Raw genomic sequence first — 57,175 nt, forward strand, 5'->3', positions numbered from 1 at the left:
GACCGCCCCCGGATTTGGTCGAGTACTCGACGGACTTTGTAGGCAGAAATGCGGATATAACGAGCGATCGCTTTAACTTCTGTAGTATCAGTTGCCATAATTTTCTCCATCTTTATCAATTAAAAATTTAAATTTAAAAATTAAAAAATGGCAGTTGTTCATTTTTAATTTTTAATTCTGAATTTTTAATTGATTATCTGCCTGATTTCTTGTCACTTTTACCATGACCTCTGTAGGTACGTGTTGGGGCAAATTCTCCCAACTTATGACCCACCATCTGTTCATTTACAAACACTGGAACGTGTTGTCTGCCGTTGTGAACAGCTATTGTATGGCCTACCATCATCGGTAAAATTGTCGAGGCTCTTGACCAAGTTTTGATCACTTGCTTTTCATTTTTTGCGTTCAGCTTTTCCAGCTTACTAAGCAAATGATCAGCAACGAAAGGACCTTTTTTTAGAGAACGACCCATAGTTAGATTTTGGATTTTGGATTTTGGATTTTGAATTTCTAATTTTGGATTTTGGATAATTAAGGTGTCTGATCAGGCTTCAAAAACTTTGAATGCTTAAAAACAGACCCCATCTAAAATCCAAAATTTCAAATCTCAAATTCTAGGACTGACGACCGCCACGTCCGCGTTTAGAAGATTTACGACGACGACGTACAATTAGTTTTGTACTCGCTTTCTTGCGATTACGTGTCTTTGCACCCAAAGTAGGTTTACCCCAAGGTGTCACAGGACCCGATCTACCGATGGGCGCTCTACCTTCACCACCACCATGTGGGTGGTCTACTGGGTTCATGACGCTACCTCTAACCTTAGGACGACGACCTTTCCAGCGATTTCGTCCGGCTTTACCAGCACTAAGGTTTCTCGCGTCGGTGTTGCCTACTTGTCCAATGGTGGCGTAGCATTCACGGCGAATCAGGCGAACTTCACCAGAAGGTAACTTGAGAGTGACATAATTGCCTTCTTTTGCCGCAACTTCGGCTTTTGCACCAGCAGCACGCACGATTTGACCGCCTTTACCTGGAGTCATTTCGACGTTGTGAACTGTAGTACCTAATGGAATCCTAGACAGAGGTAAGGCATTACCATCTTCAAACGGAGCCTCAGCGCCAGCAATAATGGTTGCGCCAACTTTCAATCCATTAGGATGTAAAATATACCGTTTTTCGCCATCAGCGTACAACACCAGAGCGATGCGCGCATTGCGATTTGGATCGTATTCAATTGCTGTGACTGTAGCAGCAATATCCCGTTTATCTCTCTTAAAGTCGATAATCCGGTAAAGTTGTTTGTGGCCGCCACCCCGACGACGGCTGGTTATCCGCCCTTGATTGTTCCGTCCTTTAGGACGATGTACTGACTCAGTTAGTGATTTTTCTGGCTCAGTTTTGGTAATCTCCGCGAAATCGGAGACTATAACTTGGCGAGTACTGGGGGTATAAGGGCGATAAGAACGAGTACCCATAAGTGATTTTTGATTTCGGATTTTCGATTTTGAATACAGAATTTTTTGAATTTTGATTTCCGATTTTTAATTGTTTCTTGGCAATTATTTATTAACTAGCCCAATCTAAAATCTAAAATCTAAAATCTAAAATTCTTATACTTCTGGGAATAGAACTTGTCTAATCTTTTCTTCATCCCCAGGTGCGACGGTGACAATAGCTTTCTTGTATTGAGGCTTGTAACCGATAAATTTACCAACACGACGCTGTTTGCGTGGTGGTAATGAGGTATTGACTTTTACAACTTTGACTTGAAATAAGTCCTCAATTGCCGCTTTAATTTCTGGCTTGCTTGATTTTGGAGTTACTTCAAAAGTGTATTTGTTTTGCTCCATCAAAATTGTCGCTTTTTCGGTAAGAATAGGGCGACGCACTAAGTCAGCAAGGTTGCGGGGGTCAAAGTTAGGCACTGTAGACCTCCTGAATTTTTTCTAAAGCTGATGATGTAACTACAACTTTGTCAGCGTGCAGTAAATCGTAAACATTTAATTGATCAGCGGCAATTAGCTTTAAATTTTCTATATTGCGGGCTGATAAAAGCACGTTTTCTGCTATTTCCGACAAAATCAATAATGATTTTTGTTCGGGTGCTGCTCCCCAACGAGCTAGTGCTGTCACCAATTCTTTGGTTTTCGGACGTTGTAGCTCGTTGCTAAATTCTTCTACAACTATTAAATCTTCGGCACGGCTGACGAAAGCTGTCCGCAGTGCTAAACGTCGCTCTTTGCGGTTCAATTTCAGGTTAAAATCTCTGGGTTTTGGTCCAAAGATTACACCACCACCACGCCACAGTGGTGAACGAATGGAACCTGCACGAGCGCGACCTGTGCCTTTCTGCCGCCAGGGTTTGCGACCACCACCTCTAACTTCGGAACGAGTTTTGGTACTGGCATTTCCTTGGCGAGAATTAGTCATTTGTCTGACTAATGCACGGTGTACTATGTGAGCCGCTGTTTCTTCTTTGGCAACTCGCAAGTCGAAAGTTGTTTGTCCAACTTCTTCTCCTTGCCAATTTTTTACTACACTCTCAACCATCTTTATGTCCTTTGTCAGCTGTCAGTTGTCAGTTTAGCTAATGACTTATGACTAACGACTATTTACTACCAACTATCTTTGCGGGTACAACATTCACTAAGGCACCTGGCTTACCAGGAATAGCTCCCTTAATGAGAATTAAGTTGCGTTCTGCATCTACTCGCACTACGGTTAGTTTGCGAATTGTGACACGAGTACCTCCTAAACGCCCTGCCATCCGTTTACCGGGATAAACACGACCAGGAGTTGTACCAGCACCGATGGAACCAGGCGCTCTGTGGTTTTTGGAACCATGTGACATGGGACCGCGACCGAAGTTGTTCCGCTTCTGGTTGCCCGCAAAACCGCGACCAATACTTGTACCGACTACATCTACAATTTGACCAGCACTAAAAATATCTGCTTTGATTTCTTGACCTAAAGCATAATCACCAGAGTTATCAATGCGATACTCGTTCAAGTGACGCAATGCTGGAGCAGATGATTTAGCCAAATGACCTAACAGTGGTCTATTCAATGCCTTTGGTTTGACTTCGCCATAACCAACTTGAACAGCGAAGTAACCGTCGGTCTGTTTTGTTTTAACTTGTGTAACAGTGCATGGCCCAGCTTGGATTACGGTGACAGGAATAGCTCTTCCTGCATCGTCAAATATTTGGGTCATGCCCAGCTTGGTGCCGAGAATACCTACAGACACAGTAACTGGTTCTCCTTTCTAGTTGCTGACCTTGGAATCGGATTTGCTTTAGACACAGTTTATCAGCGTCATTGGTGGACTAGCCTACCAAATTTACACTGATGTTAAGCAGTGTAAATTCTTGATGACGCACAAAATATTGTCTCTACTGCTTGGTGAATCCTTTTGTTTTCACTCACTTGGTCACCAGAACAGCCATAATTACCTTCTGATTAGGAAGGGATTACTTCTGGAATCAATGCAAGACGTTATTGCTTTGCGCTTTGTGCAGCAATGCTTTCGTCCAAGCAATTGCTCTGGCACTCGACCGTTGTAGTAGGACTTAAGCGGTTGATTTCCACCCAGTATCCGTTCCCTGAGACTTTCTATAATGCCATAAAACAAACATTACGGATCAGGTTCTACTTCTATAACTACCTTAAACTATTGTTTGAGGTTTTGCCTGTTTTTTAAGGGGCTACGGGAGTGAACTTGGGCGGGAGCTTTGATTTGGCTTTGGGTTTTAAGCCATGAGCTTCTTCAGTTTGACCTAAAAGCTTTTCTAGTTTAGCAGTCTCTTACGCATTTCAACCAAATTATCCTTCAGGAAATTAATTCATCAAATTTTGATGATTATATTTGGTTGGCAAGACTCAAGAAGATGCTATCTAATTTTACTGTTTGGTCACAATCTAATAATATAAATCATTAATTTATTTTTGTCTAGTAATTTTTAGGTAGTTGGGGTTGAATTGTGGGAAGATGGGGAAAATTAAAAAATTCCCGATGCTCTATGTCCAATTTTGCTTAAATTATGCAACTTAATCTAACTTAATCTACCACTAGAGAGTAAATAATAGAGATATCTGAGTGGGATAAGACGAAAATCTATGGCACTACTTACCACTGGCAACGGTTTAATCCGCGATTTGGAAAAATTCGGCGCTTTGGGTGTATACGTTCCTTTGGAAGGGGGATATGAAGGTCGGTATCGCCGTCGATTGCGGGCGGCTGGCTATATCAACCTCCACATAACTGCGAGGGGACTGGGAGATGTTGCAGCCTATCTAACAAGAGTTCATGGAGTCAGACCTCCTCATTTGGGTAAAAAAAGCACTGGTAGCGGTGCAGCAGTGGGTGAAGTATATTATCTACCACCGATAATTAGCTATCAGTTAGAACAGCTTCCACCTAAATCTAAGGGTCTATTGCTATGGATTATTGAGGGACATATTCTTTCTGATCAGGAAGTGGAGTATTTGGCTAATTTGCCCAAGTTAGAACCAAGAGTTAAGGTGGTGATTGAACGGGGTGGCGATCGCTCTTTCCGTTGGACACCATTAGAAAAAACCCTGTTAGCTAGCTAGTTAGTTAGTTGGGCGGGGTTTCCCCGCCCATACAGCATGAGCATTTTCTTACTGCTTCAGAAACTGATAGTGTAGATTAAATCAAATTCTCGATAGATAACCAGACGGCAGGAGTGAGCAGGGTTTTCTAGGAGTTCGTAATCTAAACCACCAGTAATTTGTGTGACTGGTCGCCTCAATGGTTTTTCAAACTGATACCACTCACGGTTACTCCACTCAAAGATTGTTGCGTCTACGGAATTTTGTAATTCTGATGCCAAAAGTAAGAGTTCTAATTTATCTTTGACGCTACCAGTAATAAAGCATTTCAGACAAACTGACTGAGTAATCAGAGGTCTAGGTTCGTTGGCGGCGATGGTATGGCATTTTCTTAGTTCAATATCATAAGGCTCTAAGTGCAGATTTTCTAGTTGCTGCCAGGATTGTTCTATCTCATTGAGGCGATTGTCTAGATACGGTAGCAGTCCTAGCTTGGCATCAGTCAACAGTTGGCGAATATTAGAAGGCTGGGTCATTACTGAGTTTTTTCTCCACTATCCAGTCAGATTATCGTTTTGTTGACTAGGTGAGGGATAAACTTTGGAAAACTTTGTTTATTTACACTTGCTGTGGAATGGGTTTGTTTTTGTGTCGCGCAGAGGTGCAAAGAGGAAGAGAAGAATAAGGGCGCACTTTTTCGTAGACAGCTATGAAAAAGACTCTGTTGGTTGGCGTGACTCCAAGGGAGTTTATGGTACTGTCCTGCATCTTGATATTATTGATGGAATTAGATGGAAATAGGGTACAAATTTCCTCAAGACTCGTCATACTGAAGTAGGGAGAGAATAAACCACTCCTTTCCAAGTTGGCGTGAAGGTGATCAAGCAAAAATGAGACGTAAATCTACTGGTAGATCAGCTACTACTTCTAAACCCTCTATTTTCCAATCCCCTACATTTAACTTCGCCACCATGGCCATTTTGGGAGGTGTGCTGATTTTGGGAATTGGGATTGGGATTGCGTTTAGTTCTACAAGCACGTTGAGTCCATCAAATGTGGCATCCCGTGAATTTATTGATACTAAAGCTCCAAACCCTGATCTCTGTGTACAGTATGGAGCCAGTGCGATGGTTATGGATGCCAGACTGTTTGTAACTCTCAACCCTTTTAATGTCTATGTTGCTCAACCGAATATGCGTCCTGGATGCGTTCTGAGACAAAATAACTGGGCAATTTTAGAAAATAAAAAACTTGTCACTTCAGATCAGGTAAGAGAATGTAAAAATCGCCTGAATACCTTTGGCTTTACAGGGGACTTAAACAGTGATAAGCCTGATATCCGGTGTATATATCAAAATGAAAATGCTCAAAACTTCTTCTTATCTCAACCAGGAGCCGTTGCACCATCTCAGGATACGGAAAGATTCTAAAAAATAGGAGATAAGTCTTGGTGTATACAGTTCATCAAGACTATTGATTAGGAGGTAGGGGTTGACCAAACTCAATTACAGGAATATTGAGAATTTGATCTGAATAGTTTTCTGAATTAGGAACTGTAATGCTATGAGAATTTTCTAAAGAATCAGCAGGAATAATAATCAAATTGGATAGTTGAGAAGGGTCTTGAGAATTGAGGGGGGGTACAGTCACAAAGGGTTGTTGGGAGTTGGTGGTTGTCAAGGGTAGGTTAGTGGATGGTGGTGGTAGGGTAATTAAAGGGGCTGGGGATAGCTGATTATCAGGTAAAGGTGAGGAAATTGGTTGTGTTATGGTGTTATCATAGGAAATAACGGGGCGTAATACCCAGCGAGTGGGGTTATTTGGGGAAATGGGCTGAAGTTGTACTTGGTTGGGATCGATAAAAGTTCCTGGTTCTAAATCGATGACGATGCGGGTGATGTTAGGGCTAAATTGGGAAACTCGAATTCTCTGAATTGTTCCCGGATAGTTTTTTAGGGTGTTAACTTTACCTAACTGGGTATTAGGCAAATCTACAACTAAACGTGGTGGTTGGGGAAGGTAGAAATACTCAGGTTTTGTCGCTGCGGAAAGGGTAATTTCTAGTTGCTGTGATTTGGGGTTAAATTGCCATTTATTGAGTTTGGCAAATGTTGCGGCGAGAGTAATGCCAGTATTGAGGGTAATTGCTGTATATAACCCAAATAAGCTAACTTTAAAAAGATATGATGGCCAAAATTTCCAGGTTCTGAGTTTAATTTTCATGTTTTAATGGCTATTTGATTTGGGAATTTCTTTTTGATCTGTTTGGGCTGAAGCTGTAAATTCTAAAGTTGTGGGAATGTTGTTGATTTTTAGTTTTCCGGGAATATTATTGTTTTTTAGTTGTGACATTTGAATTGTGATAGCTTGAACTGGACTGTTTTGAGATGAAGGAAGTTGACAGAAATTTGATGTGTCAATTTTTCCCGATAAATGCAATTCTAGATTTTGTAATTTGCCTGAGAGAGGAAACTGTTTTTTGGTATCTGCGTTGGCGTTAGGTGGTAGTAAAGAGGCATTGAGATAAATACCAGATTGTTGAATATTTAAGATCAAAGAGTTGCCCTTTTCACAGTTTGGTAGGTTTTGCGCTAGGATGAGACGATAACGGCTGTTAATGAGACTTGTGGTGCGGAGATTATTTTCACCATAAGCGGTGACAGTTTTGAATAAGATGAGAAGTGAAGCGATCGCTATTCCAGAAATCGCTAAAGATTTAAAGTTGAAGTTGTTCATCATTGATAATTGGTGATTTGAGAGAATTAATTACCTACTGCCTACTGCTTTCAATTACGAATTATGTTGGCGGTAGCCTGCCGTAGGCACTATTACGAATTATGAATTATTTCTTGGGTGTTAACTTCCGGGAGTAGGGAACTCAGATGAGAGGTAACTTGACTGTAGCGACGGGTGATGAGTAGTGAAGAACGGCATTTTATTGCGAGTTCATCTGTGTATCGTCCTAGAGTTTGTCTTTCAATACCCCAAGCGCGACTGGTACCAGCAATGGTTAAATCAACATTTTCAGAGGCTGACACTACGGCTGGCATGGGTTCTGGGGCGGTGACGGTTTTGATTTCAATGCGATCGCTTACACTAGATGGTAATTGCCTAATCATCGCCTGTAGTTCATAACTTAATTCATCGTGGGCGTAATTTCCTGATAAAACTTGTAAAATCTGCAACATACAAGTATCACGATGAATAAGCAGGCGCAGAGCGAGTATGAGGGCTAAATCATCATGGATATTTGCGGAGTAGGGAACTAGTAAACTTTCTAAGCGTTCACTTCCTCTGTCTACAAATACGGCGACATCTACTGGTGCGGTGGTAAGAATTTGTCCAACTCTTCCACCTAAACGATTATTACTAAAAGCTGGACGATGCCATCCCACCAGAATTAAATCTGCTTGTTCGATTTGAGCAATCTGGGCTGTTTCTCTAGCGACATTGCTGGATATGCGAACGATGGGATGTATATAGGAGCGTATTGTTAGCGGTTCTAAGGTATTGATCAATTCTTCTAGCTGCTGGTGACGCTCGGCAATTAATCGGTTAGCCTCAGTGGGGGTACTCTCAAAACCGTAGTCTTCTTCTAATTCAATCAGACTGAGAGGATTGATAATAGCGGGCTGTCGATGGTTGAGAGCGATATCTAGGTTAGGTTGCGCCAACGCTACTGCTAATTGTAGTAAACCTTTTTGTGTACTAGGGTTAGCTACTGGTACTAAGATTCGGTAGGGTTTAACGTAAGATTCGCTACTATCTATAATATCTATATCTGTTTCTTCTTCTGTTTCTGGCTCGACTACATCTAATTTGATTAAGCGTTTTGGATATGTCCATTCCAGTAATGGTGAAGTCATAAATGTTGTCACCAAAGCCATAACTACCAGCATGGTAAACAGCAATGGTGTAATTACGCCTAACTCCAAACCAATGTTTAATACGATTAATTCTGTTAAACCACGAGTATTCATCAGCCAACCGAGGGCTGACGCTTCCCGTTTGTTAATGCCACTGAGGCGAGCAGCTATATAAGTACCAATATACTTGCCTGCGATCGCTACTCCTAAAACTAATGCACACAGCAGCCATAACTCAGGACGGTTGAGTAAACCAATTTGCGTCCGTAAACCACTGTAGGCGAAAAATATCGGTAGCAAAAAAATTAAGACGAAATCTTCAGTTTTTATGGCTAATTCTCTCACTAAATCGGCGTTTTTGGGCATGACTGCGCCTAATAGAAATGCGCCAAAAATGAGGTGAATGCCAATAAATTCGGTAATGAGGGCAGAAGCCACAACTCCCATATAAATTAAAGCCAGAACAAATTGGCTCAAACGTCCAGCGCGTTGATAATAAGTAACTAGACGTTTGAGAAACCAACGCCCGACTGTGAACATAAAACCTATGTAGAGTAGGCTTTCAATAATAGTGAGAACAGCTTTTTGATCGATGCTACCATTGCGAGCAACTGCGATCGCTACTGCCAAAATACACCATGCTGTCACATCATCGACTGCGGCACAAGTTAACGCTAATGTCCCTAAACGTGTTCCCTGTAAATTGTTCTCAGTGATAATTCGCGCCAAGACAGGAAAAGCTGTAATTGACATCGCTGCCCCTAAAAATAATGTAAAGGCGGTGAAGGAAACAGTCCCATTGGAAACCAAGGGATAAAGCAGCAAAGATAAAATCGTGGCCAGAGAAAAAGGAACAATAATGCTGATATTGGAAATCAGAACTGCTGCTTGTAAGTTACCGCTGAGATATTTGGGATTTAGCTCTAAACCAATCAAAAACATGAAAAATATTAGTCCTACCTGAGATAAAACATTCAGGAAAGGAATCGTTTCTGGTGGAAAAACACTAGCTGCTACATCAGGAGCAATAAAACCGAATAAAGATGGACCGAGCATAATCCCGGCAACAATCTCACCAATTACCAATGGTTGCTTAATTGATCGAAATGCCAAGCCTACTAGCCGTGACATGGCAATGACAATTAGCACCTCAACCAGGACTAGAATAACTGTATGCATAGTTTCCTCTCAACAGACTATCCGGGTTCCCTAAGATAATTCTTTAAACCGTGACAAAATGTCAACCTTGTTCAACATCCTTTGGGTGTATTTCCACACATTTTTTATGTTAATTATTGTTACTTATCCCGAAAAAAGAGTAAAAAATTCTACTAATTTATTGCATAGATAAACGAAAAATGACTTATACCTTAGCTATGCCAAGATAAACTAGTGTATGAGTCTTAAATTGCAATTTTTTCTTAATAATCCTTAAATTTTACTCAAAAAAGTAAACTTTTAAATTGTGACAGTCTTATACCAAATTAAGATGAAGCTGCATAGAATATTATCTTAATAAGAATTAACCGCAGATAGACGCAGTTCAAAATTAAAAATAGGACTTATGCAAGATGTGACTGAAAACATTATTCTTGTGTAGCGGTAATTCATGAATTACCGCTACTTTGGTTCTGTTTTGCGTAAGTCCTAAAAAAGTAGAAATTAAAAACAGTAGATATCAGCAGCGTTAGATTTGAGAGCAGAACAAGTCAGACAAGTGGCATAGAATTAGTCCCAATAGCTATTCAGCAATACTTACAGTGGATTGCAGGAATTACAAAATTTAAACCAAAAATTCAGGTATCAAAGGGATAAAGGACAATGCGTTTTACCCCTACTGACTGCTGACTCCCTATGGCTGACGCTTAGGCCTAAGCCTGAATTCTTCTGTCTGTCTAAATTACAGCCAAACTTTCTCCCTGATGCTCTAAAATTTCTGCTGTAAATTTGTAGTTAAATTTTGTTAAGATTAAAGACGGCGTTAGCTCTTCCTCCCAATTACCTATCCCCTACCTGAGAGACACTTCATGCTGCGATTAGAACATATAAGTAAAATTTATCCTACAGGCGAAGTTCTTAAAGATATCAACTGGGAAGTCAAACCAGGCGATCGCATTGGCTTAGTCGGTGTTAACGGTGCGGGAAAGTCCACACAACTGAAAATCATCTCTGGGGAAATGGAACCCACCGCCGGTGAAATCATTCGTCCTAACAGCTTACATATAGCTTATCTCAACCAAGAGTTTGAGGTAGACCCTACCCGTACTGTGAGAGAAGAATTTTGGACGGTGTTCAAAGAAGCCAACGAAGTACAAATGGCTTTAACTCACATCCCGCAAGAAATGGAAACAGCGAATCCAGATGAATTGGATGAACTAATCCATAAATTAGATCGCTTACAGCGGCAATTTGAAGCGTTAGATGGCTATAACTTAGATGCTCGCATTGGCAAGATTTTACCAGAAATGGGATTTCAGGTAGAGGATAGCGATCGCTTAGTAAGTGCTTTTTCCGGTGGTTGGCAAATGCGGATGAGTTTGGGTAAAATCCTTTTACAAAAACCAGACTTATTACTGCTGGACGAACCGACAAACCATCTAGACTTAGAAACCATTGAGTGGTTAGAAAATTACCTCAGAGGACTAATTACCCCAATGGTGATAGTGTCCCATGACCGGGAGTTTCTTGACCGCCTCTGCAATCAAATTGTCGAAACTGAACGCGGTGTTTCTAGTACATACCTCGGTAATTACTCCTCATACCTACAACAAAAAGCTGAAAATCAATCAGCACAACTAAGTGCCTTTGAACGTCAGCAGAAGGAAATAGAAAAACAGCAAACCTTTGTAGACCGATTCCGCGCTAGTGCAACCCGCAGTACCCAAGCAAAAAGCCGGGAAAAACAACTAGACAAAATTGAACGCATCGAAGCACCGACAGCCGGTGTAAGAACTCTACATTTCCGTTTTCCCCCTGCACCTCGCAGCGGTCGGGAAGTGGTGGAAATTAAAGATTTGACCCATATTTATGGGGATAAAATTTTATTTTTGGCGGCAAATCTCTTAATTGAAAGAGGAGATAGAATCGCCTTTCTCGGTCCTAACGGTGCTGGTAAATCCACCCTGTTGAAAATTATTATGGGTGCAGAACCACCCACAGAAGGAATAGTAAAATTAGGCGATCATAACGTTATTCCTGGCTACTTTGAGCAGAACCAAGCCGAAGCATTAGACTTGAATAAAACCGTCATGGAAACTATCCATGATGAGGTTCCCGACTGGACAAACGAAGAAGTCCGCACGTTGTTGGGAAGATTTTTATTTGCTGGTGATACCGTATTTAAGAAAGTTGCCGCTTTAAGTGGGGGAGAAAAAGCCCGTTTAGCATTGGCAAAAATGCTTTTACGTCCAGCGAATTTACTCATTTTAGATGAGCCGACAAACCACTTAGATATTCCAGCTAAGGAAATGTTGGAAGAATCTTTGCAAAACTATGATGGGACAGCGATTGTAGTTTCCCATGACCGTTATTTTATCTCTCAGGTAGCTAACAAAATCGTGGAAATTCGTGATGGTGAATTCCGGGTTTATTTGGGAGATTACCATTACTATCTCAACAAAATTGCTGAGGAGAAAGAACAAGCTAAGTTAGCAGCCATAGAAGCTGAAAAAGCCGCGAAAAAAGCCGCTAAAGCCGCTAAAGCTGGTGCAAAGCGGAAGTAGGTAATATCGGCAAATGGGTATGGGTGACTGATTGTGATTCTGGCTTTCTGTCACCTATTTTTTAACTAGGAATTTACATTAGATAAAGGATTTTATGATGTTGTAGAATTTATAGATAATCAAAAAAAATATAATCAAAAAAAATTTTCTCAAACTTTTCCTGAATTAGATTTAACAGTAAAGCAAATATTGAATTTATAAGGTTAAAAATTGGATCAATTTGTTTCCTATATTCCTATATTTAGGTTACAGTAGACGCGGACGCAAAGATTTGTTTTGCAGTTAATTGCAAGTTGGGAAAGATTGAGGAAACCAGTTGATCATTGTTTTGAAACAATCGCTTTTGATACTCGTCCTCGACTAAAGTACAAATTGTAACTGTTGGCTGCTTGGTTTTGCCAATATATTCTCTACCACCAATGCCTAAATAATCTACAATCCAATATTCAGGAACAGCTAATAGGGCGTAATCTTCAACTTTGCGAGCATAATCATTTTGCCAGTTTGTACTCACGACTTCAGCAATTAGTTTAATTGATTTTCCTGATGTAATTACAGGTTCTTTTTGCCATAATGGTTCATTCATTAGTTGGGTTTGGTCTAATACGATCACATCGGGACGAAAGGCTGTGTTTGTTCCCAATAGTTTGATCAAACAGCGATGGGGGATAAAGTATGGTAAGTCATGATGATCAATTTCTACATTCAGTTTTCGCCCAATTAAAGATGATACCTGTTCATGAGGTCCTGTTGGTTCCATCTCGATTAATTCCCCATCAATAAGTTCATAGCGATCATTGTCGCCATACTGAGTAATAAATTCATTAACTGTGACTAGTTTTAGGGCTGATTGTATCATTATTATGTTTCTTGCTGATTAAATAAAGATTATTCTGGCGGTTGGAAATCGGATCTACACAAATAAAACCCATCGGCATAGATTAAAATTAGCAGATTATTCCAGCAATTGAAAACCGCAATTTCTTACTTATTTGGCAATCAGGTTAGATTAATAAATAAAACTGTCCAAACCTTTTTTACGGACTAAATGTAGTAATTTAAGAGCCGCACCTGTAGGTCGTTTTTGCCCAATTTCCCATTTTTGCACAGTTGATGAACTGATGTTTAAAATAGCAGCAAACACAGATTGGCTGACATTAAATGATTCACGAAGTTGCTTAATTTGTTGAGGTTCTAGCGGTTCAATTGGAGGTAAACACAAGCTATCAAATTCCCGTAACGTAACTTGACTCATTACACCAGCCTTGTATAGTCCTGTAGCAGTTTCATGAACAGCCTCAAGAATGGCTGACTTGTTCTTCCTCATTACAAATTACCTCTATTAATTCATTCATATTAGTTTCCTTTAACTAAAGTATATCACTTAGTGCTATAATAGGCAATTATTAAAAATGTGTATTTAGGCAAATCTTTATTATGCTTGATAACAACGATTTTGGATTAGCTTCCGCTGACGATACCTCGGTTGTGGTACTTGAACAGCTATCTTCACATCCTCAGCCAGAAGTTCGTGAGGCTGTGGCTAAAAATCCGAATACGCCTACGAAAGTGCTGCTCAAATTAGGTAAAGAGTTTCCAGATGCAATTACTGCGAACCCGGTTTTTAATCTTTTGCTGCTGGAAAATCCTGAAAGCCATTTCGTTAGGCTTTCTTTAGCGCGTAGCACAACAACCAGTGAAGACACGATCGCTCGGTTATCCGAAATCAAGGATGAGGAAATTCTTTGTGCTGTGGCTGGAAATCCAAAGACACCTCTTCACATTCTGGAAGAACTTGTAGAAAATCCGCCTGTTTTCTGCGATGACGAAAATGCTGATGAATCTGATTTTGATCGCCTCTTTACCGCCATCATACAAAATCCGAATACTTCTGAATTGTTATTGCATGAACTAGCCGAGCGTGGAAGCAGCAATGTCAGACAGGCGATCGCTCAGAACCCCAAAGCACCGTTATCCCTGCTCAATACGTTTGCAGATTGGAGAAATTTTAGGATGCATAAAGCAATTGCTCAAAATCCTCAAGCACCAAGCGCAATATTGGAAAAACTAGCGGGAGAAAATGTAAAAGAAATTCGCGATCTGGTCAAAAACCATCCAAATGTTTCCGAAACTGCGATCGCCATCATCAATTTTATCGAGGGAAAACCTGGAACATCCATCGACTTATTAGAGCGGTTAGCCAGTGATCGACGAGCCTCTGTCCGGCTATTAGTTGCCGCCCATCCCTCAACCCCTGCAAAGGTTTTAGAAAAGCTCGTCCAGGATACAGATGAAGATGTAGCCTTCAAAGCTGCAAGCCATCCCAATGCAACCTCTACCGTTCTAGAGTTTTTTGCAGAGTTCTTAGTCAAGCAACGTCAGCGAGTCTCGCCAATAAATGGAGCCAAGATTCAAGAGTGTAAAAGAACTGCGATTGAATTAGTGAGACGTTCTGACATCACGCCAAAAGTGTTAGAAAATCTGTTGAAAATGAATGAGTATGTTGTAGTGGACGCGATCGCATCATCTTTGAGAACACCACCCACTATGCTGCTCGCACTTACAGACCATCAATTTATAGACATTCATTTTTTCGTACATCTCGCTCAAAACCCCAATACACCATCAGAAGGGCTGGAGAAGCTTTATCTAAGAATTAACCAACCGCAGATGGGAAATATGATTGATTGTCTATGCGCTATTGCTGCTCATCCAAATACCCCTGTCCATTTGCTAGAAAAATTCGCAGTTGATTCCCGCGCTAGTCTCCGCGCAAAAGTTGCCAGAAATGTCAATACACCGATTTCAATTTTGGAACGGTTAAGCCGTGATTTGAACGACAGGGTTAGTTATTTTGCAAACGAAGCACTGAAGGCAAGAGCTTGATTTCAGCACCTTCTTGTAAAGATTAACACAGTTCATTGAGGACTCTGAGAAGACCCTCAGTGATGACTTAGAACTGTAAATACTTAACAAAATTTTAGATTTTAGATTTTTTCCTTCTTAAAATTAACCTCCAGAGTTGGTTAGCAATGGTATCATTCGGTTATTACAAAAAGTAAAGGGCAATTTTACTATGACCAAAGCACCTGTTGCTCCTGTGGTGCTAGTCATTTTAGACGGATGGGGCTACTGTGAGGAAAAGCGAGGAAACGCAATAGCTGCTGCTAAAACTCCCATTATGGACAGTTTATGGGCAGCCTATCCCCACACCCTCATTCGCACTTCAGGAAAAGCCGTAGGGTTGCCAGAAGGTCAAATGGGCAACTCGGAAGTTGGTCATTTGAATATTGGCGCTGGGCGAGTCGTGCCTCAAGAACTGGTACGCATCTCTGATGCAGTAGAAGATGGTTCAATAGCATTAAACCCAGCAATTGTCAAGATTTGCCAGGAAGTTCGCTCATCTCATGGCAAGTTGCATCTAGTAGGGCTTTGTTCTGATGGAGGGGTACATTCTCATCTAACCCATCTATTTGGACTAGTTGACTTAGCCAAAGAAAAGCAGCTTTCACAAGTTTGTATCCACGCCATTACCGATGGACGTGACACCCCTCCCAAGGAGGGTATCAAAGCAATTACACAGCTGCAAGACTACATAGATCAGGCTGGAATTGGGCAAATAGTAACCGTTAGTGGTCGCTATTATGCAATGGATCGTGACCACCGTTGGGATCGAGTTGAACGCGCCTACCATGTGATGACACAAGATAGCGCGGGTAATGGACTCACTGCGGTAGAAGTCTTACAAGCATCTTACGCAGAAGGCATAACTGACGAGTTTGTGCTTCCAGTTAGAATTGCCCCAGGCGCAGTAGAACCGGGAGATGGGGTAATATTTTTCAACTTCCGCCCTGATCGCGCTAGACAACTGACACAAGCCTTTGTCAGTTCCAAATTTGATGGGTTTGAAAGACAGCAAATTAAGCCGCTGTCCTTTGTGACTTTTACCCAGTATGATCCAGAATTACCAGTATCGGTGGCTTTTGCTCCCCAGAACCTGAGTAATATTTTAGGGGAAGTCATTGCTAATCATGGCTTAAAACAGTTTCGGACTGCGGAAACTGAAAAATATGCTCACGTCACCTATTTCTTTAATGGGGGATTAGAGGAACCTTGTGATGGAGAAGACCGGGAATTAGTCAGTAGTCCAATGGTGGCAACTTATGACTCAGAACCGGCTATGTCAGCACAAGCAGTGACAGATGTAGCGATCGCAGCGATAAAAAAGGGCATCTACTCCCTAATAGTGATGAACTATGCCAATCCAGACATGGTAGGGCATACTGGACAAATACCAGCTACAGTTACAGCTATTGAAACAGTTGATCGCTGTTTAGGTCGTCTCCTGGACACTATTGGCAAAGTTGGCGGTACAGCAATCATTACTGCTGACCACGGCAACGCTGAGTATATGCTAGATGATCAGGGTAATCCTTGGACGGCTCACACCACTAACCCAGTTCCCTTAATCTTGGTAGAAGGCGAAAAAGTCAAAATACCTGGATATGGTACAAATGTGGAATTGAGAAATGATGGCAAGTTAGCCGACATTGCCCCCACTATTCTGGATATTTTACAGCTTCCCCAACCAACAGAAATGACCGGGCGATCGCTCCTTAAAGCAGCAGAATACGACTTGAAACCTACTCGCACTCCTGCACAAATAGGGTTGTAAAATAGCCAGGAATTCAGAAGTAGGGGTTTAGCAATGCGCTTCACCCCTACACTATTATCTCGTTCCTGGTCTCCGACTCTTAATGCTATCATAGAGGCTCTGACTCTACTGTAACGCCCTGGCAGAGCATTCTAGAATGCATTCCCATACAGAGTATGGGAAAGAGAACAGTCTTTAAGGTTGAGCAATGCGCTTTACCCCTACAGGATTGATAAATCAAGAACTCATCCATTTTCAAACTTGTTATAAACGACATTTCTAATATGGCAATTACTAACATCGTGCAAGGTATTTGGGCATTTTCCGCTTTAGGATTAATAATCCTCGTGTTGCTGCACAGCCCTAAAGGTGATGGTATTGGTGCAATTGGTGGACAAGCTCAATTGTTCAGTAGTACCAAAAGTGCAGAAAATACATTAAATCGCATTACTTGGGCATTAGTAGTAATTTTTCTGGGTTTAACAGTGGTTTTAAGTGCCAATTGGTTGCCTAAATAAGTAAAAATGGGGAAAATCACCCAAAACCTCATATCTAAAACCCGCACAAACTTAGTTTTGCAGCGGTTATTAGCAGTCCTGACTTTAGCGATAATGACGGGACTGCTAATTATTTGTACTAACTTTCAAACTAGGGCTGTTGTAAACTCTAAATTTAGAGACGTTGCCTACAACATTTCTACAAGTTACAGTTTAGAGGAAAAGTTCATACAAAAAGTCCATCCTTTACCGTCAACCCTCGCAAGTTGGGAAAACAAGACGAACAGTGGGGATTATTTTGACAAAATCACACCTACAGAAGTTGGTTATTTAATTTGGTCAAGTTTTCCGGTAAGGGTGAAGATAGAAATACCAACAGGAATAAGTGCAGAACAGTCACAACTATGGGTTAATAATGTTCTGCAAGCTGTTCAAGAGTGGAGTGTGTATTTACCTTTGGAGGTAGTTGAGAAAGCTGAAATTGCTGATATTCAAATTTTCAGAAAAGCGCCACCTTTACAAATTGAACCTAATAGTAAAATTCCCCGCGCGCGTTCTGCTTTAACTAGCTACGAGACATACACTAATATTAATAATATTTTATTACACCGTTTTACTATTTTGTTGAGTCCTAATCAAACTGGTGAATATGCGAAAGCTGCTGCACGTCATGAACTCGGCCATGCTTTGGGAATTTGGGGTCATAGTCCCCTGCAAACTGATGTTTTGTATTTTTCCCAAGTTCGCAAACCACCTTCTATTTCGGCGCGAGATGTGAATACTTTAAAGCGTATTTATGAACAGCCTACAAGTTTGGGATGGTGAGTCAACAATTCAAAATTCAATACAGTTGTGGCGGGTGAATTTCGTCTGTTGTTAACTATATCTTCCTCAGTGCAAGTATAAATAACTGTCCATTATAAATTTATTAAAACCCTTGTGTAATCTGCTTTTTTAATGTTTAGGCTTTAGATTTGCCCGGCGGCACTAGTACACTAAGGCGGAAATATAGCTACCATTTTAAATAGGTGAAAAGCTGATGGAAGGACTTTTTTTAATGTTTAAGTTTTAATTGTAAATTCCGCCCTGTAGTATTAGTAAACTGCATCTCTATTTTCTAGAGTAATCCCAGCTTATGTAGTTTGTATATATTGATCTAGTTTCTCTAAAATTTCTACCAAATCTTCTAAAGTCAGAATTTCCTGGGATTCTTCACTGGCATGATTTGCATCGATAGAAGATTGTGTTGATTTTTTGGTGAAATATGAAATAATGGGTAACATTTTTTTGGGTTGGCTGGTTGACACTTTTAAATCTAAATGTAAATTGTGGAAAACTTGTGGAGATATTGACTTTTTTTTGATACTTTCCGCTTTCTCATAGACGGGGATTATTCTTGAATTTCGTCGTTATTCGGCCATCTATCCCCTTCTAGCTTACGCTGAAGAAGGGGAATTCCGGCGAATCTGTTAAACCCGACGCAGATTTAATAGTTCTTGAGGAGAAGCCAACATATCGATCGCTACAAAGAAAATTTTACCTTGGGGATTGATTAAAAACCGCCAAGCAATATTCATACCGACAGTCACACCGAACCAAGGAGTTTGGACTACACCAGTGATTTTCAGTTGCTTGGAACCATCTGGTTGAACTTCACAAATACCCTGTTGAGGCATCATATTCAGTCCTTGAGCTTCTTCACGCATATATTTAGCGATCGCTTCTGGACCAACAATTGGCTTTTGGAATGGAGGTTGTAGCGCACCGTCGGTAGTAAATAAAGCAACAGCCGCATCAAAGTTATCTGCATTCATAGCTTCAATGTAGCTCAATACAGCAGGTTCTGTAATCCCGTCAATCTTAACAGAGGAAATAATTGGTGTTGTACGTTGGAACGCTGGTTCTGCTACGTCTTTGGGGTAACTGCTAGGGCCTAGTTCAGAAGTATCGAATCCCATGTTGACTACGGTATTCCGCAGTACTGTGATTTGTTGACCCTGATCAAGTTTCTGGGTGGCTTCTAGCACTACTTTCACACCAGGAGACATTTGATAACCCGCTGGAATAGGAGTGACAAGTCCTTTTTTCATCAATTCTCCTAACTCATACCAGAAAGCCAGCTTGGTATTGACACTGAAGAACCCATAGGAACGGCTGATGGGAGTGTCAGCACGGCTGGCAAGATCTCGCATTACTTTTGTTTGATCTTCAGAAGACATCAGCTTAATTTGGGTTAGCAGGGTTTCTGCTAGTTGCAAACGTGCTGCTCCAGGTGCTGCGGGAGTAATTGTCTTACCCATTTCAGTGTAGGCATACCAGAGATATGCTAGTTGATCATCAACGTTAAGTTGATCGAATAGTGCGATAGTTGCTGGAATCTGACTAGGAACTTGAGTGTTAGAAAAAATACTTTGAGCGGACTGAAGAGTTAAAGCCATGAGAGAAATCTCCAATTATTATTTGTTAATTAGCTACTTTGAAATTTGCTAAGAAGGAGCTTTAAGTTGACATTTTTTTGGTAAAAAACCTGATCAACTTTCCTTATTGCAAGACTTCTATTACTACAAATGAGGTGAGACCAACCCAAAGTTCTGGTGGCAACTAAGTCGGTAGACATAGAGACCACAGCTATTATGGGGACTGTCTTACAGGTAAATCTTTAGTTGAATAGCAAAGGTATTGGTTTACCTTTGGTGATCTATAACAAAACTGTATTGGTGCAGTTTTTTTTCTTAGAGGTTTAGCCTCTATGTAAAGAACTGTAACTATATTCTTAATTTTTGTAAAGCTATTGATATTACGAATTGACATAAATACTCAAATATGTGTTAGAGATTTACTGTACTGTCTTCAGCAAATCTCCAAAGACAAATATTCCTGTCTACTTCGTCTAGACGTGGCTCCAGTTACCCTGTGGCATATTGCTACAGCCAGGGTTTAAATCCCCCACTGTATCCTTTATGTACGAACTTGGCTCTATTTTGAATTTTGAATTGTTAAGACTTGTTCCTAAGCACCCCGACTTAGCGGTACAGGTCGCTGTGCTAACATTTCTGCATAAAGTTCTTCTAGTTGAGTGATATTATTACTGAGGGTATAGCGTTCTAATACTCGTTTTGTAGCTTTTTGCCCCAACAGTGTTGTTAACTCTGGGTGGTCTTGGAACAGTGGCAAAATGGTTCTGAGTTGCGATCGCACTGTTTTCGTACTAATAACTACACCAGCACCTTTTTCTAATACTTCCCCATCTGCACCAACATCCGTAGCTATACAAGCCAAACCACAAGCCATTGCTTCTAACAGAGATAAAGATAAACCCTCTACCAAAGAAGGTAAAATAAATACATCTGCTCCCCGCAAAATTTCTATGCGGCGTTCTTCATTGGCGATAAATCCTAGCCAGATGATACCGTATTCCGCGCCATAAAACGGTTCTAAAGATGCTCTCAATGGACCATCACCCACAATCAGCAACTTGCTATGAACTCCCATCTTGGATTGCTTCCAAGCCCGCAGGAGGGATTCTACATTTTTTTCTGGGGCAATGCGTCCTTGATAAACAAACAAACGCTCGGCACCAAATTCTGCTTTAACTTGAGAAACACCAGGACAATACTTAGTGGTATCCACACCATTGGGAATTACCGCAATCTTGTGTTCTCCCACACCCATACTTGATAGCAATTCACGCTGAATTTGGGAAAAAACAATTACCCGATCATAATTATCTAAAAACGGTGCGTAGAGTTGATAAGCCAAAAATTGTGTCCCAGATATTAGTTTTGCACCCTTACCAGCAAATGGAGTGTGAAAAGTAGCAACTAAGGGCAAATTTAATTCTTGACAAATTTCTGGCAAAACAAAGTCCAGAGTTGATAGAGTCAATGAAGCATGAACTATATCTGGTTTGATTTCCCGCAGGGAGTCTTTCAATACTTTGGTTGCATTGAAAGCAGGAATTGTATAAACCTGGGACTTATAAATAAACGGCAAAGAAACTTCTTTTAAATTCGGCCATTTATCTAGTTCAGATTCTTCTTGAGCGAAGTGAAGAAAACTTACTTTGTGTCCCCGGTCTAGTGAAATTAATGCATTTGTAATTTCTCGACTGTAGGTGACATTGCCACAAAAGGGCGATTTTTTTCCAATCCAGGCTATGTGCATTCTTTGGTTAGGTGTAAAGTCAAGCGGGTTTCGGTTTGAGGTTGAGTTTATATTATTTATTTCGTAAGTATTCAGGATAGAGAATACTCCAAGTCATGAGAATAAAGGCTTTTTTAGTCAACTTTGATGATTTTGATAAAATCTCACTTCTATCTATTCTTCATTTCATAAGCATTCTGACTCCTGACTCCTGAATTCTTACTTTATTTCTTATAATTAGCTGTTTTTATCTCGTTATACTTGCTGAATTTTTAGCCATGATAAACAATACCATATCTTAGTTAAATAAAACCTATATTTAAGTCAATTAAACTAGTGTAGTTATGGCTTTGTAGATGCTGGTTTTGAGTTGTTAATTAACTAACTTGATCACAACTTAATCAACATCATGTCTATTTCACAGCAAGTATTTCATTGATTTTGGCTGGCTTAAGTTTAGCACGAAACCCAATTGTTTTATTAAGTTATTGATGATCTCAAACCTAATAGCTAATCACGGGAATTATACCAGGTTAATATACCTCCCAAGAAGACGATTGTAGCTAATCCCAAAAAGACCGCCTTTAAGCCAATAAAGGTTTCTGCTACACCAGCTAACGCCAAAGGTAGGGTGAGGGCAATATTAATCACATTATTCTGCAAACCAAAGACTTTACCCCGCATTTCCGGGGGTGTTTCTGTTTGGATAGCGGTTTGCATGGGAATACCTACCAACGAGCCAAAGACACCAACAAGGGCAACTAACAGTAATGCTGCCCATAGCTGGCTTGTGAAGACTGAAAGACCAACCAAAGATGCTGCCACGCCAAGACAACCCCAGAGACTGAGTTGCCTATAGGAGAAGCGTTGACCAAATTGACCGAGAATTGTCGCCCCTGCCGCGATACCCACCCCAGCAGATGCCAGTAAAAAGCCGAATTGGGAGGCTTTCATGTTGGGAATAATTTCTGCCATGCGAACGGCTAGAACAGTTAGGGCTGCAAAGACAGAAAATAAGATGATCAGTTGTAGTAAAGCATTACGAACCCGATGATTTTCTTTGAGGTAAGATAAACCGTCGCGCAAGTCAGAGAAAACATGAGGGAATTCGGTTTCTGGGGGGTGGGGTTGTTCATTGGTCTTGAGTAGGAATAAAATAATTCCTGCGATCGCATAACTGCCACCAACGACAATTTCTTTACCCAGTCCACCACTACCCCCAACTTGTAACCACAATTCATCAGCTATTGCTAACAGCGGTTCCCCCACAGCAAAGCCCACGATTACCGATGCCATCATCGTAGTTGTGTACAGGGAATTAGCCGAAAGTAAATTCTGCTCTTCCACCACCAAGGGAATTGCAGCCTGTTCTGCTGGTGCAAAAAACTGGGTTAGGGTAGAAACTAAAAAAGTCACTGCCAAAATGATCAGAAAACCCATCGGCAAAACTCCTACAGGTTGCCAATCTTGAGTTAACCACAGTAGGACGGGAATTGCCAAAACCAGGATACCGCGCCAAATATTCGTTGCTACCAACACAACTTTTTTTGACCAGCGGTCTACAAACACCCCAGCCACAGAACCAAACAGCACCGCTGGAATGGTAAAAACCATCATTAACGCCGACACCCAACCACTAATGCTTTGATCACTCTGTTGAAACTGACTGTTAATTAAAGCAATCATTAGCACTAGATATACTTTATCAGCCAGTTGACAGAAAACCTGACCACCCCAAAGAGCCAGGAAATTTGGGTTTTTTAATACAGGTAAAAACCCTTTTTTTTCTACATTTTCTGATGGTGATTTTCCATCTGAACCAGACCCGTTTAATTGTGATGTTTCTGGTTCGCTCGCTACTTGTAAATTTTCCTGAGTAGCATTACCTTTGCCATTAGTTTCAGGAGTTGTTAGTGATACTTCCGAGCTTGTTTCTGATTGTTTAGGAATATCAGTTAAAGGAAGTTCTGATCTGCAATTTTTATGCTGAGAAACATCTTTGGGAGAAATTTCTTGGCTATTAACTTGACTATTAGTTTGACTAACCTGAAGTTGGGAAACAGAATTAAGGTCATTGGGTGTTGTACTGTCTGATACCCTATTCTTGTTTTTAGCTTGGCTGGGTGACAGAGGCAGGATTTTTCTATCCAAATCAGACGATTGCATCATGGTTGGTGGCAAAATAGGAATCGATCAAGGTGGCAGAGCGAATAGGGCGACCAAAGTGATATTGGGCATACTGGCGCAAAATCTGCTCAACAGATAACCAGCCAGAATCTGTGGCTGCATCTATTTGTATTATCTCTGGTTGCGACAGATGTTGGAGCATGAACAGTTCTTTGGCATTCAGACGACCAGAAATCACTGGTAGGTCTTGGTGATGCACAACTGTTTCATAGCCAGGGTTAGGGAGATTGGTTACTGGTAATTGGGGACTGGGTAAATTTCTTCTTTCTTTTTCCCTTTCTTTTCGTAAACCTTCCCAAGCCTGTAAACAAACCGTTCCCCCCGCAGGAACACTAAATCCTACTTTCCAATTAGGGTTTGTTAAGTCGGGGATGAGGGGAAGCTGGGTTAAGCAACAAACTTGGACTTGCGGCGTTAATCCTGCTAAAGATAAAAGATGAAATATTCCTTGAGCTAGATGTGCAATTACATCTAATCCTTCTGTTTTAGGTAAACTTTCCAACCGCTGAAGATGTTCATTAAATAATTCATAAAGTTCTTCTTGGGGTTGTTCGCTTAAAGCCTGACACAAGACTATTTCAGCTAAATATTGACTAGCAGCTAATTTTCCTAAGTCTTTGGTTAGACCTGGATAGGTTTTTATAGTTTGCGCTTGAGTAATTGTATCTAAATTTCGTCCTTGGGAAATCAGTAATTCATTGACAATAAACATCCCACTTCTACCACCCAAGCTGGAGCTATGCTTACGCGCCCCAGGAGCAACCGCCCGAATCAAACCGAATTCTTGGGTCAAAATTGTGACTATTTTATCCGACTCGCCGAGCGCCTGAGTTTTGAGATTAATGCCAGTTGCTTTATAAGTTCTACTCATTACTCATTATTTACTTAGTCATTAGTCATTAGTCATTAGTCAGTGGCAAAATAAATGACAACTTACAAACACAAATTACAAAAACCAATGACTACTCACTTTTTTCTTTTTCCACGTGATTGCGCTGACGGAGTAAATCAATACCACGAGATGTGCCTAATCTTGTCGCACCTGCCATGATTAAATCTAGGGCTTCGTTGTGGGTGCGAATACCACCTGATGCTTTAATTCCTACCCTGTCCTTTGCCATTTCTTTCAACATCTGCACATCTGCCACCGTTGCTCCGCCATTCCAACCTGTACTAGTTTTTAAGAAAGCCGCACCGGCTTCCATAGCTATTTCCGCAGCTATTCTTTTCTCCGGTTCTGTCAGTAGGCTAGTTTCTAAAATTACCTTGACACATGGCCCCGCTACTTCACAAATTGTAGCAATTTCCCGGTGGACTTCCTCAGTTTTTCCAGCTTTTAACCAGCCTAAATTAATCATCAAATCTAACTCCTCAGCGCCATTTTCCAACGCTTCTTGAGCTTCGTAAAACTTGACTGCTGAAGTTGTTGCACCAGTAGGAAAGCCAATCACCGTACAAACTTTGGGGTTTTTGTTGTGGAGAAGTTCAACCGCTTGCTTGACATAACAAGGTTGCAAGCAAACCGTCGCAAAGTTAAACCTGTATGCTTCATCACACCACTGTGACACCTGTTCTGGGGTAGCAATTGGTAAGAGGAGGGAGTGATCGATAAATGGCGCAATATCAATGTTTGGATAGTCTGCTGCCATCGTTTGTTCTGCCTGTGATAGATTATTAAAGTTTATGAAAAATTAAAACATTTCTTATATATTAAACCACATATATTACGAGTTTATCCTGAAAACGGGCAGTTAACTTAGTTTGGTATATCGGCTTTTTAAGTGTTTTCCAATTTATAAGGGTATTTAAATTGACTTTAAGTAATTTTAGTACCAGTTGCTAAAAAGTCAAGAATATTTTGAGCTAATGCTTGTGCTGCTAAGTATGGCACACCATTACCAACGGTTTTAAACATATTCGTAAGTGACATATTTTCTGGAAGTGAAAAATTAGCAGGTAAAGATTGAATAGCTAAAGCTTCCGCAACAGAAATACGTCTAATTTTGTAAGGATGTAAATGTACTTCATTATTACCATAACAAGCTGTAGGAGAATAACGCCATCTATGCAAACGTTTAAATGACTTTTTAGAATCATCTCCTTCTTCAATAGTAGCAAATTTAGTTCTACCTGCTCTTGGTTGAAAATAATGTTTAGCGTTGGGATGGTTTAAAACATCATTTTTTCTAAACCAATATTCTACAGTTAGTTTTTCAGGAATATTTTCAGGACAAGGAATTATAGAATCTTCTTTAAATGGTTCGCTTTTATTCCAAGGATACGCAAATACTTGATTTTGAGGATATAAAATATATTTTTCCCAAGGAAATGTAAAACCATCTTTAATTCCTATATCTTTGAGAAAAATATTTCTAAAGCCAATTAAAATAATTCTGTCTCTATCTTGAGGGACACCATATTCAATAGAATTAATTAACCGTTCTGTTAATATATAACCTGCTTGTTGTAATTTTATTTTCAATAATTCATAAAATAAACGATGTTTTGTTGTTCTCCACAAACCTTTGACATTTTCAAATAAAAAGAAATCGGGTAAGTTTTGACAAATCAATTCAATATAAGAGGATGAGAGTTTACCATTATCGCCTAAATGTCCTTTGTTTTTACCACCAATAGAAAAATCAGGACAAGGTGGCCCACCAATAAAACCAATTATATTATTTGATTTACGGGAATCTTTGACTAATTCTTGAATGCGTTGTGCTTGTGTTCCTGCGATTAATTTGCTTACGTCTGTGGCTTCACCTTGATGATATCCATATTCAGGTTGTGGGAGTTTGAGAAGTTCCCGTGAATAGCGATATGCGGACATGAATGGGGGGAATATTTCGTTAACGTAAGCGATTTTATAGCCTATGGTTTCAAAGCCTAAGTCGAGGAATCCTGAACCGGAGAAAAAAGAGAAGATGGTAGGTTTAATTGTCATGAAAAAAGATTTTTAACAGCGATCAAAATATACATTTTATGAATTAAGTGCTACTCTGATATTTGAAGATTTTACTTTTATGTATGGCACCAATAATTAGTATTTTTAACAACAAAGGTGGGGTGAGTAAAACCACTTATATGTTCCATAGTGATTATTTTATAATTCCCATCTCTCCTGATCTATTCTCAATTAGAGGTACAGAAAATTTAGGTTCTAAACTTGAAGCCTGGCGTCAAGGTTGGGAGCAGTGTAATAATGCTTGGAACAATAAAACTTTAACTCTACCGCACGGACAACCAACATTTTTAGGTTATGTGATGCAACAGCACAATATCCGTGAAGATTCTGAAGAAAAAATGACGAAAGGCTGGCAGATATTTGGAAATCGTATTGAGTCTGCAATTCAAGAAAATATTGTCAACAGATTAGCTAAACTAGACCAGGTTTATTACTGGCCTGATGGGAATTTCAATCTAGGAAAAATTCCTAATCTTCACAGTCTTATTCCTTATTCATTAGAGGCAAAAAAACCAGTTTTTGATTGTACCAGTGTAGATGGTTTGCGTGGCGCACATATTAGTAGAGCTAGAGACTCAGTTGAATATTTTGAGCCAATAGCACAAAGACTTTTGACTGTGCTTAACAGTCATGGGTTTTTTGAAAAGAAAGCAAAACCCAACCAAGTCCCGAAAATGTTGGGTTTTCTCAACCCAACCTACTATTTTTTTAATGGTGCGTTATTGAGAGATAGAGCGACTGTTATTCACATCTTCTCATTATCCCATAATGTGCCAGGGAATAAATTCCCTGTCTAATAGTTCAAGTCTACTAAAGTAGACTAAAGATTAATTTTCAGTCCACTTTAGTGGACTTTGGCTATTAGCCTGCGATTTCAATCGTAGGCGGGTTATATCAATTTTCATTGAGCTTGCACAAAATCGCAAATCTTAAAATCAAGATATATCAAGATTTGGGAGTCTTCGTATTATGTGCATCTTCAAAGTAAAACGATATTAGTTACATAATACAAGAGTTGAACTATTCAATAATTTCATCATATTGATTTAAATCGTCTTCTGGTAATTCTTTAATATCCATAAACACATCTGCTAAAGTTTTTTCATTTAGCCATTGATGACGTTCTTTTGTATAGTCTCCTTTACCTGGGGTAAAATATTGAATAAATCGAATAGTATCGGCAACTCCCAGAGAATTTATTAATGCATCGTAGCCTTGTTTAATAATTTCATTTTGGGTTTTCATCATTGCTTTCCTCTACTTGTATTACTTCTGCGAGCCATTGCACAGGGTTGTTAATTTTTACGTTAATTAATTGAGAATATTTTTGAGATTTTTTAAGAAGTCTATCATCTGTTGTCAAAAATATATCTGCCTGACTTCTTTCAGCACTAGCAATGTGAGTAGCATCATAGCTGGAGAATCCTAATTTTTGAAGTTCGGTGGCTCTGTTTTCAATGAAGACGCTATTAATAACTTTAATTTTAGCAATCAAGAGTAATTTTTTGACGTTTTGGAGTCTTTCTAAATCAGGTGTTTGATTTAATTCGGAGATTAAAGCACTGCTGTTGATTAATTTCCAATTTTCTGATTGACATTGACTCAGAATTGTCATAATAGCCTGTGCTTCTACATAAATACGAGATTGCATTTGATCATCAAATGGACGATTCAGACAACAAGTATCAAGATATATTCTATATTGTGTAATCATGGTATTTAATCATCTGAATCATAAATATAAGGTGTTCAAAAAATAAATGTTTAACTTACAACGAATATTCACCGGATTTGTCTTAACACTGTTCCAAATAATATACCGGATAACTCATTTATTTGTCGAGATTAAATATTTTTTCCGCCAACGCGCAGCATTGACAAAATATCAGGAAATTATCGATTGGGTTAAAACTCAAAATATACCCTTAGATACCAGCGAAGCCTTGAAATTACCTGATCATTTACTTGGTATTAGTCATGATGACTTAGTTCAAGTCCTCCATACATCAGAAGATAGATACTATGTGGCAATCATGATTAATTATAGCTTAGGTATAACAGGTACGACACACAGAGTTAAAGGTATATTTGCTTGTGATGTACCTTTAGAACCCAGATATTTGACTAAAATTCCTAATGTTTGTCACCGTATCAATATTTTAGGAGAATATCAAAAACCATATAAAGTAGCCTGGGCGTTTACAAATCTTGAAGTTGATAAGCAATATAATGATTGTCTATTTGCAGTTCATCGTCAATTAAACTAATTATTTTATAACTTTATAATAGATTTTCTTAATCTACGGAGGTACAAAATTATCTGCGTACCCTGCGGGAAGCAAGCTATATCTGCGTTTATCCTCCTCTATCTGCGGTTAATTCTTTATTCCTTTACCTCACTGAGATGGGGATCAAAATTATAGGTATTTACGCGAATTCATCCAACAAGATATTATTACTTGATAGGTATCTCCGAAGACAACCTATCGAGTATTGTCTTCATTAATTGCCTTTTTCTGCAAGTGCTTCTAAATGAAAAGCAATATTATTGAGTGCGAACTGAATTTCTGTACTGTGAGGAATACTTCTCCATCTTGGAGTTGTTGCATGATCCAGTGCGGTTGTATCTAAGTATCGTGCAAAAACGATGATTTTTTCTGGATCTGTTGCGGCTGTAGCCAAATTTTCCAAAAATTCTTGAGGTGTCATAGGTTTGCAAATAGTGTAAACATCTGAGAAAATCAGAGATGTTATGAGAATAACTGCTACACCATCATCAATCTGTTCAAAATTGCCTTAAATTTCTCCAATTTGAAAAATAAAACCCGCTTTTTATTTAGGAATAACTCCACTGAAAGCGGGTTTCAAATTTCTGATTTTGTGCGAAATTATCCGACAACTTCAACTGGCTTCGCTTCCGGTAACAAACGTTTCACACCTTGCTTAACAAAAGCTTCCAAAACAGCCATTTTTTGATTCTGCTGGAATACTGTTTGTAAAACTTGGCGTAATTTTTCCAGGTTCAAACCATTTCCTGTTTCTAAAGCTATTTCTTGCTGTTCAAAATACTCAACTAAGCTTAACCCAGCAACTCTAGTTAAATAAGCAGCACTCACACCTTCAACTAGTCCCCCAGCAACGAAGGTGATAGCGTTAGTTTTGAGAATACCAGTAACAGCCCTTGTAGAAAGTTCCACTAAACCTAATTTCAACATTAAACTTCCCATAGTTCCGGCTACTTGTTGCGCTTGTTCTAAGGAAATTTTTTGCTGATAAATATTACCCAAATCCATTACCATTTGAGCATTAATCGCCGCAGTTGCTAATATATCTAAAGCGGGAATTGGGTTAGCAAAGGCAGCAGCAGCAGCAATCCACTGATTTTGTTCTATGATAGGTGTAGAGCGATCGCGCCGTACCCCATTTAAACAATTTTTCGCCTCCGCTTTCAATAACAGCACTTTTCGCATCGTTGTTGTACAAACTAGCTGCTGTCCTTGCTGTCCTAAAACTTCCCCTAACTGCTGCGTTAACTGTTGAATATCTGGTGCTGGTTGTTCCATCCATTCTTGCACAGAACCATCAGCTTCATGTTTCCGCACTTTCACAGAAACGGGAGAAGCCGCAGTTGCGACTACATTACCTTGCATTCTTTGTTTCAATGATTGCAAAACTGTAGCACGTTCATCTATTTGATACTGGTCTTGTTTATTAAAAACCAGTAATGTTGATTGTTTTGCTGCTTTTAGTTGTTGTAAAACTCGAAATTCTGAGTCTGTCAAATCACCGTTTGTCAGGAACAAAACAAAATCTGATTTTTGCAGTTCTGACAAAATAGCTACATTTGAACTTTCACCCAGTTCTGTAAACAAAGGTGCTGTTTCCGAAAAATGTAGAGACGTTGTATCTAACGTCTTGAGAATTTGAATAACTGCACTTTTACCTACTGACTTTCCACCAGTAACAGCAACTTGAATTGCTTGTCTATCTAACTCTAAAGGTAATTTAGCAAGTTGTTCGCGTAGGCTTTCTAAAGCTGGATGGTTTGCGGCTTCTTCTGCGAGTTGGTTGATGATTGCTTCTGTTTGAGCGATACAACTTTCTACAGATGCCCTATCTACAACCATATCATTTAGCTGCTCATCAGGGCGATTTTTCTGCAATAACCACAAACCCCCACCCACAGCTAAAGCACTCAGAAGGCCGAATTCTCCCACTTGAACTATTGAATCATGCCAAGTGTCTAACATCCACAGGGAGAAGGACAATCCCAGTCCTCCCACCAATATTGGTTTATGTAACTTCACAATTCTGATTCTCCGCGCTTGGATAGCTTTATCTTCAGAATAGATCAAAACCTGCTTTTGGGAGTGCCACAAGTAAACAGATTTAATTATAAAATACAATTATGCACTGGTTGAATAAATATTCACTGATTTATAACTTGAGGTTAGTACATATGACACAAGAATTAATCGACCTCAGAAATAGCATTACAGAAGGACGTTACACAGATGCTTTAGCAATTGTGGATGAATTAGAGGGAATGAGTAAACAAGCAATTATCCGTAATATTCAAGCTTTTTTAAAGATTCTGCTGATGCATTTGATTAAAAATCAAATTGAGCAAAGATTAACAAATTCTTGGATTGCTTCTATTCGTAATTCATTGATAGAAATCAAAAAACTAAATCTGAAAGATAATAAAAAATCTCATTACATCAATCAAGATGAATGGCAAATTTATCTAGAAGATGAAGTTACACTAGCAATAGCGGATGCAAGTTTAGAGGTTTTGAATGGTACTTTAAAAAGACAGCAACTTTCGCAAATGTTAAATAAACCTCAATTAATCTTAAATGCAATTGAGTTATTAGCAATGACATATAACTATCCAAATAGAGAATTACCAGACATTATAGATAATTATCTTGCTCAATTACCAGGTGGTGAAGATTGGAACAATGGCTAAAACTTCTGAATAATGCCAAAATTGTAAAATTCAAGGTGAATAAATATGAATACAAAGTTGATTGAATCTATAGCTCAAATTATTTTATCTTTGTCTGAAGAAGAACGAAAATTATTAGAATCAAAAATTACGAACTTAGCGTCATCTCCGACAGTTAACCAATCAAGCAAACAAAATATATTAGATTTAGAAAATCGTTTAAAAGAATTTGAAAAACAATATCAGATGTCATCAAGCAGTTTTTACCAGCAATTTAAATCAGGTAAATTAGGAGATGGAATGGATTTTTTTGAGTGGAGTGTCTTCTATGAAATGTGGAATAATGCACAACAAAAATTAACATCCATAGAGAGTTAATTTTCCAATGGAACTCCAAGATTATATTATCAGGGTTAAAATAAAACTGGATACAAGTTCAGCAGTTAAGGAAATTGTGATAGTTGATGAAAGAATTTTACTAAATCGAGGTTACTTCCGAGCCAGATTGACTTTAAATAACGGTGACTTTCTAGAACTTGCTGAATCTTTCACTATCACAGATGAGGATTGTGTTACTCTTGATTATCGTTATCAATGGATGGATAAAACTAAGGAAAAATTGAGAAAGCGTTGGGATAGCGTCAGGCATTTTCCCAATTTACCGAATTTTCCGCACCATGTCCACATCGCTCAAGAATCGAACGTAGAACCAAGTCAATGTCGGAATATCCTAGAATTAATCGACTTGATTGAAAAAGAACTTCAATAAAACAAAACCCTCCAATCAATTAAGATTACAGGGTTTGATTTTTTAATTTGGTGGCGGGAAGTGGATTTGAACCACTGACCTTCGGGTTATGAGCCCGACGAGCTACCAGGCTGCTCTATCCCGCGTCGCTTTTGTCTCTCGACTTATTTAATATAACTCGAAGTCAAAAGTTTGTCAACTATAAAAACGATAATTCTCCAATTACTTCCAAACGCTTGTATTTTCCAAGGTTCATAAACTTCTCAGATAGGCTCTGGGCAACGCTGGGAGTAATCCAGCCCAGTTGTTGCAGCAGGTGAATGGCTACGGCATATTTTGCCCGTTTAGCGCCATCCATGACTTTAATTGCCAATCCCATGCCTTCACCAAGTCGGCCGATGCACTGCACGCCTTCTGCACCAGCTTTGCTGACAAGTTCGCTGGGAGCTAGGCGCATCAGTTCGGTATCGAATTCTCCTTCTCCAGCTACCATGTTGGGATGATGGTTCATGGCGCGGACAATGCGTTCCATATCCAAACTACTGCTGGAGGCAAGCACAGCATATAAAGATGCCATTTGACTGAGTTGCATCAAATATGTGGGTGCGCCACAGTCATCATGGGCGGTGAGAAATTCTTCTGCAGGCATTCGCAGCAATTCTGCCACTTTGGTGATAATTAACTGCTGGACTGGGTGTTTACGATCCAAGTAGCTAGTTAAAGGCCAATGACGTTGCTGACAAACGGCTAACATTCCCGCGTGCTTACCAGAGCAGTTATATTCTAAAGGACTGCTTTTACCTTGAGGAATTGGACATTGGAGCGTAGTGGGGTCAAGATCAGCCCGCCACATAATGTTAAATACCTGCCGCACCTGTTCTATGCTGCCTTTGTGGGAACTGGTGATGATTGCTAAGTCGCGATCGCTCAAATCATAGCGTTCCAATGTGCCTGTGGTGGTGACAGCCAGCGCCTGAAATGGTTTGAGGGCAGAACGGACAAAGGCGGCCGTTTCAGCATTGCCAGCGACAGAAAGAGTCCGTCCCCGTTCGTCGCTGACAACAGCCTGGACTATATGCCGAGATTCGATAATACCTTCCCGCAGCAACCGGACTTCCAATGCTGTGGCTTGAGTTCGTTTTCCCATTGTCATGGGTTTATATTTATTTTGTGAATTATTTCAGTGGTCAGTCGTTAGTTGTTAGTCGTCAGTCGTCAGTTGTGTAACACTAATGACCAATGACTAAGGACTAATTTATAAGAAATGCCAAACTATAGTACCAATAAGATACATGAGAGCCAAGCCTGCAAAGGTAAATTGAAGGCGTTGGAGGATGGGTTTAATCTCGTAGGAGACAATCAAGCGATCGCGTGTAATGACTTCCTGGGGTTTTGTCCAGGTTTGTCCGTCATACCAGCCTGATTCTTCATAGAATACTGTGGGACTGTAAAGGCGATCGCGTACATAGTACCAACCTAAATACAACCGCACCAATACCAACACTACCCCTAAACTGGCGGCTGCGGCTCCACAGAGGAGAAAATGAACAATATACTTATGTGGAGGAAAGCTGGCCGCAGCTACTGGCCCTGCTACTAGCCACGACCAACCCCAAATCCAAAAAATTTTTGTCAGATACCCGCGCCTGCTTAAGATGCTATCTCGAAATAGCCAGGAGTTTTTTAGCTCTTCGTATTCATTGAGCGGTTGTTGGTCTGTAGGAACGGGGCAATTAGAAACCGAGGATCTCATCATCTTGGCTTACCCTCACCGTCATCGGAGTTTGGTAGCGAAATCCGTTCTGCATGAATCCAGAACGCTTCTAAATTATAAAACTCTCGTTCTTTGGGCATCATGATGTGAACGATCACGTCACCATAATCTTGTAGCACCCAACTTCCCTCAGCTTTTCCTTCTGTCCTTAAGGGGCGGCGTTGCAGGTCGCTTTCGACTTTGGCCTCAATTGCTTGTGCGATCGCTCTTACTTGTACTCTAGAGTAGCCAGTCATCATCACAAAGTAATCTGATAGATAAGAGACATCTACTACTCTGAGCAATAAAATCTCTCCTGCTTTGCGTTCCGAGCCTGCTTCGGCGATGGTTCTAGCTAGTTTTCCACTCACCTCTTCAGTTTCAGCTATTGAACTGCTTACTGTATTCTTTGTCAGAGGGACGGATTGTAATGGGAAATTTCCTTGGAAATAATCAGTCATTCAACCTCAGGTGCTTTTTTCCTTTTATAAGAACTTGTTCAATTTGCTTATTTTTGATAAGCAAACTCACTGCTAATTTATGATTACGTTTTTTTGAATACTAACAAAAAAATAGGTGTTTATGGGGGATGTTTGACAATTAGCCCCTCTGAGCGTCATATTTTACGTCGGCTGGGAAACTTCTGCCTCAATGCACAAGTAACGCTTTTCTGCAAGATGCTATGCTAATACCAAAGTCACAAAGAAACGCGGAGAGGGGGAGACGCGGGGACGCGGAGATGAGGAGACGCGGGGACGCGAGGAAAATTACGAATTACGAATTACGTATCCCTAGCGGAACCGTAGGCACTATTACGAATTACGAATTACGAATTACGAATTACGAATTACGAATTAGTAATTAGTTAAACCTCCTGTTTTCTCACGGCTTTGGGTCCAATTGCTTTACCGTCTGCGGTTAAAGAGTAACACAACGACTCATACTGATTTAAAGCTTGCTCAAAGGAATAATTTTCCACAGCATATTTACGACTGTTTTCACCTAGGGTTTTCAACTTTTCTTGGTTTTGGTAGAGGTCTAAAATTGCCATCGCTAAGGCTTGGGGATCTTCTGGAGGAACGATAACTCCACCACCACTTTGTTTAATCGCTCTAGCGGCTGTACCATTTTCAGGTACAGACCCCACTAACGCGCTGCCGCTGGCAAGTAACACTTGAATTTTGGAGGGCATATTGAAAGATATGACATTTTTCTTCTGCACTACCAAACCTACATCTGCTGCTGCCAACATTTGTGGTAAATCTTTGCGAGCTTGGAAGGGTAATAATAAAACATTATCAGCACCCCAGTCTAGACACTGCTGTTGTAAACGTTGTAACCCTTTGGCTTCGCCAACAATCACAAAGGCAATTTCTGTGATATCACGTAGTTTTACAGCAGCTTTAATCACTGTTTCTAAGCCTTGTGTCAGGGCTATGTTCCCTGAATATAAGGCCACAAATTTACCATTTAGGTTATGTGTAGCGCGGAAGGGGTTATCCTCTTTTGGTAATGGGCTGATAAAATCCACGTCAACCCAGTTGGGAATTTGGATAATTTTATCGGCTGCTATACCCTTGGAGAGCAAATTTTCTACAAACCCATCAGCAATAACGCTAATTTTCGTGGCTCTGGCGTAGGCAAATTTTTCTAATTCTGTAAATATTTTGATTAGTAATTTATTTTTTAGCAAGCCGACGTGGATGGCTGCTTCTGGTAATATATCTTGTAGATTTAAGATCACTGGACAAGCGCGTAACCATCCTAGAAGTGCAGCAGGTACGCACACTGGCAGAGATGGCGAGGTGGAAAGTATTACATCTGGCCGCCAGCCGATGATTGCCGGAAAAAAACTGGTGATCACAAAACTACCATCTAGCATCACCCGATCTAACAGGTTGGGCTGTGGACGAATCCACACATAACTGCGTTGGATGTGAACACCATTTTTATGTTCGGTTACATAAAATTTGCCGCGATATTCTTGGTAAATTTGACGTTCAGGGTAGTTAGGCATAGCTGTAACTACGCGTACTTCATGGCCACGCTTCACCAGTCCCTCGGCTAATTCAGTCATTAGTGGGGCAATACCAATCGGCTCTGGGTGGTAGTTGTAGGAGTAAATTAAAATCCGCATAACAAATTAGTCGGAGTTTCCTGGTTTTTTGTTGAATGACAATAAGTATTTGTCTTCAAAGTCACTTTGGAGCATAATATCTCATTATCTCTTTATACTTCTTTCTTGCCAGTAACTTTTCGTTGAAGATTATGTAAATTTTGATATCAGCTTTTTAAAGAAGATGGAGTTTTTTAGTAACCATACCATAAGCTAGACTTCGGACTTTGTGTTTTTGAGCTTTTACAAAGAAAGGCAGAGGGCAGGAGGCAGAAGGCAGAAGGAAAGAGGTTTTTGGGCAACTTTACTTTTCGTTACATAGTACTCTTCGAGAAGCCGCTGCGCGTCTACGGTTTTTTTGTGCCTTTCTACTTATTTATACTAAATGATATCTTTACTACGTAAAACGCGATATTAGCTTTGTTTGTGATATTCCCGCTGTACTCTTTGTCAACTATCAACTTCTATACTTTGCTATATCTACGACTTCCGTAAGGGATAGAGTGGATGACAATTAATCAGATCGGCAACTGCTATAAAAGCAAAATTTACCCAGAGCCATAAAATAGACTTGGGTAAATTCAGAAGTTAAATTTGGTAGTTTTAGCTTAAAGAGTGAACAGTGAAAAGTTCTGAGGGCAGAAAGGTGGGGTATTTAGACAAGCCACCAAAGCCAGAAAACTAATTTGTGGAGGACTTTAGAAAGTGTAATGAAACTGATAACTGATAAGTAATAACTGATAACTGTTAAACTGCTCCACTGTTTTTGTTAAACAATATGGTTATGGTTTTGAGAATCAGCCTTAAATCGTAAACTAAAGTCCAATTTTTTTGATACTGTAAATCTAGGCGAATTACATCTTCAAAACTGCGTACTGTGGAGCGACCGTTTACTTGCCATTCGCCGGTCATGCCAGGTTTAACATCCAAACGTTGCCACTCTGGTACTTCATAGCGTTCCACTTCATCAGGTGTAGGTGGCCGAGTACCAACTAAACTCATTTCCCCTTTGAGGACATTCCAGAATTGAGGTAATTCATCGAGACTTGTGCGTCGTAGAAAGCGACCTACCCGTGTAATTCTGGGATCATTCTCATTTTTAAAGAAAGCACCTTCGACTTGGTTTTTGACTTGAGATTTTTTAGCTTCGGCATCCACGCACATGGAGCGAAATTTCCAAATAGCAAAATGTTTACCCATCCAACCGCAACGGATTTGACGGAAGAAAATGGGGCCGGGATCGTTGACTTGAATGGCGATCGCAATCGGAATGAATAAAAACCCTGTAATTACTAAACCTATCAATGATCCCACTATATCAATCAGCCTTTTCATCCACGAGGCCACAGAAGGATGAGTTTGGGGTAGGGGATCTACTTTCCTCGTAACGTTCTTCCGACTTTCTCCAGGGAGAATAGATTCTATGGGTTCGACGCTGTTTAGGGTTTCAATAGAAAATACCTGATCTAATCCTGTCAGGTTTAGCACTGCCATGACTTGGGGAGTAACGTTACGAAGTGCGAATGTGGTTCCTTTTTCCTGGGCATATTTGAAATTACTCACCAAAGCCCCTAATCCACTACTATCCATAAAGGTAGTATTTTGGAAGTCAATGACAACGTGCTGAGGTTTTGAATCAGCTTGGATTAAGTTTTGGCAGGTTTGCTTAAAGCCGACAGCCTCAAGCACGCTCAAACGTTTAGACACCTGCACTGTTGCTGTGTCGTTCAGGTAAGTAACTGGGAAATCTGCCTCTGTGGGTTGGCTACTCATGAAGCTATGCACTTTAGTTGCCATCTAAATCTAATCTGCCAAACATTGTTTTGTCCTAGAAAATTACTTAACCTAATTTTGAAACAGTAGGATTAAGGACAAGTGGCTAGTTTTTCGCTCAGAGATGGGAGATCTTCAGCTAGGGTTCACAATGGAACAAGAAGCCAAAAACATACTTGTTGTTGTGAAAAATCAGTGCGATCGCGCTGCTATCTATCATCTCATGATTGCTAAAACTAGAGTTAAACCTACCGCACGCCTGGTTGAAGTTTTTTCTGCTATTCAAGGGGAAGGACTGAATGTCGGGACACGTCAGATTTTTATTCGCTTTGGTCTTTGTGACTTACGTTGTCACTTTTGCGACAGTCCCCATACATGGAATGCACCCTCTATGTGTAAGATAGAGCGTTCACCTGGATTAAGAGATTTTGAAATTCACTCTAATCCGGTTCCATTACCCATTTTAATCGAATGGGTGGAAAGGCAAAATCTACCTTCTCTACACGATAGCATCAGCTTAACAGGGGGAGAACCACTTCTTCATGCCCCATTTTTGGCACAATTTCTACCAATCGTGCGATCGCTCACCCATCTACCCATATACTTGGAAACAGGCGGACATCGTCCCGAAGAACTTGGTCTGATTCTTCCTTACCTAGATTCTGTAGGTATGGATTTAAAACTGCCTAGTGTCAGCGGCGAAACTTATTGGACAGAACATAAAAAATTTCTCCAAATTTGTTTTGATGCAAATTTAGAAATTTTTGTCAAAATTATCGTCTCTCAAAAGACAGAGCCAGCGGAATTGGAACGTTCAGCTATGTTGGTCGCTGCGGTCAGTCAGGATATCCCCATCTTTTTACAACCTGTTACGCCTTTGGCAGATCCGGAAAAATTCAGTCAAGTACCGGTTACTGCACCGACTCCGGATCAAGTCTTAGTATGGCAAGCTTTGATGAAGAAGTTTGTGAAGTCAGTACGAGTGATTCCCCAGACTCATAAAATGCTCAATCAGATGTAAGTGGAGGCAGGGGGCTTTCTGGCAGGGGGCTTTCTGGCAGGGGGCAGGAAGTAATTTTCCCCATCCCCGCGTCTCCCCATCTCCGCGTCCCCGTGTCTCCCCATCTCCGCGTCCCCATCTCTTCTAAAGTCCACCTTCGTCCATGCTTTTAGATTTAGTTTTGGCTTTGTTGGCGCTGCGTTTAAGGGCAGATAATCTGGCTTCATATCGAGAACGCTGACGCTTGCTAGGGGTGTTTTCAACTAAGGTTTTCAAAGCACTACCTAAACTCTTGTAGGCGTTGGGGAGACTGTAACCGAAACGAGTTGCTAGAGCGATCGCTTTTTCGTCGGCATCGAGTATTTCTTTGAGTTGCTTGTCTCCGTTATTTTTTTGATAGAGTCGCCAACCAGAAACGCCACACAGCGCCAAAGCTAAAACCAGCAGCAATCCATCTTGTACCCATAATTCACCCACAGCACCACCTAATCCAATGGCCAGTGCTGCCATTTCCCAACCATCTTTGGGAATCGTGTCATTTTGAATGCGAGCCACTTCGTGCCAGAACAGGAGATTACGCTGATCCATTGCTAGAGCATCCCATTTCACCAAGTCGATTTGAATTTCTACTTGGTCTTTACCAATTTCTTCGCAGCGGACCAGGGGTGGATTAACCTCAGTTGTTCCTTCAACCGTGACCCAACTTTGTAATTCTGGTGGTAGTAAGCTTTTCAACCGACGGAGTTCACTCATTTCCGCTTTGGCTGAGGAGGTTGCATAGGATGTCATAAAATCCAGCCCTAAAAAACTTTAGTATATAGTGAGGGTATCACTTTGGAGTATAGCTATTTCAGTGATAATCCGCCTCACTCGTTCGGAAAACTTCCCCGTTTTTTCCGAGCTTCCATTGCTTTTTCTAGCAAATCCAGTAATCCTGGGGCTTCTTCCTGAATACTGAGTAACAGTCTTTCACCGAGTTCTATATTACCTGGGTCGTGACCTGTTACCATCACCTGTTGTAAGCGGGGTAAAGCTATGCTGTCAACAATCTGAATTAATCCACTCAGACAACGGTGAAATTGTCTTTCTGTGAGAATTGAGTCTTCTAGGGGAAACTCAATAATGGCACGAATTTCACCATCGGATGGATCATACTCCCATTGCAGCATTTTGGTTTCCCAAGAAATGGCCAGCATTGTCTGGAGGATGGATGCTTTGTGAGGATGCTCTTTCACACCTGCCAGAACTTGAGGTGCAAAAACTCGGAAAAATTTTCCCTGTTCATCCAGCTGGACAACTATCAGAAAATCTTCTAGGTTTTCAGCTTCTACACCTGTAATAATCCTGTCTTCATCATCATCAAAACGGTATTCCCAGCCAAGGTTGTCTAAGTAATTGGCTATCTGTTTCAGATTAGCTCCCATAAAAGCCTCATAAGGAACGGTGGAGCGGCTGTCACCAGACCTAGTTTAACCTGCTATGGGCATTGATTTAGATTGGTGCAGCTTCTTCTTGAAGAAGTGGAGAATTTATCTAGATTCGACCACTTAAGCTAGAAATACCCTAATTTTACTGGTTAAGGTGAGCATGAGTACCGAAAATTCTCTCAACTCATGTTTGAGCGTAGTTAATCAAGAATTTTCGCCTCACCAATTCCAGTGGTACTGGACAAAATATATCACTTTATTTGCTCATTATCTTGATGTAGGGAAATAATTTGCTGTTGTTATTTGCTTTTGTTGACAAATGCCCTTATCTGAAATATCAGAAAATTATAGAACTCTAGAAGGGAACATCCCGATAAAAATGAAAAGCTAATACAGTTTGGAACATTTTTATAAAATGAGACTTTTACCTTTTATTTTAACTCTAAAATGTTAATATATTGACTAACATAGTTAAACCTAAAGGGTTTTTAATATTTAATAAATTTTCGATTTGTTCAAAAACTTCTGGCTTCACTGGAAATTTTTTCATGTTCATTTATTTTTCCTAATTTTCTGGAGGATGCCAACCAGCAAGTACCCAATAACTGCGAACTTCCAATGCATCTGCATCATCACTTAAATGTAAAGCTTTAACAGTAGCTCTACCAGTTGGTGTTTTTCCAACAATTTGTAAACCATCTTCTGTCCAGAAAAAATGTTCAAACCAAACTTGAGTACGGGGGTTAAATAATTTAACTATTTCGCCTGTTTCTGCATCAATACCTGTCGTTTTATCACTTTTATATCTATTACAAATAGGACAAGCTAACCATAAATTTGATTCATCATTACTACCACCTTTGGCTATAGGAATAATATGTTCAATTTCCAAACGTGCCATTACTAAACGTTGAGGACTCAAACAATAACCACAACGATTTTGAGCATCTTTCCGAACACGACGTTCTATTTCAACAGGAATGTAAAATCGAGCCATGTCTGTTAATTAATTGCAGGTATTAAACCGCGTTCAACAGCCACTTTTAAAGCTTTAGCTTTACGTACCAAACCACATCGGTAAACTTGCATTAGTTCGTCTAGTTGGCTATTTTCTATATCATTTAGCTGTCCTTCTTGCTGACGTGCTAAAAGGTCGCTGAGAATTTCTTGCTGTTGACTTTCCATTTGCAAATTGCACAATATTAAAACCTGCTCATCTGGTAATGATTCTACAGGTAATTCATTACTAGCGCGGTCAATCCATTCTAATAATACATCTTCAAGACGGCGGTGGGTAAAAGCAGCGATTTCTTTAGCTTTTTGCACCAGGGTTTCCGGTAGTTGGAGAGTGATAGTTTCAGACATTTTGATAAAATGAAACTGTTATCTTTTATTTTAACTCTAAAATGTTAATATACAAGTAACCAAGTAAAACCTAAGTTAAAAACTATGACCAATATTAATATTTCTGTACCTGAATCACTGAAAAGTTTTATTGAACAGCAAATTGTTGAGGGTGGTTACAATTCAGCCAGTGAATATTTCCAACAGTTAATTATTCAAGAAGCACAGCGCCAAAGTAAAGGAAGTTTCCATAAGTTGCTGATAAATCAGGAAGAATTTGAAACTACTTTAGATGAATTAGCTGATGATTTTGCAGCCTGTGTTGTTGCAAATGCGCCTATTTTGTCTGATTATGCTGTTAGTCGTGAAAGTATTTATGAGGATCATCCTTAACAGTGGAATATTTAGTAGATACGAATATTTTATTGCGTCTTGTGCAGCGCACTGATCCATTAAATGCAGTTTTTAGTGGTTCTGGTTTACCTATTCCAGAAAATGCTTCTCTTTGGATATCTTTAATTAAGTCCAGGATTTTTTTAAATACTTTTTTATCTTCCTTTCCCCACTCACCTAATTGTTCAAAAGCTTCTGGTTCAAATGCTACTTTTTTCATATTCATCTAAATCAACATAAATTAAGTTACCTTTATCTACATTTTCCATAGCTTTGAACAGATGTTTTTTGTTAGCTTCTGATTTGAGAAGATAGGTAGTTTCATCTTCTTCAGTAGGTGATTCAACTAGGATAATAACTTCTACAACTGTTCCTGCTGGTATTTCAGTGGTAGATAGTTCAATTTTGCCATCTTTACCGACAATAGCCTTTTGTTTAATTCCACTGAGCATAATTTTAAATTACTCTGATAAAGTCAGATGTACTTATTCTATTCTAACTCTATTATTTGAATAAATTAAGCCGCCTGTTCACCTAAAACTCGCCCTCCCACGCGCTCATATTCATGCTCAAGTAACCAAAGTTTTGCTTCTTCATAGCTGAGACAAGCAAAAACAATTTTGTATTTTTCCGTAGGATCTAAAATGCAAAAATTATTTTTATCGTCACCAAGCAACATCAAAATGTAGGGTGGTATAGAGGTGGGGTCAACCCATATTTCTGTAAACTGCCAGTTATTGGCTAGGTCGGTTGCGGGGAATGACATGATTTTTAATTGTTTGGTAATTTACACGTGTAAATCCAACAATAAATATTTTAGACCTCAATCTAAACCAACTTAATTAAGTATTGTTTAAGTTCTTCTATAGATTCATCAAGAACATCTTTCCATAGCAAATTTGGGTTTTCAATAATGTCTTTCCAGCGAAACTTTTTTTTATTCCACCTCAAAGAATCCCAATCAACGGCAAATTGCTGCCAACCACTTTTGATCATTATTCCTCTAGAAAGAAGAGTTAGAACGTGCGTTTGAGAATGAACCAGAGCAATTATGACGAAGAAAGGTGAGAGAGACAATTTATCAATCGGCTGGAATTCAATATTAATAACTTCATAAGGAAGTGAATTTGAAGCATGCAGAGAGACAGGATATTCATTAAACCGACTAAATGAGGCTAAGAATGGTGCTAAGAATGATGATTTAGGGGCAGTATTTCCTATTGGTTTCTTGACTATTGTGATTAAGTATTCTTTTTGCCAGTCCTCAATATCGGCCATTGTGAGAATTTCACTACTTTTTGCAATATCTGATAGTTTCAAGTGCCAATCGAAATTTAATTGATAGAAAGCACTTACTATTTCGTCATTAATTGGATAATTTAAGAGATGATTTTTAATATTTTCTAAAGTAGTTGTAATATCGGATTTCTCAACAAACAATAAATCTTTTTTTGCTAGAACTTGTTGAAGGTTTTCTAGCATATTTTTTTCACGCACTTCTTTTTCTTCTACTTGTATAGCATCATTTTTTTTGTAATATGAATCTTCAAATTTAATATCTTTATCATTCTCTAGATAAAATTCTTTTTTTAATTGTTGCATTTCCTCACTATATTCTGAAAATACTTCTATTCCTTTCCATTGGTTAATAAAGTAAGGAATTTGTGTGTTCATTGATCTAAATTCATCACTAATAAATGCTTGAATATCGCGGTAAAGTACTGTAGTCCCAACATCAGCTGACAAAGCTGCCTCAATGAACTTGGTTGTAAAAAAGCTATCTTTTCCCATCATCTGAGATTTTTGATCATCATGGCTAGATGCCATAAAAATAACATTTCCTAATGTGTTTTGTAATGAATTATTATCTGTATATTCTGAAGAATTATCTTGTATATCTTTGATATATCTATATCCTGAGAAACAAGCATCTATAACTTTTACGGTTAATTTAGGGTTCAATAAACGGATAAAATCATCAATTTCAGAGTTTTCCAACGATGTCATCCCTAGCTTTTTATCTGTAAAATCAGAACAAAGCATATAAAATTTCTGATCTACATATTTCCCGTGACCTGAGAAATAATAAAAAACTTCTTCAATTTCAATTTCTTCTTTTTCATATGACTGGAGAAAAGAACGAATATTATTTTTAACCTTGGTAGCTACTGTTTCATCAGTAATACATAAAATATTCTTATATTTACCAGTTGCCTTAAGAAGCTTATTGATACGAAGAGCATCTTCTTTAGGAGCAATAATTTCATGATTTTCGGAAGAAGAGAAATACTTGGAAACACCTATAACAATAGCTATATTCATAAGTAAACTTTTAACTGATTTTCACAATCTCTAATTATTAATCATATATTGGAATTAAATAATTTTAGCAGTAATTAAAAAAATACCCTTAGATTGTACATATTAAATAATCAAATATTTTAAAATTTTAATCATTCACCATATCTCATCTTCCTCTCCGCGCCTCTGCGTCTCTGCGTGAGAAAACAAAAAAAAGGACGAACTAAAAAGCTCGTCCTTAAAATTACCAAAAACCTAAATCTTCGCTTCCTCTCTCACCAACTTATCCCAACCCAAATCCTTCAAATTATTATTCCTTCTTAAAGGACGAGTTACCAACTCCAAAACATCACGCGTATTACCAAAACCGTGAATTTGAGCAAAGGTAAACTCCACAGACCACTTAGTATTAATACCCCGTGCTTCTAATGGGTTAGCATGAGCCATACCAGTAATTACCAAATCAGGTTTCAACTCATAAATACGTTGCAGTTGATTGTAATTATCAGGCTTCTCAACAATCGTTGGTAAAGGTGAATTCATTTCCTGACAAGTCTTTTCTAACAAAGCCAACTCAGCAGCTTGATAGCGTTTATCCATGTAAGGAATACCGATTTCTTGAACAGTCATTCCGCAACGAATTAAAAACCGCGCCATAGAAATTTCCAACAGGTTATCACCCATCAAAAACACCGATTTACCGCGAATTAATTTCACATAATCTTCCACACCAGCCCAAATTTGCGCTTCCCGTTCATCTAAACCCTGGGGAGTAATTCCAAACACAGAGCAGATTTTTTCAATCCAAGCGCGAGTTCCGTCAGGACCAATGGGGAATGGTGCGCCTATGAGTTTACACTTGCGGCGACGCATTAAAGTTGTAGCGGTGCGGCTGAGGAAAGGATTCACACCAGCGACATAATACCCTTCTTCGATAACAGGTAATTCTGTAAACCGTTTTGCAGGTAGCCAACCAGAAACCTTGATACCTTGTCTTTTCAGTTCTAGGGTTAATTGGGTAACTACGGGGTCGGGTAAAGAACCAAACAGCACCAAAGGAGGATGATCTACATACTCAGATTCATCTTGGGCGATGTCTTCTTTTTTTCTACCGAAATTCATCAACTTCTGAATGGCGTTACGCTCGCCTTTTTCAGTTTCCGATACGGTCGCCTTATCAGGACAACGATGAGCCATAGCGGCTAACACAGTGTCCTCTCCTTGGGTAAATGCGTAGTCGAGGCCGTTAGCACGAGCGACAACAATAGGAATACCCAAATCAGCTTCTAACTTAGGTGCTAAACCTTCCAAATCGGTTTTAATAATTTCTGTGGTGCAAGTACCAATCCAGACAATTACACTAGGATTGCGATCGCGCTTTATTTGCTCACACAACCGTTTTAATTCTTCATAATCATTCAACTGTGCGGAAATATCCCCTTCTTCCAACTCTGCCATTGCATAGCGGGGTTCAGCAAAAATCATCACTCCCATCGCATTTTGCAGGAAGTAACCGCAGGTTTTTGTGCCAATTACCAAAAAGAAGCTATCTTCGATTTTTTGATATAACCACGCAACGCAGCTAATAGGGCAAAAAGTGTGATAATTTCCGGTTTCACATTCAAAATTTAAAGCTTCTGGCTGTTGTGCGACAGTCATATTAATATTCTCCCCTTAATTTTTAAAGCTTGTAAGCCAGTGAACAGTTATCAGTTATCAGTTATTAACCTGTTTCCTGATAACTGTTGCCTGTTTACTAATAACTGTTCACTGATTTAAGAATTGGGGAACAGACGAGCCATTTCTGATTCATCAAAAACCTCAGATGGCAGTTCTTCCCCCAACAGGTCGTTATTTTCACCCTCTTCCAGGGATGTTTCATCACCCCAGACATCAGATAACACGTCTCTAAAGGCACTTTCATCAGGTGGATTTAGATCATCGCTGTCTTCGATGAGAGTCATGGAATCAAAGGAAATGTCACCAAACGCATCCTCAGCTTCTAAACTGGATGTTGGTTCGGACTCCTCTGAGAGATTGTTGCTAGATGAGTACATATCATCTAAGCCTTCTTCATTTTCTAGTGACTCATCTTCTACCCAAGATTCTTCAGTGTCCTCTACGATTGTGAACTCTTGAGAAATCGCCACCTCCCCAAAACCATTGAGATTATCCTCTTCTAATGGTTCTTCCTCGGCGGTATCGTCAGTAGCCACAGCTGACCCATTTGAGTAAAACGGTGGTTCTACTGTGGGACTGAAGCGATTACCAAGCACGATATCGGGGTCAAAATTCAACTCCAGTACTTCAATCAGAGTGTCAGCGTCTGGATTTAGCTTGGCAAAAGGAAGCATTAACTGAGCTAGTTTGGGTTCTAGCGCATTGACTACTCCCAGGATGAGGTAAGAAGATGGTCGCTTTCCTCCATCAGGGGTGTAAACCGATTCCACCGCCATTTGCAGGGTAATCCAATCACGATTAACTTGAAAGAATTGCAACCACTTTTGTTTGAGCGTGTCCGTAAAATTATCAAAGAAAGCCATATAATCCTCCATCCTGAGAGGTAAAATGTTTTATACAATCATCAAGTCTAATTCCTCTTCTGCATTAGTGGCTTGTGGTTTACTCGGATTTAGATAAAAATCTGACAACAAAGAGAAAAGTTCTCTGTCTGGTGCATCGTTAGGAACGACACCTTCGGGACGGGCTAATATTTGGTCAGCTATGCTCAGGTAATAGTCGCAAACGTACTCCAGTGAAGGATCTGACTCTGCCATTTCAAACAGAGTTTTACCTTTGACGCGGGAAACACGGATATCTTCAATTAGAGGTAATACTTCTAAAACTGGCATTGGTACTGCTTCAATGTATTTTTCAATCAAGTCGCGCTTGACAGTACGATTACCGATTAACCCAGCTAAACGCAGTGGGTGAGTCCGTGCTTTCTCGCGGACTGAAGCGGCAATGCGGTTGGCAGCAAATAAAGCGTCAAAGCCATTATCAGTAACAATCAGGCAGTAGTCTGCGTAGTTTAGAGGTGCTGCAAACCCGCCACACACAACGTCACCGAGAACGTCAAATAAAATTACATCGTACTCATCAAAGGCATTTAATTCTTTGAGTAGTTTTACAGTTTCACCTACTACATATCCACCACAACCTGCACCAGCTGGTGGTCCACCTGCCTCTACGCAATCAACCCCACCATAGCCTTTGTAAATTACATCTTCAGGCCAGACATCTTCGTAGTGATAGTCCTTTTCTTGCAGGGTGTCGATAATGGTGGGAATCAAAAACCCGGTCAGTGTGAAGGTGCTGTCGTGTTTTGGGTCACAGCCAATTTGCAGTACTTTTTTACCACGTTTGGCTAGCGCCACTGAGATGTTGCAGCTAGTTGTCGATTTGCCGATTCCACCTTTTCCGTAAACTGCTAGTTTCACTTTTGTTTGCCTCTTATAGTTTCTTTTCAAACTCTTGGCTCAAACATTGGCGCTTCACCTAGCTTGGTTCGGCAATGTGTGAGGTCTGTGAGTGTCATTATTCTGCAAATTAACTAGAAATGAAAGGGTCTGATAATCTGTAATTTAGTTTAAATAAGAGTATTAAAGATATAAATTAAGTTTTTATAGTAATTTCACTCTAAAAAATCTATAAAGATTATTTTTTTCTTTAAAAACAATTTTTTAAATCTTTTTTGTATAAAAATAGTTACAAAAGACAAAAAATAATTGTCGCTGTTTAATAATGGGTTGCATAGGATTTACTTATGGTTTAGACACTTGATTAGCCAGCAGATAGGCGGTCTGTAAATCAGAAGAGAAGTCTTGTCAGTCCTCTGGTGGGAATAGCCATTTCAACTTTGGCTAGAAGATATTTGGGGAATTTTGGGTAAAATCTTCAAGACAATCTGATAGAGTTTGATGAGCGATGTTTACGGCTGACTACATCTGAGAATTTTTACTTGTAAATAATTATTAAAGTTGAAAATATCTGTTGTTAAATCAAGGAAATTATGACATTCATAAATTTATTGTATAAATATTAATTTTCATTAATAGCGTAAGTATTCAGGATAGAGAATACATAAGTCAAGAGAATAAAGGCTTTCCGAGTCAACTTTGATGATTTTGAGAAAATATAACTTCTCTCTATTCCTGATTTCATCAGCATTCTGAACCGATAGCGCAGCGTGGCGTAAGCCATAGGTCTGCGAAGCGTCGCCTGAATTCTTACTTAATAGCTTTGATTTCTTGCAATGTTTGCCAGCCAGCGTGCCACTGAGAATTATCTTGTAATAATTTAGCATTGAGCCAAAAGCGAACTTGAGGGTCACAAGCAGCAACCATTTCCGCATATACCCATTTACCCTGATTTTTCCGATTAACAACTTGAAAATGTCGCCAACCATCAACTTTTTGCTGTGCTGTCCATTTGGAACCAAGTAAATAAGGAAATTTCTGTTTTTTAGGCATTTTTTCAGTTAATTCAGTGAACAGGAACAAAAGTATCTAATACCCCTAAGCTAATGCGCCTTTAAGTTGCATAATCCCTAGCCTCAGAAAGACACGGAGATGCAATTTGAATGATTATTAGCTTACCTAGGGACTTGCAAATCAAAAATATCCCAATCCCTAGGGGACGCTACGCGAACGGTTTTAATTTTTAATGTTTAATTTTTATTTTGATATAGCAACGGACAAGGCGTTTAGGACATCACCTAATGCTAAAACTTAGACAATAAAAGGCTTATAGCACTGTCACCTGTCACCTGCTATATCAAGTCAGCGTTACGGTTAAAAGTCTGACAATTTAATTTTCCATCTTCTTGAATACATAGAGAAAAGTATCGAATCTGCCGCCAACAGCCGTAAATATTGTTAATAATTTTGCGCTTTTTCTTGGAAAGGCGTTGACGGACGATTTCATTAGGACAAAGTATTTCTAAAGTACCTATACCATCTTTATCATCGACAACACGAAACAAGCAGTCTTGTAACATAGCACGGGTACTGCTGTCAAAAAAGCGCTTAAATCGCTGAAGCTTTTCGCCTTCAGTCATTTTGCTAACGGGATTCATTGTAGTAAATAAATCCTCATTTTCTATGTCGAAGTCATCATCATCAAAGTCGTAGGGGTTAATCATCTTCAGTATTCACTAAGTACCTTGGCATAATTAAATATAAAACTTCGTTTCTTTTCCTTTCCCCTACCAGGGGGTAGGCTTTGACTCTCTCTTAGCTAAGTAGGGTGAAATAACCAAAATGTGTGAATAAAAGTAAATAAGGCTCAAACCCTTTTCCCTTTGCTCCCTGCTCCCTGCTCCCCTGCCTTGCCACAACGATAATTATTCACACCAACCTACTTACCGGGGTAAAATTTCCCGCTATAAAACTCAGTTTGTTGATAACACTACTTTATCAGGATGTGAAGACCGATCCTGGTAAGGGCTTGGGTGTTTTTACAATGACGATATTAGAGACTGCCGCTGGAGTAGTTTATCAAAAAAGCCTATGCAACCTACTAATCCTAACCAATTTACAGAAAAAGCCTGGGAAGCGATCGCTCATACCCCTGATGTCGTCAAGCAATACCAGCAACAGCAGCTAGAAAGTGAACACCTGATGAAAGCGCTGTTGGAACAAGATGGACTAACTACCCCAATTTTAACTAAAGCAGGTGTCAACCTCCAAAAACTGCGCGATCGCACCGACCAATTTATTTTACGTCAGCCCAAAGTATCAGGTAGCAGCACTTCTGTATACTTAGGGAAAAGCTTAGATACACTGTTAGATAGGGCTGATGCATATCGTAAAGAATTTAAAGACGAGTATATTTCCGTCGAACACTTATTGCTAGGTTACGCCAAAGATGACCGCTTTGGCAAAAGTCTATTCCAAGAATTTGGCTTAGAAGAAAGCAAATTAAAGAATATCATTAAACAAATTCGGGGGAGTCAAAAAGTGACAGATCAAAGTCCAGAAGGGAAATATCAATCACTGGAAAAATATGGGCGTGACTTGACAGATGCAGCACGCAAAGGTCAATTAGATCCAGTAATTGGGCGTGATGATGAAATTCGCCGTACCATCCAAATTCTCTCCCGTCGGACTAAAAATAACCCTGTTTTAATTGGTGAACCTGGTGTTGGTAAAACAGCCATTGCCGAAGGTTTAGCACAGCGGATAGTAGCTGGTGATGTTCCTCAATCTCTTAAAGATAGGACATTAATTAGTTTAGATATGGGGGCTTTAATTGCCGGAGCAAAATTTCGAGGTGAATTTGAAGAACGCCTGAAAGCAGTATTAAAAGAAGTTACCGATTCGGGTGGGAATATAGTTTTATTTATCGACGAAATTCATACCGTTGTCGGTGCAGGTGCAACCCAAGGCGCAATGGATGCGGGAAACTTGTTAAAACCGATGTTAGCGCGGGGAGAATTGCGTTGTATTGGGGCGACAACTTTGGATGAATATCGTAAGCACATCGAAAAAGATGCAGCTTTAGAAAGACGCTTCCAACAAGTTTATGTAGATCAACCCACTGTAGAAGATACAGTTTCGATTCTGCGCGGTTTGCGAGAACGCTATGAAAACCACCACGGGGTAAAGATTTCTGATAGTGCGTTGGTTGCAGCTGCCACATTATCGAGTCGTTATATAAGCGATCGCTTTTTACCAGACAAAGCCATCGACTTAGTAGACGAAGCCGCAGCTAGGCTGAAAATGGAGATTACCTCCAAACCCGAAGAACTTGACGAAATCGACCGCAAGATTTTACAACTGGAAATGGAAAAACTTTCCTTGCAAAAAGAAAGTGATGCCGCTTCCAGAGAACGCCTAGAAAGATTAGAAAAAGAAATTGCAGACCTCAAAGAAGAACAAAGAACTTTGAGTACACAATGGCAATCGGAAAAAAGCATTATCGACAAAATTCAATCTGTGAAAAAAGAGATTGAAAAAGTTAATCTAGAAATCCAGCAAGCAAAAAGAGAGTATGACCTTAACCGCGCTGCTAAGTTGGAATACGGCGATTTAACAGATTTGCATCGTAAATTAGAAGATGCAGAAACTGAACTAGCAAACACTCAAGGAACTGGTAAATCTTTATTGCGAGAAGAAGTTACCGAATCTGATATCGCCGAAATTATTTCTAAGTGGACAGGAATTCCCATCAGCAAATTGGTAGAATCAGAAAAAGAAAAACTGCTGCAATTAGAAGATGAACTCCACCGCCGGGTTATCGGCCAATCTGAAGCAGTAACAGCCGTAGCAGATGCAATTCAACGTTCTCGCGCCGGACTTTCTGATCCTAATCGTCCCATAGCTAGTTTTATTTTCCTCGGTCCCACCGGTGTAGGTAAAACTGAATTAGCCAAAGCCCTAGCTGCATATATGTTCGACACTGAAGAAGCTTTGGTGCGGATAGATATGTCAGAATATATGGAGAAACACACCGTTTCCCGGTTAATTGGTGCGCCTCCTGGATATGTGGGTTATGAAGAAGGGGGACAATTAACGGAAGCAATTCGTCGTCGTCCTTACGCTGTGATTCTTTTCGATGAAATTGAAAAAGCCCACCCCGATGTATTTAATGTCTTTCTGCAAATTCTGGATGATGGTCGCGTCACCGATGCCCAAGGGCGGACAGTAGACTTTAAAAATAGCATTATTATCATGACTAGTAACATCGGTTCCCAGTACATTCTCGATGTGTCTGGTGACGATTCCCGTTATGATGAAATGCGTCATCGAGTCATGGAAGCGATGCGAAGTAGCTTCCGTCCTGAGTTTCTCAACCGAGTTGATGAATTTATTATCTTCCACAGTTTGCAAAAATTGGAATTACGGCAAATTGTCCAATTGCAAGTAGAAAGACTCAGAGAAAGATTAATCGACAGAAAAATGTCCCTGCGACTCTCAGGAGCGGCACTTGACTTTTTGGCAGAAGTAGGGTATGATCCTGTTTTCGGAGCTAGACCACTGAAACGTGCGATTCAGCGAGAATTAGAAACGCAAATTGCCAAAGCTATTTTACGCGGTGAATTCCACGACGGTGATACAATTTTTGTTGATGTTCAAAACGAACGTCTTGCTTTTAGTCGCTTACCCGTTGAAGTTTTTACCAGCTAAATAAATCAAATTTATCAACCCGGTTGCTTTAAGCCATCGGGTTTGTTAAAATCTTCGACAAATTAAAATTTTTTAAGTCTTGTGTTTAAGTCTTGCTGGCGATTCACAGGAAATTACGATAAGTACCTCGGCAAAATTAATGTAAGTATTCAGGATAGAGAATTCTCTAAGTCAGGAGAATAAAGACTTTTCGAGTCAAATTTAATGATTTTGATAAAATCTTGCTTCTCTCTATTCTTTATTTCATAAGCATTCTGAACCAAAGGTCTGCGAAGCGTCTCCTGAATTCTTACAAATTAATTAGACATTTTTCCAAAAAATAGAAATCCCTGGAATCTTGTTCTGTTTCCTGTTCCCCGTTCCCTTTCCAAAAGGTACAATTTATTTGGCACGACTACTTAAATCAATCTATTTTTGACTATTAATAAAATTGCAAACATTTGAACTATGTCCTTAGAACAAGTTGAAAGCTTTTATGAGATGTTGAGTTCACAGCCAGAAATTTATAGACAATACCAAAATAACTGCTGTCAGGAAGGATTTTTTAGTAGTTGTCATTGGGATACCAAAAAAATTGTCAATTTTGCCGCAACTCTTGGCTACAACTTTACGGAAGGTGAATTAGAGGAATTATTTTTTGCAAGTGAACCGATGAAACTAATTAGGAATTAGGACTTACGCTAATTAATTGTTTGTAGTGAGGTTTTTAGACTTGAAAGTAGGTCTAAAGCCCCAACTACAAACGTAAGTATTTAGGATAGACAATACTCCAAGTCAGGAGAATAAAGACTTTTCGAGTCAAATTTAATGATTTTGATAAAATCTTGCTTCTCTCTATTCTTCATTTCATAAGCATTCTGAACCAAAGGTCTGCGAAGCGTCTCCTGAATTCTGTTCGATAAAAATTTAATTAAACTTGTCTTAACCTATTAACTAGTTGTTTCTTAAAACTATAGCTATAAATTCCTAGAAGCCTTTATCAATAAATAGATAAACAGCAGATTTTACCTCTTGCTGTTTAAAACAGCTTTTCAGGAGAATTTATTTATGGCACTCGCAGCAGGAAACATCGCATTTGTTGGTTTTAATGCGGATGGAAATGACGATTTTGCTTTTGTGGCAATCGTTGATATTAATGCAGGGGAAAGCATTACCTTTGAGGATAATGAATGGGACGGTTCTGCCTTTAATACAGGTGAAGGTAGATTTACTTGGACAGCTACTTCTCCAGTGACAGCAGGTACTATTGTTAGTATTAGTAGCACGAGTTTAACCTCTAAATCTGCAAGTACAGGCACACTCTCTACAGGCACAATTGCCCTTGGTAATAGTGACGAATCGATTTACGCCTATCAAGGATCTGCGGCTACGCCAACATTTATCACCGCGATTTCTAGCAATGCTTTTAGTAATGCTGCAACTGGTACTCTAACAAACACGGGACTAACGGCTGGGGTAAATGCCCTGGCATTATCTGGTAGTATTGATGTTGCGGAATACAATGGTTCCCGTAGTGGACAAGCAAACTTTGCTTCATATCTCTCGCTGATTAATAATCCCGCTAACTGGCAAACACAGGACGGTGCCGGCAACCAAAGTAATGATGGTACTGCCCCTGATGTACCTTTTAGTTCAGCAGCATTTGCGATCGGCACAGTTACACAACCCACAGTTAACTTATCTGTAAGTTCTAACGTTGGTACAGAAGCAGGTACAACAGTAATCACAGTCACAGCCACAGCCTCTAGTGCCGTTTCTGGCAACCAGACTGTTAACTTGGGAGTATCGGGAACTGGTATTACTGCCAGCGATTACTACCTCAGCAATACCACAATTACTATTCCCAACGGACAAACTGCTGGTTCTGTCTCCTTCATTGTTGCTGATGATGCTGTAGTTGAAGCCACAGAAACTGCCACTTTAACGATTAGTACACCCTCTGCTGGTATTAGTTTAGGTGCTACGACTTCCCAAAACATTACGATTACCAACAACGACTCCAGCTTTTTAACGAAAGTTGGCGGCATCACCAGTGTTAATGGTGCCGAAATACCCGCCTTTGATCCAGGAAGCGATCGTCTATTTGTCGTTGCTGGCAATACCGTCGAATTTTATACCGTTAGCAATACAGGTTCTCTGGCTGCGGCTGGTAGTTTGACTCCCGGAATCACTCCTCCTGCTGGTACTGCATTAATTCCCAACAGCGTAGCAGTGAAAAATGGTGTTGCAGCTGTTGCTTATGCCATCCAAAACACCACAACCAACGCCCAAGAAACTGGTAAGGTCGCCTTTTTCAATGCCGCAGATGGCAGCTTTATTAGTGCAGTCGATGTGGGTGCATTGCCTGATATGCTCACTTTTACACCCGATGGCACGAAGGTATTGGTAGCCAACGAAGGTGAACCCAACAGCTACGGACAGGCAAATTCTGTTGATCCAGAAGGTTCTGTTAGCATTATTGATATTTCGGGTGGTGTTGTCGGTGCAACAGTGCAAACTGCCACTTTCACCAGTTTTAACAGTCAGATTGCATCGCTCAAAGCTGCTGGTGTGAGAATTACCGGACCTGGTGCTACAGTTGCCCAGGATGTGGAACCAGAATACATAGCAGTAGATCCAGATGGTTTAACCGCACGGATTACCCTGCAAGAAAACAATGCGATCGCCATTCTGGATATTGCCACTGCCACAATCACCCAAATTCTGCCCCTTGGGAGCAAAGATCACAGTCTTCCTGGTAATGGCATAGATGCCAGCGATCAGGATGGTGGCATCAACATTCGCAACGTGCCTGTGTTTGGATTATATCAACCAGATGCGATCGCTAGTTTCACAGTTAACGGACAAACCTACTACATCACTGCTAACGAAGGTGATTCCCGCAACTACACAGGATTTAACGAGGAAATCCGTGTTGGTAATGCCAGCTATGTTTTAGATCCAACTGTTTTCCCCAATGCTACAACCCTGAAGCAAAACGCCAACCTGGGAAGATTGCAACTAACCAACGCCACAGGGGACACCGACGGAGACGGAGATATTGATCGAATTGAAGCATTTGGGGCGCGTTCCTTTTCCATTTGGAATGCTAACGGTACTCAGGTCTTTGATAGTGGCGACCAACTCGAACAAATCACAGCTACGCAAGTCCCAACCTTATTTAACTCCGATGGTCAAGCTGCCACCTTTGACAGCCGTAGCGACAACAAAGGGCCAGAACCGGAAGGCGTTGTAATTGGAGTCATCAACGATCGCACCTATGCCTTTATCGGTCTAGAACGTACAGGAGATGTGATTGTCTATGATGTCAGCAATCCTAACCAACCACAATTTATACAGTACATCAATACACCAGAAGATGTTGCACCCGAAGGACTGACCTTTATCTCCGCAGCAGACAGTCCCACAGGCAAACCCCTTTTAGTCATCGCCAACGAAGTTAGCAAAACCGTTGCGGTATTTGAAGTTAACCCACCAGTCAGCATCCGTGATATTCAAGGCGCTGGACATACTTCCCCACTAGTAGGGCAAAATGTTAACGGTGTCGCAGGTATTGTCACTACCGTGGCTAATAACGGGTTCTATTTCCAAGACCCCAATCCAGACAATGACGACCGAACCAGCGAAGCTATTTTCGTCTTCACCTCATCAGCACCAACCGTACAAGTAGGCGACTCAATCACAGTCAGTGGAACAGTAACAGAATTCCGTCCGGGTGGCGCTGGCGGTACTAACAACTTAACTATCACAGAGATTACTAGCCCTTCAATTACCGTACTTTCCAATGGCAATTCCTTACCAGCTGCCATAGTTTTAGGTAATGGAGGTCGGGCAATTCCTACCACAGTCATTGATAACGATAGTAATGGTCAGGTAGGAAACGGTACATTTGACCCAGACCAAGACGGGATAGACTTCTATGAAAGTCTTGAAGGAATGCGGGTACAGATTAATAATCCTGTGACAGTTAGCCCAACCAATCAATTTGGGGAAATTTGGGTATTGGCTGATGATGGGGTAAATGCCACCGGTAGGACAGCCCGTGGTGGTGTGGGGATTAGTCAAGGTGACTTTAATCCAGAACGTATCCAAATTGACGATACTCTCACTGGTGGAACTTCTCCCAATGTCAGTGTAGGAGCGCAGCTAGGCACTATCGTCGGGGTAGTAGACTATAGCTTCGGCAACTATGAAATATTGCCAACTACTGCACCTACTGTAGTTACACCAAGCACTCTGACTAAAGAGGTCACAAACCTCACTCCTACAGCTAATCAACTGACAATTGCCACCTTTAACGTCGAAAATCTTGATCCTGGTGATGGTGCAACTAAGTTTAATAATTTAGCTAATCGCATTGTCAATAATTTGAAATCACCAGACATTATCACTCTAGAAGAAATTCAGGATAATAACGGCCCTACCAACGACAGCGTAGTTGATGCCAGTACAACATACCAGACTTTAATTAATGCCATTGCTGCGGCTGGTGGCCCCACATAGGGAGCAACGCGATTTTGTGAGGTAGGGCAAAAAAAGTGCGATCGCCAAGTTAAAAACAGGCATCACTAAAAAATCTTTACCGTACAAAAAAATGATTTTACACATAACAAATAAATAATATTACT

58 protein-coding genes and 1 tRNA gene (1 of these 59 running past the window's edge) are annotated in these 57,175 nt (G+C 40.0%); 17 read left to right on the top strand and 42 right to left on the bottom strand.

The window, feature by feature from the left end; genetic code table 11:
* From rplV to rplC, 6 genes are all read right to left on the bottom strand, one after another.
* Positions 1-98, bottom strand: the 5' portion of a protein-coding gene (gene rplV, locus H6G59_RS15280; protein ID WP_190715804.1) for a 50S ribosomal protein L22. 262 nt of this gene lie to the left of the window's left edge; the window shows 98 of its 360 coding nt (coding positions 1-98); its start codon is at positions 96-98; its stop codon lies off the left edge, out of view.
* A 95-nt stretch (positions 99-193) separates the two neighbouring features.
* Positions 194-472 carry a 30S ribosomal protein S19 gene (gene rpsS, locus H6G59_RS15285; protein ID WP_016952995.1) on the bottom strand — a complete coding sequence of 93 codons (279 nt, stop codon included), beginning with the start codon at positions 470-472 and terminating at the stop codon, positions 194-196.
* A 142-nt stretch (positions 473-614) separates the two neighbouring features.
* On the bottom strand, positions 615-1,478 hold the full coding sequence (gene rplB, locus H6G59_RS15290) for a 50S ribosomal protein L2 (RefSeq protein ID WP_016952994.1): 864 nt from the start codon (positions 1,476-1,478) through the stop codon (positions 615-617).
* Between the two features lie 135 nt (positions 1,479-1,613).
* Positions 1,614-1,928 (bottom strand): 50S ribosomal protein L23, encoded by a 315-nt coding sequence (locus H6G59_RS15295; RefSeq protein ID WP_016952993.1) that lies wholly within the window; start codon positions 1,926-1,928, stop codon positions 1,614-1,616.
* Positions 1,921-2,553 carry a 50S ribosomal protein L4 gene (rplD, locus tag H6G59_RS15300; protein WP_190715806.1) on the bottom strand — a complete coding sequence of 211 codons (633 nt, stop codon included), beginning with the start codon at positions 2,551-2,553 and terminating at the stop codon, positions 1,921-1,923. The genes H6G59_RS15295 and rplD overlap by 8 nt, the downstream gene beginning before the upstream one ends.
* A 58-nt stretch (positions 2,554-2,611) precedes the next feature.
* The gene (rplC, locus tag H6G59_RS15305; RefSeq protein WP_071191587.1) at positions 2,612-3,250 is read right to left on the bottom strand and encodes a 50S ribosomal protein L3; all 639 of its coding nucleotides are present in this window, start codon (positions 3,248-3,250) and stop codon (positions 2,612-2,614) included.
* Positions 3,251-4,119: 869 nt separating this feature from the next.
* Here rplC and ndhN point away from each other — a divergent pair.
* Positions 4,120-4,596 carry an NAD(P)H-quinone oxidoreductase subunit N gene (gene ndhN, locus H6G59_RS15310; RefSeq protein ID WP_190715808.1) on the top strand — a complete coding sequence of 159 codons (477 nt, stop codon included), beginning with the start codon at positions 4,120-4,122 and terminating at the stop codon, positions 4,594-4,596.
* A 56-nt stretch (positions 4,597-4,652) separates the two neighbouring features.
* Here the strand turns inward: ndhN and H6G59_RS15315 are convergent, their stop codons facing one another.
* Positions 4,653-5,111: a hypothetical protein gene (locus H6G59_RS15315; protein WP_190715810.1), complete on the bottom strand. Its 459-nt coding sequence runs from the start codon at positions 5,109-5,111 to the stop codon at positions 4,653-4,655.
* 435 nt (positions 5,112-5,546) lie between these two features.
* On the opposite strand from H6G59_RS15315, the gene H6G59_RS15320 reads away from it, so the two are divergent.
* Positions 5,547-6,005 (top strand): DUF3172 domain-containing protein, encoded by a 459-nt coding sequence (locus tag H6G59_RS15320; RefSeq protein WP_242038880.1) that lies wholly within the window; start codon positions 5,547-5,549, stop codon positions 6,003-6,005.
* A gap of 40 nt (positions 6,006-6,045) precedes the next feature.
* Here H6G59_RS15320 and H6G59_RS15325 read toward each other — a convergent pair whose 3' ends face one another.
* The 3 genes from H6G59_RS15325 to H6G59_RS15335 all read right to left on the bottom strand — a co-directional run bounded on the left by H6G59_RS15325 (position 6,046) and on the right by H6G59_RS15335 (position 9,620).
* A complete protein-coding gene (locus tag H6G59_RS15325) occupies positions 6,046-6,798 on the bottom strand; it encodes an AMIN domain-containing protein (RefSeq protein ID WP_190715812.1) in 753 nt (250 codons plus the stop codon).
* A 3-nt stretch (positions 6,799-6,801) separates the two neighbouring features.
* Entirely contained in the window at positions 6,802-7,314 is a 513-nt protein-coding gene (locus H6G59_RS15330; protein WP_242038881.1) for a hypothetical protein, read from the bottom strand.
* An 89-nt stretch (positions 7,315-7,403) separates the two neighbouring features.
* A complete protein-coding gene (locus H6G59_RS15335; RefSeq protein ID WP_190715814.1) occupies positions 7,404-9,620 on the bottom strand; it encodes a cation:proton antiporter in 2,217 nt (738 codons plus the stop codon).
* 848 nt (positions 9,621-10,468) lie between these two features.
* On the opposite strand from H6G59_RS15335, the gene H6G59_RS15340 reads away from it, so the two are divergent.
* The gene (locus tag H6G59_RS15340) at positions 10,469-12,163 is read left to right on the top strand and encodes an ABC-F family ATP-binding cassette domain-containing protein (RefSeq protein ID WP_190715817.1); all 1,695 of its coding nucleotides are present in this window, start codon (positions 10,469-10,471) and stop codon (positions 12,161-12,163) included.
* 241 nt (positions 12,164-12,404) lie between these two features.
* Here the strand turns inward: H6G59_RS15340 and H6G59_RS15345 are convergent, their stop codons facing one another.
* On the bottom strand, positions 12,405-13,022 hold the full coding sequence (locus H6G59_RS15345; protein ID WP_190715820.1) for a Uma2 family endonuclease: 618 nt from the start codon (positions 13,020-13,022) through the stop codon (positions 12,405-12,407).
* A 150-nt stretch (positions 13,023-13,172) separates the two neighbouring features.
* The gene (locus H6G59_RS15350) at positions 13,173-13,490 is read right to left on the bottom strand and encodes a helix-turn-helix domain-containing protein (protein ID WP_190715822.1); all 318 of its coding nucleotides are present in this window, start codon (positions 13,488-13,490) and stop codon (positions 13,173-13,175) included.
* Between the two features lie 110 nt (positions 13,491-13,600).
* On the opposite strand from H6G59_RS15350, the gene H6G59_RS15355 reads away from it, so the two are divergent.
* From H6G59_RS15355 to H6G59_RS15370, 4 genes are all read left to right on the top strand, one after another.
* Positions 13,601-15,049, top strand: a complete 1,449-nt coding sequence (locus H6G59_RS15355; protein WP_190715824.1) for a hypothetical protein — start codon at positions 13,601-13,603, stop codon at positions 15,047-15,049.
* A 190-nt stretch (positions 15,050-15,239) separates the two neighbouring features.
* Positions 15,240-16,838, top strand: a complete 1,599-nt coding sequence (gene gpmI, locus H6G59_RS15360; RefSeq protein WP_190715826.1) for a 2,3-bisphosphoglycerate-independent phosphoglycerate mutase — start codon at positions 15,240-15,242, stop codon at positions 16,836-16,838.
* Between the two features lie 263 nt (positions 16,839-17,101).
* Positions 17,102-17,335 carry a preprotein translocase subunit SecG gene (gene secG, locus H6G59_RS15365; protein ID WP_016952978.1) on the top strand — a complete coding sequence of 78 codons (234 nt, stop codon included), beginning with the start codon at positions 17,102-17,104 and terminating at the stop codon, positions 17,333-17,335.
* 6 nt (positions 17,336-17,341) lie between these two features.
* On the top strand, positions 17,342-18,139 hold the full coding sequence (locus H6G59_RS15370) for a peptidase (protein WP_190715828.1): 798 nt from the start codon (positions 17,342-17,344) through the stop codon (positions 18,137-18,139).
* 308 nt (positions 18,140-18,447) lie between these two features.
* Here H6G59_RS15370 and H6G59_RS15375 read toward each other — a convergent pair whose 3' ends face one another.
* From H6G59_RS15375 to H6G59_RS15405, 7 genes are all read right to left on the bottom strand, one after another.
* Positions 18,448-18,597, bottom strand: a complete 150-nt coding sequence (locus H6G59_RS15375; RefSeq protein ID WP_190715830.1) for a hypothetical protein — start codon at positions 18,595-18,597, stop codon at positions 18,448-18,450.
* A gap of 186 nt (positions 18,598-18,783) precedes the next feature.
* Complete coding sequence (locus H6G59_RS15380; RefSeq protein WP_190715832.1) at positions 18,784-19,752, bottom strand: orange carotenoid protein N-terminal domain-containing protein; 969 nt, start codon at positions 19,750-19,752, stop codon at positions 18,784-18,786.
* A 571-nt stretch (positions 19,753-20,323) separates the two neighbouring features.
* Positions 20,324-21,478 carry a glycosyltransferase family 4 protein gene (locus H6G59_RS15385; protein WP_190715834.1) on the bottom strand — a complete coding sequence of 385 codons (1,155 nt, stop codon included), beginning with the start codon at positions 21,476-21,478 and terminating at the stop codon, positions 20,324-20,326.
* Positions 21,479-21,967: 489 nt separating this feature from the next.
* The gene (locus tag H6G59_RS15390) at positions 21,968-23,623 is read right to left on the bottom strand and encodes an MFS transporter (protein ID WP_190715916.1); all 1,656 of its coding nucleotides are present in this window, start codon (positions 23,621-23,623) and stop codon (positions 21,968-21,970) included.
* Positions 23,610-24,515 carry a DNA repair protein RecO gene (gene recO, locus H6G59_RS15395; RefSeq protein ID WP_190715836.1) on the bottom strand — a complete coding sequence of 302 codons (906 nt, stop codon included), beginning with the start codon at positions 24,513-24,515 and terminating at the stop codon, positions 23,610-23,612. Before recO ends, H6G59_RS15390 begins: the two co-directional genes overlap by 14 nt.
* A 91-nt stretch (positions 24,516-24,606) precedes the next feature.
* On the bottom strand, positions 24,607-25,293 hold the full coding sequence (deoC, locus tag H6G59_RS15400) for a deoxyribose-phosphate aldolase (RefSeq protein WP_190715838.1): 687 nt from the start codon (positions 25,291-25,293) through the stop codon (positions 24,607-24,609).
* Positions 25,294-25,460: 167 nt separating this feature from the next.
* Positions 25,461-26,591, bottom strand: a complete 1,131-nt coding sequence (locus tag H6G59_RS15405) for a DNA cytosine methyltransferase (protein ID WP_190715840.1) — start codon at positions 26,589-26,591, stop codon at positions 25,461-25,463.
* A 62-nt stretch (positions 26,592-26,653) separates the two neighbouring features.
* Here H6G59_RS15405 and H6G59_RS15410 point away from each other — a divergent pair, with 62 nt between their 5' ends.
* Entirely contained in the window at positions 26,654-27,409 is a 756-nt protein-coding gene (locus H6G59_RS15410; protein WP_190715842.1) for a P-loop NTPase family protein, read from the top strand.
* A gap of 223 nt (positions 27,410-27,632) precedes the next feature.
* Here H6G59_RS15410 and H6G59_RS15415 read toward each other — a convergent pair whose 3' ends face one another.
* Entirely contained in the window at positions 27,633-27,857 is a 225-nt protein-coding gene (locus tag H6G59_RS15415; RefSeq protein WP_199332050.1) for a hypothetical protein, read from the bottom strand.
* Positions 27,841-28,326, bottom strand: a complete 486-nt coding sequence (locus H6G59_RS15420) for a PIN domain-containing protein (protein ID WP_190715851.1) — start codon at positions 28,324-28,326, stop codon at positions 27,841-27,843. Before H6G59_RS15420 ends, H6G59_RS15415 begins: the two co-directional genes overlap by 17 nt.
* Before the next feature lie 46 nt (positions 28,327-28,372).
* Here H6G59_RS15420 and H6G59_RS15425 point away from each other — a divergent pair, with 46 nt between their 5' ends.
* On the top strand, positions 28,373-28,879 hold the full coding sequence (locus H6G59_RS15425; RefSeq protein WP_190715852.1) for a hypothetical protein: 507 nt from the start codon (positions 28,373-28,375) through the stop codon (positions 28,877-28,879).
* A gap of 235 nt (positions 28,880-29,114) precedes the next feature.
* On the opposite strand, the gene H6G59_RS15430 is transcribed toward H6G59_RS15425, so the two are convergent.
* Together H6G59_RS15430 and H6G59_RS15435 are read right to left on the bottom strand one after the other, a co-directional pair.
* Positions 29,115-29,321 (bottom strand): hypothetical protein, encoded by a 207-nt coding sequence (locus tag H6G59_RS15430; protein WP_016952965.1) that lies wholly within the window; start codon positions 29,319-29,321, stop codon positions 29,115-29,117.
* A gap of 179 nt (positions 29,322-29,500) precedes the next feature.
* Positions 29,501-30,919, bottom strand: a complete 1,419-nt coding sequence (locus H6G59_RS15435) for a YcjF family protein (RefSeq protein ID WP_190715918.1) — start codon at positions 30,917-30,919, stop codon at positions 29,501-29,503.
* Between the two features lie 152 nt (positions 30,920-31,071).
* Between H6G59_RS15435 and H6G59_RS15440 the strand changes: the two genes are divergently transcribed.
* From H6G59_RS15440 to H6G59_RS15450, 3 genes are read left to right on the top strand one after another with little or no spacing between them, the layout of a single operon-like run.
* On the top strand, positions 31,072-31,584 hold the full coding sequence (locus tag H6G59_RS15440) for a DUF29 family protein (RefSeq protein WP_190715854.1): 513 nt from the start codon (positions 31,072-31,074) through the stop codon (positions 31,582-31,584).
* 45 nt (positions 31,585-31,629) lie between these two features.
* Positions 31,630-31,941: a hypothetical protein gene (locus H6G59_RS15445; RefSeq protein ID WP_190715856.1), complete on the top strand. Its 312-nt coding sequence runs from the start codon at positions 31,630-31,632 to the stop codon at positions 31,939-31,941.
* Between the two features lie 7 nt (positions 31,942-31,948).
* A complete protein-coding gene (locus H6G59_RS15450) occupies positions 31,949-32,332 on the top strand; it encodes a toxin-antitoxin system TumE family protein (RefSeq protein WP_190715859.1) in 384 nt (127 codons plus the stop codon).
* A gap of 48 nt (positions 32,333-32,380) precedes the next feature.
* Here the strand turns inward: H6G59_RS15450 and H6G59_RS15455 are convergent.
* The 6 genes from H6G59_RS15455 to H6G59_RS15480 form a co-directional block, all read right to left on the bottom strand.
* A tRNA-Met gene (locus H6G59_RS15455) sits at positions 32,381-32,457 on the bottom strand.
* Between the two features lie 53 nt (positions 32,458-32,510).
* Positions 32,511-33,464 carry an asparaginase gene (locus H6G59_RS15460; RefSeq protein ID WP_190715860.1) on the bottom strand — a complete coding sequence of 318 codons (954 nt, stop codon included), beginning with the start codon at positions 33,462-33,464 and terminating at the stop codon, positions 32,511-32,513.
* 102 nt (positions 33,465-33,566) lie between these two features.
* Positions 33,567-34,067 carry a CGLD27 family protein gene (locus H6G59_RS15465; RefSeq protein ID WP_190715862.1) on the bottom strand — a complete coding sequence of 167 codons (501 nt, stop codon included), beginning with the start codon at positions 34,065-34,067 and terminating at the stop codon, positions 33,567-33,569.
* Entirely contained in the window at positions 34,064-34,525 is a 462-nt protein-coding gene (gene rsfS / locus H6G59_RS15470; RefSeq protein ID WP_127052519.1) for a ribosome silencing factor, read from the bottom strand. Before rsfS ends, H6G59_RS15465 begins: the two co-directional genes overlap by 4 nt.
* A 404-nt stretch (positions 34,526-34,929) precedes the next feature.
* On the bottom strand, positions 34,930-36,201 hold the full coding sequence (locus tag H6G59_RS15475; protein ID WP_190715864.1) for a glycosyltransferase family 4 protein: 1,272 nt from the start codon (positions 36,199-36,201) through the stop codon (positions 34,930-34,932).
* 726 nt (positions 36,202-36,927) lie between these two features.
* On the bottom strand, positions 36,928-37,977 hold the full coding sequence (locus H6G59_RS15480) for an anti-sigma factor antagonist (RefSeq protein ID WP_190715866.1): 1,050 nt from the start codon (positions 37,975-37,977) through the stop codon (positions 36,928-36,930).
* Positions 37,978-38,176: 199 nt separating this feature from the next.
* Between H6G59_RS15480 and H6G59_RS15485 the strand changes: the two genes are divergently transcribed.
* On the top strand, positions 38,177-38,974 hold the full coding sequence (locus tag H6G59_RS15485; protein ID WP_190715920.1) for a 7-carboxy-7-deazaguanine synthase QueE: 798 nt from the start codon (positions 38,177-38,179) through the stop codon (positions 38,972-38,974).
* A gap of 123 nt (positions 38,975-39,097) precedes the next feature.
* On the opposite strand, the gene H6G59_RS15490 is transcribed toward H6G59_RS15485, so the two are convergent.
* The 4 genes from H6G59_RS15490 to H6G59_RS15505 form a co-directional block, all read right to left on the bottom strand.
* Positions 39,098-39,742, bottom strand: coding sequence for a DUF3318 domain-containing protein (locus tag H6G59_RS15490; RefSeq protein ID WP_190715868.1), 645 nt, complete (start codon positions 39,740-39,742; stop codon positions 39,098-39,100).
* 77 nt (positions 39,743-39,819) lie between these two features.
* Complete coding sequence (locus H6G59_RS15495) at positions 39,820-40,377, bottom strand: hypothetical protein (RefSeq protein WP_071191557.1); 558 nt, start codon at positions 40,375-40,377, stop codon at positions 39,820-39,822.
* 568 nt (positions 40,378-40,945) lie between these two features.
* The gene (locus H6G59_RS15500; protein ID WP_190715870.1) at positions 40,946-41,377 is read right to left on the bottom strand and encodes an HNH endonuclease; all 432 of its coding nucleotides are present in this window, start codon (positions 41,375-41,377) and stop codon (positions 40,946-40,948) included.
* 5 nt (positions 41,378-41,382) lie between these two features.
* The gene (locus H6G59_RS15505) at positions 41,383-41,745 is read right to left on the bottom strand and encodes a hypothetical protein (RefSeq protein ID WP_190715872.1); all 363 of its coding nucleotides are present in this window, start codon (positions 41,743-41,745) and stop codon (positions 41,383-41,385) included.
* A gap of 84 nt (positions 41,746-41,829) precedes the next feature.
* On the opposite strand from H6G59_RS15505, the gene H6G59_RS15510 reads away from it, so the two are divergent.
* Positions 41,830-42,117 carry a hypothetical protein gene (locus H6G59_RS15510; protein ID WP_190715874.1) on the top strand — a complete coding sequence of 96 codons (288 nt, stop codon included), beginning with the start codon at positions 41,830-41,832 and terminating at the stop codon, positions 42,115-42,117.
* Here the strand turns inward: H6G59_RS15510 and H6G59_RS15515 are convergent.
* The 9 genes from H6G59_RS15515 to H6G59_RS15555 all read right to left on the bottom strand — a co-directional run bounded on the left by H6G59_RS15515 (position 42,083) and on the right by H6G59_RS15555 (position 49,561).
* Positions 42,083-42,337 carry a type II toxin-antitoxin system YoeB family toxin gene (locus tag H6G59_RS15515; RefSeq protein ID WP_190715876.1) on the bottom strand — a complete coding sequence of 85 codons (255 nt, stop codon included), beginning with the start codon at positions 42,335-42,337 and terminating at the stop codon, positions 42,083-42,085. The two genes, H6G59_RS15510 and H6G59_RS15515, sit on opposite strands and share 35 nt — an antisense overlap.
* Positions 42,318-42,569, bottom strand: coding sequence for a type II toxin-antitoxin system Phd/YefM family antitoxin (locus H6G59_RS15520; RefSeq protein ID WP_190715879.1), 252 nt, complete (start codon positions 42,567-42,569; stop codon positions 42,318-42,320). The genes H6G59_RS15515 and H6G59_RS15520 overlap by 20 nt, the downstream gene beginning before the upstream one ends.
* 65 nt (positions 42,570-42,634) lie before the next feature.
* A complete protein-coding gene (locus tag H6G59_RS15525) occupies positions 42,635-42,883 on the bottom strand; it encodes a hypothetical protein (RefSeq protein ID WP_190715881.1) in 249 nt (82 codons plus the stop codon).
* 62 nt (positions 42,884-42,945) lie between these two features.
* Complete coding sequence (locus H6G59_RS15530; protein ID WP_190715883.1) at positions 42,946-44,439, bottom strand: caspase family protein; 1,494 nt, start codon at positions 44,437-44,439, stop codon at positions 42,946-42,948.
* 234 nt (positions 44,440-44,673) lie between these two features.
* Positions 44,674-46,077, bottom strand: coding sequence for a ferredoxin:protochlorophyllide reductase (ATP-dependent) subunit N (locus tag H6G59_RS15535; RefSeq protein WP_190715884.1), 1,404 nt, complete (start codon positions 46,075-46,077; stop codon positions 44,674-44,676).
* A 116-nt stretch (positions 46,078-46,193) separates the two neighbouring features.
* Entirely contained in the window at positions 46,194-46,961 is a 768-nt protein-coding gene (locus tag H6G59_RS15540) for a DUF5331 domain-containing protein (RefSeq protein WP_190715886.1), read from the bottom strand.
* A gap of 30 nt (positions 46,962-46,991) precedes the next feature.
* On the bottom strand, positions 46,992-47,858 hold the full coding sequence (gene bchL / locus H6G59_RS15545) for a ferredoxin:protochlorophyllide reductase (ATP-dependent) iron-sulfur ATP-binding protein (RefSeq protein WP_071191546.1): 867 nt from the start codon (positions 47,856-47,858) through the stop codon (positions 46,992-46,994).
* Positions 47,859-48,647: 789 nt separating this feature from the next.
* Positions 48,648-48,890 (bottom strand): TIGR02450 family Trp-rich protein, encoded by a 243-nt coding sequence (locus H6G59_RS15550; protein WP_190715887.1) that lies wholly within the window; start codon positions 48,888-48,890, stop codon positions 48,648-48,650.
* Positions 48,891-49,189: 299 nt separating this feature from the next.
* Entirely contained in the window at positions 49,190-49,561 is a 372-nt protein-coding gene (locus tag H6G59_RS15555; protein WP_190715889.1) for a hypothetical protein, read from the bottom strand.
* Between the two features lie 367 nt (positions 49,562-49,928).
* Between H6G59_RS15555 and clpB the strand changes: the two genes are divergently transcribed.
* The 3 genes from clpB (at position 49,929) to H6G59_RS15570 (ending at position 57,050) form a co-directional block, all read left to right on the top strand.
* Positions 49,929-52,547 carry an ATP-dependent chaperone ClpB gene (gene clpB / locus H6G59_RS15560; RefSeq protein WP_190715891.1) on the top strand — a complete coding sequence of 873 codons (2,619 nt, stop codon included), beginning with the start codon at positions 49,929-49,931 and terminating at the stop codon, positions 52,545-52,547.
* 447 nt (positions 52,548-52,994) lie between these two features.
* Positions 52,995-53,219, top strand: coding sequence for a Nif11-like leader peptide family natural product precursor (locus H6G59_RS15565; RefSeq protein WP_190715893.1), 225 nt, complete (start codon positions 52,995-52,997; stop codon positions 53,217-53,219).
* 375 nt (positions 53,220-53,594) lie between these two features.
* Positions 53,595-57,050: a choice-of-anchor I family protein gene (locus tag H6G59_RS15570; RefSeq protein WP_190715895.1), complete on the top strand. Its 3,456-nt coding sequence runs from the start codon at positions 53,595-53,597 to the stop codon at positions 57,048-57,050.
* Positions 57,051-57,175: the final 125 nt, after the last annotated feature.

Source organism: Anabaena lutea FACHB-196 (assembly GCF_014698305.1).
GTDB classification, from domain to species: domain Bacteria; phylum Cyanobacteriota; class Cyanobacteriia; order Cyanobacteriales; family Nostocaceae; genus Anabaena; species Anabaena lutea.

What these genes read in the sequence shown, in the direction of transcription:
- H6G59_RS15480 (WP_190715866.1), bottom strand. Translation starts at nt 37,977, where the DNA reads ATGGCAACTAAAGTGCATAGCTTCATGAGTAGCCAACCCACAGAGGCA.
- H6G59_RS15515 (WP_190715876.1), bottom strand. Translation starts at nt 42,337, where the DNA reads ATGAAAAAAGTAGCATTTGAACCAGAAGCTTTTGAACAATTAGGTGAG.
- H6G59_RS15315 (WP_190715810.1), bottom strand. Translation starts at nt 5,111, where the DNA reads ATGACCCAGCCTTCTAATATTCGCCAACTGTTGACTGATGCCAAGCTA.
- H6G59_RS15325 (WP_190715812.1), bottom strand. Translation starts at nt 6,798, where the DNA reads ATGAAAATTAAACTCAGAACCTGGAAATTTTGGCCATCATATCTTTTT.
- H6G59_RS15415 (WP_199332050.1), bottom strand. Translation starts at nt 27,857, where the DNA reads ATGAAAACCCAAAATGAAATTATTAAACAAGGCTACGATGCATTAATA.
- H6G59_RS15495 (WP_071191557.1), bottom strand. Translation starts at nt 40,377, where the DNA reads ATGGGAGCTAATCTGAAACAGATAGCCAATTACTTAGACAACCTTGGC.
- H6G59_RS15540 (WP_190715886.1), bottom strand. Translation starts at nt 46,961, where the DNA reads ATGGCTTTCTTTGATAATTTTACGGACACGCTCAAACAAAAGTGGTTG.
- H6G59_RS15570 (WP_190715895.1), top strand. Translation starts at nt 53,595, where the DNA reads ATGGCACTCGCAGCAGGAAACATCGCATTTGTTGGTTTTAATGCGGAT.
- H6G59_RS15450 (WP_190715859.1), top strand. Translation starts at nt 31,949, where the DNA reads ATGGAACTCCAAGATTATATTATCAGGGTTAAAATAAAACTGGATACA.
- H6G59_RS15405 (WP_190715840.1), bottom strand. Translation starts at nt 26,591, where the DNA reads ATGACAATTAAACCTACCATCTTCTCTTTTTTCTCCGGTTCAGGATTC.
- gpmI (WP_190715826.1), top strand. Translation starts at nt 15,240, where the DNA reads ATGACCAAAGCACCTGTTGCTCCTGTGGTGCTAGTCATTTTAGACGGA.
- H6G59_RS15420 (WP_190715851.1), bottom strand. Translation starts at nt 28,326, where the DNA reads ATGATTACACAATATAGAATATATCTTGATACTTGTTGTCTGAATCGT.
- H6G59_RS15440 (WP_190715854.1), top strand. Translation starts at nt 31,072, where the DNA reads ATGACACAAGAATTAATCGACCTCAGAAATAGCATTACAGAAGGACGT.
- H6G59_RS15335 (WP_190715814.1), bottom strand. Translation starts at nt 9,620, where the DNA reads ATGCATACAGTTATTCTAGTCCTGGTTGAGGTGCTAATTGTCATTGCC.
- H6G59_RS15385 (WP_190715834.1), bottom strand. Translation starts at nt 21,478, where the DNA reads ATGCACATAGCCTGGATTGGAAAAAAATCGCCCTTTTGTGGCAATGTC.
- secG (WP_016952978.1), top strand. Translation starts at nt 17,102, where the DNA reads ATGGCAATTACTAACATCGTGCAAGGTATTTGGGCATTTTCCGCTTTA.
- ndhN (WP_190715808.1), top strand. Translation starts at nt 4,120, where the DNA reads ATGGCACTACTTACCACTGGCAACGGTTTAATCCGCGATTTGGAAAAA.
- clpB (WP_190715891.1), top strand. Translation starts at nt 49,929, where the DNA reads ATGCAACCTACTAATCCTAACCAATTTACAGAAAAAGCCTGGGAAGCG.
- H6G59_RS15530 (WP_190715883.1), bottom strand. Translation starts at nt 44,439, where the DNA reads ATGAATATAGCTATTGTTATAGGTGTTTCCAAGTATTTCTCTTCTTCC.
- H6G59_RS15345 (WP_190715820.1), bottom strand. Translation starts at nt 13,022, where the DNA reads ATGATACAATCAGCCCTAAAACTAGTCACAGTTAATGAATTTATTACT.
- rsfS (WP_127052519.1), bottom strand. Translation starts at nt 34,525, where the DNA reads ATGACTGATTATTTCCAAGGAAATTTCCCATTACAATCCGTCCCTCTG.
- H6G59_RS15465 (WP_190715862.1), bottom strand. Translation starts at nt 34,067, where the DNA reads ATGATGAGATCCTCGGTTTCTAATTGCCCCGTTCCTACAGACCAACAA.
- H6G59_RS15460 (WP_190715860.1), bottom strand. Translation starts at nt 33,464, where the DNA reads ATGACAATGGGAAAACGAACTCAAGCCACAGCATTGGAAGTCCGGTTG.
- H6G59_RS15380 (WP_190715832.1), bottom strand. Translation starts at nt 19,752, where the DNA reads ATGGCTTTAACTCTTCAGTCCGCTCAAAGTATTTTTTCTAACACTCAA.
- H6G59_RS15550 (WP_190715887.1), bottom strand. Translation starts at nt 48,890, where the DNA reads ATGCCTAAAAAACAGAAATTTCCTTATTTACTTGGTTCCAAATGGACA.
- H6G59_RS15490 (WP_190715868.1), bottom strand. Translation starts at nt 39,742, where the DNA reads ATGACATCCTATGCAACCTCCTCAGCCAAAGCGGAAATGAGTGAACTC.
- deoC (WP_190715838.1), bottom strand. Translation starts at nt 25,293, where the DNA reads ATGGCAGCAGACTATCCAAACATTGATATTGCGCCATTTATCGATCAC.
- H6G59_RS15375 (WP_190715830.1), bottom strand. Translation starts at nt 18,597, where the DNA reads ATGTTACCCATTATTTCATATTTCACCAAAAAATCAACACAATCTTCT.
- H6G59_RS15350 (WP_190715822.1), bottom strand. Translation starts at nt 13,490, where the DNA reads ATGAGGAAGAACAAGTCAGCCATTCTTGAGGCTGTTCATGAAACTGCT.
- H6G59_RS15355 (WP_190715824.1), top strand. Translation starts at nt 13,601, where the DNA reads ATGCTTGATAACAACGATTTTGGATTAGCTTCCGCTGACGATACCTCG.
- H6G59_RS15475 (WP_190715864.1), bottom strand. Translation starts at nt 36,201, where the DNA reads ATGCGGATTTTAATTTACTCCTACAACTACCACCCAGAGCCGATTGGT.
- H6G59_RS15340 (WP_190715817.1), top strand. Translation starts at nt 10,469, where the DNA reads ATGCTGCGATTAGAACATATAAGTAAAATTTATCCTACAGGCGAAGTT.
- H6G59_RS15370 (WP_190715828.1), top strand. Translation starts at nt 17,342, where the DNA reads ATGGGGAAAATCACCCAAAACCTCATATCTAAAACCCGCACAAACTTA.
- H6G59_RS15505 (WP_190715872.1), bottom strand. Translation starts at nt 41,745, where the DNA reads ATGTCTGAAACTATCACTCTCCAACTACCGGAAACCCTGGTGCAAAAA.
- H6G59_RS15555 (WP_190715889.1), bottom strand. Translation starts at nt 49,561, where the DNA reads ATGATTAACCCCTACGACTTTGATGATGATGACTTCGACATAGAAAAT.
- H6G59_RS15430 (WP_016952965.1), bottom strand. Translation starts at nt 29,321, where the DNA reads ATGACACCTCAAGAATTTTTGGAAAATTTGGCTACAGCCGCAACAGAT.
- H6G59_RS15535 (WP_190715884.1), bottom strand. Translation starts at nt 46,077, where the DNA reads ATGACTGTCGCACAACAGCCAGAAGCTTTAAATTTTGAATGTGAAACC.
- H6G59_RS15445 (WP_190715856.1), top strand. Translation starts at nt 31,630, where the DNA reads ATGAATACAAAGTTGATTGAATCTATAGCTCAAATTATTTTATCTTTG.
- H6G59_RS15320 (WP_242038880.1), top strand. Translation starts at nt 5,547, where the DNA reads ATGGCCATTTTGGGAGGTGTGCTGATTTTGGGAATTGGGATTGGGATT.
- H6G59_RS15510 (WP_190715874.1), top strand. Translation starts at nt 41,830, where the DNA reads ATGACCAATATTAATATTTCTGTACCTGAATCACTGAAAAGTTTTATT.
- recO (WP_190715836.1), bottom strand. Translation starts at nt 24,515, where the DNA reads ATGAGTAGAACTTATAAAGCAACTGGCATTAATCTCAAAACTCAGGCG.
- H6G59_RS15520 (WP_190715879.1), bottom strand. Translation starts at nt 42,569, where the DNA reads ATGCTCAGTGGAATTAAACAAAAGGCTATTGTCGGTAAAGATGGCAAA.
- H6G59_RS15330 (WP_242038881.1), bottom strand. Translation starts at nt 7,314, where the DNA reads ATGATGAACAACTTCAACTTTAAATCTTTAGCGATTTCTGGAATAGCG.
- H6G59_RS15485 (WP_190715920.1), top strand. Translation starts at nt 38,177, where the DNA reads ATGATTGCTAAAACTAGAGTTAAACCTACCGCACGCCTGGTTGAAGTT.
- H6G59_RS15390 (WP_190715916.1), bottom strand. Translation starts at nt 23,623, where the DNA reads ATGCAATCGTCTGATTTGGATAGAAAAATCCTGCCTCTGTCACCCAGC.
- H6G59_RS15500 (WP_190715870.1), bottom strand. Translation starts at nt 41,377, where the DNA reads ATGGCTCGATTTTACATTCCTGTTGAAATAGAACGTCGTGTTCGGAAA.
- H6G59_RS15525 (WP_190715881.1), bottom strand. Translation starts at nt 42,883, where the DNA reads ATGTCATTCCCCGCAACCGACCTAGCCAATAACTGGCAGTTTACAGAA.
- rplB (WP_016952994.1), bottom strand. Translation starts at nt 1,478, where the DNA reads ATGGGTACTCGTTCTTATCGCCCTTATACCCCCAGTACTCGCCAAGTT.
- H6G59_RS15425 (WP_190715852.1), top strand. Translation starts at nt 28,373, where the DNA reads ATGTTTAACTTACAACGAATATTCACCGGATTTGTCTTAACACTGTTC.
- rpsS (WP_016952995.1), bottom strand. Translation starts at nt 472, where the DNA reads ATGGGTCGTTCTCTAAAAAAAGGTCCTTTCGTTGCTGATCATTTGCTT.
- H6G59_RS15565 (WP_190715893.1), top strand. Translation starts at nt 52,995, where the DNA reads ATGTCCTTAGAACAAGTTGAAAGCTTTTATGAGATGTTGAGTTCACAG.
- rplD (WP_190715806.1), bottom strand. Translation starts at nt 2,553, where the DNA reads ATGGTTGAGAGTGTAGTAAAAAATTGGCAAGGAGAAGAAGTTGGACAA.